The organism is Roseateles asaccharophilus (assembly GCF_004362405.1).
In the GTDB taxonomy this organism is placed as follows: Bacteria; Pseudomonadota; Gammaproteobacteria; order Burkholderiales; family Burkholderiaceae_C; genus Kinneretia; species Kinneretia asaccharophila.
Genome location: NZ_SNXE01000003.1, coordinates 1 through 55,309 on the forward strand (window position 1 = coordinate 1; position 55,309 = coordinate 55,309).

Below are 55,309 nucleotides of genomic sequence, written 5' to 3' on the forward strand. Positions count from 1 at the left end.
CGGTTGATGAAAAAGGCCCGGCGCGTTGACCTTGGGCTAACCCGCGAGCTGCATGCTCATAGGCATATCGGGTTTGGCGCACCGGCCGCGAAGACTTCAGACTTCACTCTTGTTGTTGGTCTTTGGGAAGATACAAGGCCTCGGCGGTGCTGATGTGAGCAAACTCATTGAACGCCCCCCAGGCAGGCCAGTCGTGGCCAAGCATTTAGTGCAGAGCCAAATGCTCCCCAAGCCATAAGTGCTATTGCCAGCGCAAAAAACGCCAACCGCGCCTTGATGCCCAATGAGACAAGCTCAGGCTCGTCTAGCGTTCTGAACTCACCGGTGAACAGATACCACTGCGCGGCCGCATAGCTCTTGTTCCCGTCGTCGGTGATCACACGACGTTGCCCTAGCGTGTGCCATAGCTCAGGATGCTGAGCCTCTAGATTCGTGAGGAAGCGGTGTTGCAGCACGACGTTGAGAGCGAAACAGCCGAGCAGCGGCACTAGAAGCAGAGTGGACCAAAACTCGGCTGAATTGCACATGAGAGGCCTAACGTTGAAGCTGAGCCGCGAGCGGCGGCCTGCCGACGCGAGTCGGATCGAGCGAGAGGTTAGGCCTCGCTCGGCCCTGGGTCACGGTGCGCAAGTTTTGCCCAAAGTCTGAACGTCTTCTCACATCTTCTCGCGAAAGCGGCGTGACCAGACGACGCGGATTCCAAAGCGGCGCGCCCAGTTGAAAACGACTGCACCAAGTAAGAAGGCGACCGTTGCCGCTATCGCTGCCCACTTAAGCCGGATCGGAATTTCAAGTGAGAAAACTCCGATGGACGCGATCGCCAGAACCCAGCACACGCTTTGAAGTGCAGCGTAGGCGCGGACTTCCTTGCTGCTGAGGTTGTCACGATTGGGTGGCATGTGAGGCCTAACGTGATATGTGGCGACAGGCGCTGCGCCCTAACCTTGGCGAGTGCCGTATAACCAAGCCCGGCATGGCGGATGCAAGCCCTTGAATCGCCATTGTTTTCTCCCTTTGCGGCTCGGTCGCAAGGGTACTAAAAACCCGACAAAAGCGGCAGCGGCTTACAAATGGGCTCGGCCGCGCGATACCGGCGGCCTTGGGTCAGGATCAACAGCGCGGGGGCTGGGTTGGACCCGAACGCTCGCTGCTCCGCCCTCAGCCCCGACGCCCACCAAAGCTCTGCAGCGCCTCGCCGGTGACGCGGCAGATGCGCCACTCGGGCAGCAGGGTGGCGCCCATGGTTTCGTAGAAGCGGATGGCGTCCTCGTTCCAGTCCAGCACGGTCCACTCGAAGCGGCCGTAGTCGCGCTCCAGCGCGATCTCGGCCAGACGGCTGAGCAGGGCGCGGCCCAGGCCGCTGCGGCGGTGAGCCGGTCGCACATACAGGTCTTCCAGGTACAGGCCGGGCTTGGCCAGGAAGGTGCTGAAGTTGGTGAAGAAGAGCGCAAAGGCCACGATCTCGCCCTCGACCTCGCCCACCAGGGCTTCGACCACCGGCCGCGCCCCGAAGAGGTGGGGATGCAGCTTCTCGGGGGTGATCTCCAGCAGGTGGCTCAGGTCCTCGAACTCGGCCAGCTCGCGGATCAGGCCGACGATGGCCTGCACATCGCGGGGCTCGGCGGGGCGCAGGGTGTATGGCGTTGCGGTGGTGCTCATGCGCCCATCATGCCGTTTTTCGGCAAGACCTGCCCCCGAACACACCCTGCCTGTCGCGGCACCGACAGCGCGCCGCCCCGGGCTCGACTAGAGTCTGCGCATGACGCCCCTGCCCGCCCCCTACCGGCCGCTGCGCCCCGCGCGCAGCGAATTCCTCAGCCTGCGCGGCCTGCGCCACCATCTGCTGCACTGGGGCACGGCGGCCCTGGCCACGCCCGAGCGCCCCACCCTGCTGATGCTGCACGGCTGGATGGACGTGGGCGCCTCCTTCCAGTTCGTGGTGGATGCGCTGGCGCAGGAGCGCCATGTGCTGGCCATGGATTGGCGCGGCTTCGGCCTGAGTGCCTGCAGCGGCGCCGACAGCTACTGGTTCCCCGACTATCTGGGGGATCTGGACGCCCTGCTGGACCAGATCGCCCCGGACGGTGCCCGCGTGGACCTGCTGGGCCACAGCATGGGCGGCAATGTGGTGATGAGCTATGCCGGCGTTCGCCCCCGGCGCATCCGCCGCCTGATCAATCTGGAAGGCTTCGGCCTGCCCGACGCCAGCCCCGAGCTGGCGCCCAGCCGCCTGGCCGAATGGCTGGACGATCTCAAGACCCCGCAGGCCCTCAAGCCTTACGACAGCCTGGCCGGCGTGGCCCAGCGCCTGATGAAGACCAACCCGCGCCTGAGCGTCGACAAGGCCGCCTGGCTGGCCGGCCACTGGGCGCGCGAGCAGGACGGGCCGGGGGGCAGCAAGACCTGGCACATCCTGGGCGACCCGGCGCACAAGCGCGTCAACCCCGTGCTCTACCGCCGCGCCGAGGCCCTGGCCTGCTGGCGCCGCATCGAGGCCCCGACGCTCTGGGTGGAGGGCGCGCTCACCGAGATGAGCCAATGGTGGGGCAATCGCTACCCCCGCGAGGATTTCGAGGCCAGGCTGGCCGAGGTGCCCACGCTGCAGCGCGCGCGCCTGGAGGGCGCCGCCCATATGCTGCACCACGACCAGCCCGAGGCCCTGGCCCGGCTGCTCGAAGCGTTTCTGGACGCCCCCTGAAGCCGGCCTCCCACTTCAGGGGGCCCTGACCCCAGGCCGGGCTCCGCTATCCTCGACGGCCCATCAAAAAAAGCAAGCATTCGACGAGGAAGAGGGGGCAGATGGCTACGCAGGGTTTTCAAGCAATCGCACAGGCGCGCCGGCTCTTGGTCGCCACCAGCATGGGACTGCTGGCCGCGCTGGCCGCGGCCCAGACCCAGACCCAGACAGCGCCGCCGCCGGTGGAGAGTTTCTTTCAACACCCGGCCGTGCTGCAGGCCAAGCTCTCGCCCTCGGGGCGCAGCCTGGCCATCAGCACGTCCAGGGGCGGTCAGCGGGTGGGCCTGGTGGTGCTGGAGCTGGACGCGGCCATACGCGCCAGGCGCGTGGCCGCTTTCAGCGACGCCGACATCACGCGCTTTGACTGGGTAGGGGAAGAGAGCCTGGTCTTCCAGGTGCACGATCTGCAGGCCGGCAGCGGCATGGACTATGAGCGGGCGCCCGGACTGTATTCGGTGCGCGCCGACGGCAGCCAGTTGCGCACCCTGGTCAAGCGACGCGGCCAGTTCGTTCGCGAAGCCAGTGGCGCCAGCCGGCGCGAACCGCTGGAGTGGAACCATGTCTTACTCAGCGTTCCCAGCAGCGGCCCCCTGGCAGGCGGCGCCGAGGTCCTCATCGGCGAGGGCATCATCAATCAGGGCCGCCGGGAGCATATCCGCCCCCTGTGGCTGGACACGAGCACGGGCCGCACCCGCAAGGCCGATCAGGGAAAGGATGCACCGGCCAGGGTCAGCCAGTGGTTGTTTGATCCGTCGGGCCGCGCGCGCTTTGCCGTGGAGCGACTCGAGGACAAGCTGCGCTACCACTGGCGAGACCTGGACCAGGGCTGGCAGCTGCTCGCGGAGGGAACGCTGCTGAAAATGCCCTACCAGCCTGTGCGAGTGGAGGATGACGGCACGCTCTACGTCACGCGCTCCCGCGGCCCCGAAGGCCATCAGGCCCTGTATCGCTATGACTTCAAGGCCGCTCAGGTGGAGCAGGAGCCGGTGGCCAGCACGCCGGGCTTTGACTTCGCGGGCGGCCTGATCAGCGATGCCGGCCAGACCCTGGGCCTGCGCGTGGCCACCGATGCCGAGACCACGGTCTGGTTCGCGCCGGCGATGCGCCGCTTCCAGGCCGAGATCGATGCCAGCCTGCCCGGCACCATCAACCACATCAGCTGCCGACGCTGCGGCGAGCCGGACATGGTGGCCCTGATCCACGCCTACTCCGACCGGGAGCCCGGGCGCTACTGGCTCTACCACGCGGCCTCCAAGCGGCTGCAGGCCGTCAGCACGGTGATCGACGGCGTGGACCCGCGTCAATCGGCCAGCGTGGACTTCCAGCGCATCAAGGCCCGGGATGGGCGGGATCTGCCCGTCTGGATCACCCTGCCGCGGGGCGTGGCACCAGGTCAGCCCGCACCCGCGGTCGTGATGGTCCACGGCGGCCCCTGGGTTCGCGGCGGACACTGGCGCTGGGAGGCCGAGGCCCAGTTTCTGGCCTCGCGTGGCTATCTGGTCATCAGCCCGGAGTTCCGCGGCAGCACCGGCTATGGCGAGGCCCATTTCCGCGCCGGCTGGAAGCAGTGGGGCCAGGCCATGCAGGACGATGTGGCCGATGCCCTGCTCTGGGCCCGCGCGCAGGGTCTGGCGGACCCGCAGCGCGCCTGCATCGCTGGCGCCAGCTATGGCGGCTACGCCACGCTGATGGGCCTGATCCGCCACCCCGAGCTCTACCGCTGCGGCATCGCCTGGGTGGCGGTGACGGATATGCAGCTGCTGCTGGAGGGCAGCAGCTGGGTCAGCGATGACGTGAACGACATCGCGCGACGCCATACCCTGCCCGAGATGATCGGCGATCTGAAGACGGATGCGGCCCTGCTGCGCGAGGTCTCGCCCGTGCTGCAGGCCGCGCGCATCAAGGCCCCGCTGATGCTGGCTTTTGGCAGCGAGGACCAGCGTGTGCCCCTGGCCCATGGTCTGCGCATGCGCGACGCGCTGCGTGCCGCCGGGCGGGAGCCGGAATGGATCGTCTACGCCGGTGAGGGCCATGGCTGGCGCAAGACCGAGAACCGGGTTGACTTCTACAAGCGCGTGGAGCGCTTCCTGGCCCAGCATCTGGGCCAGCCCTGAAGTCCGGGGCCGGGGGCGGCCCGGCGCGATTGCCTACAATCCGCCCCCCCATGAACATCACCGTACTTGATGAGCTGCGGGTCTATATCGACCCGCTGACCCCCGATGAATACGCCGCGCTGGAGCGCAGCATCCTGGCCGAAGGCTGCCGGGATGCGCTCGTGCTTTGGGGCGAGATTCTGGTGGATGGTCACAACCGCTACAGCATCTGCAGCAAGCATGGCCTGCCCTTCCAGACCGTGCAGAACACGCGCTTCCAGAGCATGGAAGACGTGCATCTGTGGATGATCGACCAGCATCTGGGCCGGCGCAGCGTGTCGGATTTCCAGCGCGGCGTGCTCGCCCTGCGCAAGAAGGAGATCCTGGAAAAGCGGCCCAAGCCCCTGCCCACGCCGGCGGCCGACGCCGCGGCGGCGGCGGCGGTGGACGCCCTCGCGCCGTCCGCCGCCCCGCCCGAACCCGAGCCGCGCCTGGCCAGCCGCGAGGCGATTGCCAAGGTGGCGCGCATCAGCAGCGCCACCGTGGCCCAGATCGAGAAGATCCAGAAGGCGGCTGCGCCCGAGCTGGTGGAGGCGGTGAAGACCGGTACGGTTTCGATCAGCGCGGCCGCCACCCTGGCCGCCCTGCCGCAGGAAGAGCAGCAGGCCGCCGTGGCCGGCGGCAAGAAGGAGTTGCGCGAGGCAGCCAAGCGGGTGCGCGAGTCCAAGAGCGGCAGCCGCAAGAAGGTCGATGCCGAGGGCAGCGAACTGGCCGAGACGCCCAGCACCGGCCCGGGCGCGGCAGTGGATGTGTCCGACCCCGCGCTGCTGCTGCAGCGCCAGGTCCAGGCGCTGCAAGAAGAGAACGCCCAGCTCAAGGCCCGTGTGGCCGAGCTGGAAGCCCAGTTGCTGGCGGCCACGCGCGGCTGAGGCCACGCGCGCCAAACGGCCAGTCGCTAGATTGGCCGATCAGCCGCCCAGCCAGCGGCGCTGGGCCGCCATATCCTGCAGGGCGCGAAGGCCGGCCGCCCGCCGCTGCACCAGGGCCGGCCACAGGGCCTGCAGCAGCTCCGCCGTGGCCAGGGCATCGGCACTGGCCTGGTGGCGCTGCAGGCAGGCAATGCCATGCGCATCCATGGCTTCGTCCAGGCTGCGGGGCCGGCCGGCGGGGTCCAGGGTCTGAACCACCGGCGCCAGGTCTATCCAGGGGTTGGGCAGTCGCATGCTCAGTTCGGCGCGCAGGGCGCGCTGGATCACGGCCTCGTCAAAGCCGATATGAAAGCCCAGCAGCGGCAGCTGGGGGCTGGGGCCCAGCCAGTCCACAAAGGCCTGCAGGCCGGCCGCACGGGGCACGCCCTGGCGCCGCGCTGCCAGGCCGATGCCGTGGATCAGCACATTGCGCTTGAACTCGGCATCGGGCTGTGCACGCCCCTCGCTGTGCAGCAGCAGCTCGAAGCTGTCGGCCAGCACGATGCGCGGCGGACGCTCGGGCTGCGTCGGGTCGTGCGCCAGGCCCAGGGCCGCAATGGCCAGCAGCTCGTCACGCGCCGCGTCCAGGCCCGTGGTCTCCATATCCAGCACCACCCAGCGCCGCGGCGCTTCGGCCTCGCTGCTGCCCAGGAGTCGCTTGAACGAATCGATCCAGCTCATCGCAGCCAGTCCAGCTCAAGCCGCTGCTGCAGGCGGCGCGCCACGCGCAGGCTTTCCTTGAGCATGCGGCGGTCGATGTCATTGAGCCGGGCCGGGTCGAGGCGATTGGGGTTCTCGCCGGACTCGCCGCCCGCCTCCATCTGGCGCCGCAGGCGCAGCAGCTGCAGAAACTCGAAGGCACTGGACCAGGCCTCGCTCTCGGTGGCCGAGCTCTGCAGCAAGGGCGCCGCGGCCTCAAAGCGCGCCCGGGTGCCGGTGGCCGCCAGGCCGTGGGCCAGGGCAAACAGCCGGGCCACATCCACAAAGATGGCCGTGCCCTGGAGCTTGAGGTCGAGCTGACCGTCTTCGCCCGTGTCCAGGGCCCCCAGCCAGTTCAGCGGCGCGCGGTTGCGCAGCGCGTTCTCGGCCAGCTGGCGCATGAAGCGCGGCTGGCGTGCGGCATGGCCTTGCAACAGAGCCTGCAGCGGGCGGGCCAGCTCGGCGTGGCCGGCGATGGGGCGCAGGTCAAAGAAGATGCTGGCCTTGAGCAGGTCCTCGGGGGCACCGTGTTCGATCCAGTCACTGAAGGCCTCCAGCCACTCCTGCTGGCTCAGGCAGCAGGCCTCGCGGCCGGCCATGATGCCGCCCTTGCACAAGGGGTAGCCGCACTCGTCGAGCGCGGCATTGACGGCCTGGCCCAGGGCCAGCCAGCGCGCGCGCTCCGAGGGCGGGCCGTCGAAGACGATGCCATTGTCCTGGTCGGTGGCGATGGTCTGCTCGCCGCGCCCCTCGGAGCCAAAGGCCAGCCAGGCAAAGCGCTGCGGGTCCAGACCCTGAGCCTGGGCCAGGATTTGCACCAGGCGCTCGGCCAGCACATCGTTGAGGTGGGAGATCAGCTCGGTGAGCTGGCGCGCCGCCACACCCTGGGCCATCAGGCTGCGGGCAAAGCGCCGGATGTCCTGGGCCACGATGCGCAAAGTGGCCACATCCCGCGCGGCCCGTATGGCGCTGCTGACCTGCTTGAGCGAGAGGCGCTGCAGGGCGAAGAGGTCGCGCTCCGACACCAGGCCCACCACGCGCCCCTGGTCCAGCACCGGCACATGGCGTATGCCGTGGCGCGACATCAGCAGGGCCGCATCCTGGGCCCGGTCTTCCAGACGCAGGGCGCGCAGGGGCTGGCTCATCACGGCCTCAATGGGCGTGTCCAGCGAGAGCTCGGGCAGGGTCACCCGGTCCAGCACATCGTGACGGGTCAGGATGCCCAGCGGCGCCTGCTGCGCGTCCAGCACCAGGACCGAGCCGATGCGCCGCTCATGCATCAGGGTCAGGGCCTGGCGCAGCGGCGTGCCCGGCGGCACGCCCACGGGCGCGGCGCGCTGGGCCAGCAACTCGCCCAGCGGCGTCTCCAGCGATTGCTCGGCCAGGGTCTGCGAGGCATAGCTCACCTGCAGGGCGCGGCGCGAGAGCGCCAGAAACTGGGCCACGCGCTGGTTCAGAAAGTCGGCAAAGGGCGCACTGCTGCGCGCCAGGGCCTGCACCTGCGCCGCCGGCACCAGCAGACAGAACACATCGCCCTGGGCCTGGTACTGGGCGGTGACGGCCCGGGCGCCCAGCAAGGCCCCGATGGGAAAACACTCGCCGGCTTCGTAATGCAGGCCGCCGGTGGCCTCGGCAATGCCGCGCCGCGCGCTCACCGCGCCGCGGCGTATGTAGAAGAGCCGCTCCACGGGCCCCTGCTCGGGCGCCAGCAGCAGCTCGCCGGGTGCGTAATAGGCTTGCTCGGCCTGGGCCAGGAACTGCCGCACATGGGCCGGCTCCATCTGCGCGAAGGGCGGATGCTGCTGCAGTTCGGCCTGCAGCTGGCCCAGCAGCTGCTCGGCCGGCGTAAGGGGTCGTTGACTCATGGTGCGGCGTGCCTCAGAAAACAAAAAGCCCCGCGGCAGCTTGCCGCGGGGCAGGTCTCAGTTCAAGACCGGGTTGACCCGACTCAGGCCTTGCCCAGCTTCAGGTCGGGGTAGCGCACATGCTCGACCAGCTCCTGCGTCTCCTTCTTGGGAGGCGGCGTCAGCAGGCTGACGATGATGATGGTCGCAAAGCCCAGGGGCACGCCGAAGATGCCGGCGCTGATGGGCAGGATGCCATACCAGAGCTCGACCGGCGAGGTCACGCCGAACACGCCGCGCAGCCAGGGCTGGGTGGTCACCATGTAGTAGAAGGTGATGCCCAGACCGGCGACGATGCCGGCACTGGCCCCCCATTTGTTGGCACGCTTCCAGAACACCCCCAGCACCAGGGCCGGGAAGAAGGCAGCGGCCGCGAAGGAGAACGCAGCGGAGACCAGGAACAGGATGTCGGCCGGCTTCTGCGCCGCGACATAAGCCGCAGCCAGGGCCACCACCAGCAGCAGGATCTTGGAGATCGTGACGCGGCGGGCGGTCGAAGCGTTCGGGTCGATCATCTTGTAGTAGACGTCGTGCGACAGCGCGTTGGCGATGGTCAGCAGCAGGCCGTCCGCGGTGGACAGCGCCGCAGCCAGACCACCGGCCGCCACCATGCCCGAGATCACGTACGGCAGGCCGCCGATCTCCGGTGTGGCCAGCACGATGATGTCGCCACCGATCCGCATCTCGCCGAGCTGGAAGATGCCGTCCTTGTTGACGTCGGCCACCGCGAGCAGGGCCGGGTCCACCTTGGCCCAGTTGGCAATCCAGGCCGGTAGCTGATCAAAGGGCGTGCCCACCAGCACATTGAAGACCTCGTACTTGACCAGCACCGCCAGGGCCGGCGCCGAGAAGTACAGCAGGAAGATGAAGAACAGGCTCCAGGTCACCGACTCGCGCGCTTCCTTGACGGAGGGCGTGGTGTAGTAGCGCATCAGGATGTGCGGCAGCGCGGCCGTACCCACCATCAGGCAGAACACCAGGGCCAGGAAGTTGCGACGGGACTCGTCGTAGGTCTTCTGTGCCTTGGCGTCGCCGTTCGGGTCGCCGGCAAACTGCTGTGCATGCGAGGGCATGCCGGCCAGCGGCCTGGCGCGATCCGCATTGGACTTCTGCGCCGCGGCCCAGACCTTCTTGGCCTCGTCCTCGTCCTTGGGCACAGCCGCCAGGGCCTTCTCGGCCGCGGCAATCTGGTCGGCCGGCGCATTGGCAGCCTTCAGGTCGGCCACCTTCTGCGTGGCAGCTGCCCTGTCGGCAGCCAGCGCGGCCGGCACGTCCTTGAGCTTGGCCTCGAATTCAGCCGCGCGAGCCTTGAAGATCGCAATGACCTCCTGCTCCTTGGGATCGGCCTTGAGCTTCTTCTCGGCCTCGGTGACCTTCTGCAGCTGATAGCCGTAGATGGCTTGCGGGACGGGAACGCCGGTCTGCTTCACCGACAGCCACACCACCGGGATCATGTAGGCAATGATCAGGATGATGTACTGCGCCACCTGGGTCCAGGTGACGGCACGCATGCCGCCCAGGAAGGAGCAGACCAGGATGCCCGCCAGACCGACGAAGACGCCGATCTCGAAGGCCAGGCCCGACAGACGCGCGGTGATCAGGCCCACACCGTAGATCTGCGCCACCACATAGACGAAGGAGCACAGGATGGCCGCCGCCACACCCAGGATGCGCGGCAGATTGCCCTCATAGCGCGCGCCCAGGAAGTCGGGAATGGTGAACTGGCCGAACTTGCGCAGGTAAGGCGCCAGAAACAGCGCCACCAGGCAGTAGCCGCCGGTCCAGCCCATGATGAAGGCCAGACCGCCGTAGCCCGTCAGGTAGAGCGTGCCGGCCATGCCGATGAAGGAGGCGGCCGACATCCAGTCCGCACCGGTCGCCATGCCGTTGTAGACCGCCGGCACGCGACGGCCGGCCACGTAGTACTCGCTGGCGTCGGAGGTGCGGCTCATAAAGCCGATGCCCGCATAGAGCAGCACCGTGGCAACCAGGAAGATGAAGCCGATCCACTGCCGCGGCAGACCCATCTGCTCCAGGATGGCCAGCGCCACGATGAAGATGAAGAAGCCGCCTGTGTACCAGGCATAGACCTTGTTCAGCTGCTTCTTGAAGGCCGCGTTGGCGGCCTTGTTGATGGGGCCTTCGCCGCCCAAGGAAGGTGTTGCGCCTGCCATATCAGACCTCCTCTTCGGCAACGCCGTGTTCCTGGTCCAGGCGGTTCATGTACCGCGCATAAAACCAGATGATCAGGCAGTACACGATCAAGGCACCCTGGGATCCAACCCAGAAGCTGAACGGCCAGCCAAAAAAGGTGAAGCTCAGGTCACGGGCAAAAAAGCCCACGACGAAGGTCACCACGAACCAGATCGCCAGCAGAACTGCGGTGATCCGCAGGTTCTTCTGCCAGTACTGGCGGTGTCTTTCGGTCAATTGCATCGCTGTCGTCTCCTTCATGTCACGAGAAGGCCGTCACCCTCTGCGGGATGTCGGGCACCGATAGCTCACCCCATGCGCCAACAGCGCGCATGCTGCGCGGGTGAACCGCTGGACCTCAGGCGAGCAGTCCGGTCTCGCGCTCAAGCTGAGCGGCGACCTTGGGCTCGAACCCCTTGAGGTGGGCGATGATTCGCCGCGCCTCTTCGGGTTTCTGACGGTCCACATGAACCCGCGCCAGCTGATACCAGCCGTAGGGGCTCATGGGTTGCAGTTCGGTGTTGCGCTTCAGAGCGGCGACCGCCTCCTCGAAACGCTGCATGCGGATCAGACACAGCCCAAGCCCGTACCAGGCACGGTCCAGCTTGGCATCGAGCTCGACAGCCTGGCGGAAGGCGGCTTCCGCCTCCTCAAACTGCCCCTCGGCTTCCAGCAGATACGCCAGATTGAACCAGTCACCGGCACTGCGCCGCGGATGACTCGCGACCAGGGATTTCAGATCCTGGATCGCCTCGGCCCTGGCGCCCCGCGATGAGCGCAGATGGGCGCGACTGGCCAGCGCGTAGGCATCACCGGGCCAGCGCTCCAACATCTCGTCGAAGATCTGCTCGGCCAACTCGCGCTGAGCGAAGACCAGCGCCGTCAGCGCCTTGAACTTGAGCAGCTGGTAGCGCCAGGTCCGGGGGGCGCTGGGCGTGGTCTCTACTGGCATTGCGCAACTCCGATCTGAAGGCACAGACTGATCTTGGTAATCGTCACCACCAGCCACAGACTCAGCAGCAGCAGGAAGGTGGCCAGCGGAATGTGCCTGTCCAGCACCACACGCGGGCTGATCAGGCGGGTCAGGCGGGTGAACGGGCGCGTCAGGATGGCCAGCAGCTGATAGAAGAAGTTCTGCTCTCGCCTTGCCCCCGCCAGCAGGCCCAGCAGCCACTGGCCGACCATGGCAAGCAAGGCGATCTCAGCGATCAGTTTTAAGGCGGATGTCAGCAAAAGCATGAGCGATTCCCGTTTGGGCGTACTGTGGATCAAAGCCGCTTACTGATTTCTGACAAAGACCCGCCTCCCTGGGCTGGCCCCACTATCGATAACCCTCGACCCCAGGCGCATGAACCCGCACCCAGATGGCGCCAGGGGGCCATGTCAAAATACGCCCCGCATGAGCTTGGGAGCCGTTCCGGTTCCGCTCCGCCACAACAAACGCATATGGACATCGAACGCATCAACGCGATCGGTACGACCCTCGCCGATCTGACAGCGCGTACCGACGCGCTAAGGGGGTATCTTTGACTACGACCGCAAAGCACTGCGACTGAACGAGGTCAACGCCGCGCTGGAAAACCCCAAGGTCTGGGACGAGCCCAAGCGGGCTCAGGAGCTGGGCAAGGAAAAGCGCTCGCTGGAGACCGTGGTCCAGACCATCGACCACCTGACCAGCAATCTGGCCGACAACACCGAGCTCTACGAGATGAGCAAGGCCGAAGACGACTTCGACGGCCTGGAAGCCATCGAGGCCGACGCCGCCAAACTGCAGGAGACGGTGGAGCAGCTGGAATTCCGCCGGATGTTCAACAACCCGGCCGACCCGCTGAACTGCTTCATCGACATCCAGGCCGGTGCCGGCGGCACCGAGGCCAATGACTGGGCCGGCATGCTGCTGCGCCAGTACCTGAAGTACTGCGAGCGCAAGGGCTTCAAGGCCACGCTGGAAGACGAGACGGCCGGCGATGTGGCCGGCATCAAGAGCGCCACCATCAAGGTGGAGGGCGAGTACGCCTTCGGCCTGCTGCGCACCGAGACCGGCGTGCATCGCCTGGTGCGCAAGAGCCCCTTCGACAGCTCGGGCGGCCGCCACACCAGCTTTGCCTCGCTCTTCGTCTACCCCGAGGTCGATGACTCGATCGAGATCGAGATCAACCCCGCCGATGTGCGCACCGACACCTACCGCGCCAGCGGTGCCGGCGGTCAGCACATCAACAAGACCGACTCGGCGGTGCGTCTCACGCACATCCCGACCGGCATCGTGGTGCAGTGCCAGGACGGCCGCAGCCAGCACAGCAACCGCGACACGGCCTGGAAGCGCCTGCGTTCGCGCCTGTACGACCACGAGATGCGCAAGCGCATGGAAGCCCAGCAGAAGCTGGAGGACACCAAGACCGATGTGGGCTGGGGTCACCAGATCCGCAGCTATGTGCTGGACCAGAGCCGCATCAAGGATCTGCGCACCAACTACGAGACCTCGGCCACCCAGAAGGTGCTGGACGGCGATCTCGACCAGTTCATCACCGCCAGCCTGAAACAAGGCGTCTGAATCTCTACGTAGAGACGACACCCCGGGGCCACAAGCCCCGGGGCGACCACAACACACAAGGATGCCCGCCATGATGCGTGAAGGCACTGCCACCCTGATCCGCCGCGAAGACTATGCGGCGCCCGCGTTCTGGATCCGCACGGTCGACCTGAGCTTCGACCTGGACCCCGCCAAGACCCTGGTCACCAGCAAGATGCAGGTGGAGCGCAACACCGCCGTGGCCCATGGCCCGCTGGTGTTGCACGGCGAGGAGCTGAACCTGCTGCGCGTGCTGATCAATGGCGAGAGCGTGTCCTTCCGCCAGGACGGCCATCTGCTGATCATCGAGGGCGCGCCGGATGCCGACTTCGCGCTCGAGATCCGCAACACCTGCGCCCCCGAGAAGAACACCGCCCTGTCTGGCCTCTACACCTCGGGTGGCGGCTTCTTCACACAGTGCGAGGCCGAGGGCTTCCGCCGCATCACCTATTTCCTGGACCGCCCGGACGTGATGGCGGTCTACACCGTCACCCTGCGCGCCGACAAGAAGAAGTACCCGGTGCTGCTGTCCAACGGCAATCTGCTGGAGACGGGTGAGCTGGACAACGGCCGCCACTTCGCCAAGTGGCACGACCCCTTCCCCAAGCCCAGCTATCTCTTCGCCCTGGTGGCGGCCGATCTGGTGGCGCGCGAGCAGCGCGTGAAGAGCCGCTCGGGCAAGGACCATCTGCTGCAGGTCTATGTGCGCCGCGGCGACCTGGAGAAGACCGAGCATGCGATGAACTCCCTGATCGCCTCCCTGGTCTGGGACGAGGCCCGCTTCGGCCTGCCCCTGGACCTGGAGCGCTTCATGGTGGTCGGCGTGTCCGACTTCAATATGGGCGCGATGGAGAACAAGGGCCTGAACATCTTCAACACCAGCGCCCTGCTCGCCTCGCCCGCCACCGCCACCGATGCCGACTTCTCGCGCATCGAGTCCATCGTGGCCCACGAGTACTTCCACAACTGGACCGGCAACCGCGTCACCTGCCGCGACTGGTTCCAGCTCTCGCTCAAGGAAGGCTTGACCGTCTTCCGCGACCAGGAGTTCTCCATGGACATGGCCGGCACGCCGAGCGCCCGCGCCGTGTGCCGCATCCAGGACGTGCGCTCCCTGCGCGCCATGCAGTTCCCCGAGGACGGCGGCGCCATGGCCCACCCGGTGCGCCCGGACCAGTACGTCGAGATCAACAACTTCTACACCGCCACGGTCTACGAGAAGGGCTCGGAAGTCGTGCGCATGTACCAGACCCTGGTCGGCCGCGCGGGCTTCGAGGCCGGCATGAAGCTCTACTTCGAGCGCCATGACGGCCAGGCCGTGACCTGCGACGACTTTGCGGCCGCCATCGCCGATGCCAACCCCGGCTCGGCCCTCGCCTCGCGTCTGGACGCCTTCAAGCGCTGGTACTCGCAGCCCGGCACGCCGCGCGTGCAGGCCCGCGGCCACTACGACGCCGCCACCCAGACCTACACCCTGACCCTGAGCCAGAGCAACAAGGGCCAGGCCCCGCAGGTGATCCCGGTGGTGACCGGCCTGGTCGGCCATGACGGCACGGCCCTGGCCGAGCAGCTGCTGGTGCTGGATGCGGCCGAGCAGAGCTTCACTTTCGAGAACATCGCGGCCGAGCCCGTGCCCTCCCTGCTGCGCGGCTTCTCGGCCCCGGTGCTGCTGGACGATGGCCTGAGCGACGCCGAGCTGCTGGTGCTGCTCAAGCACGATGCCGACGCATTCAACCGCTGGGAAGCCAGCCAGCGCCTGGCGCTGAACCGCATCCTGGCCGCGGTGCGCGCCGGCCAGCCCCTGGTGCTGGACGCCGCCTATGTGGAGGCCATGCGCAGCGTGCTGCGCCACCCCGAGCTGGACGCCGCCTTCAAGGAGCTGGCCCTGACCCTGCCGGGCGAGGCCTATATCGCCGAGCAGCTGGAGGTGGTGGACCCGCAGGCCATCCATGCCGCGGTGGAAGCCGCCCAGATCCAGCTGGCCCAGGCCCTGCGCGAGGACTGGATCGCCGCCTTCGAGGCCAACCAGATCCAGGGCGGCTACACGCCGGACCCGGTGTCCGCTGGCCGCCGCGCCCTGGCCAATCTGGCCCTGTCCATGCTGGTGCTGGACGCCCAGCGCAGCGGCGACACCGTGTGGCCCGGCCGCGCCTACCAGCGCTTCAAGGACGCCACCAATATGACCGACCGCCTGGGCGCCCTGGCCGCCCTGGTGAACGCCCATGCCGAGCTGGCCGAGAGCGCGCTGAGCCGCTTCCATGCCCAGTTCAAGGGTGAGCCCCTGGTCATCGACAAGTGGTTCGCGCTGCAGGCCCGCGCCCCCGAGCGCGAGGGCAAGAGCTTCGCCCGCGTCAAGCAGCTGGCCATGCACGCGGACTTCAGCCTCAAGAACCCCAACCGCGCGCGCAGCCTGATCTTCTCGCTGGCCCTGTTCAACCCGGCCGCCTTCCACCGCGCCGATGCCGCAGGCTATGTGTTCTGGGCCGACCAGGTGCTGGCCCTGGACGGCATCAACCCGCAGGTGGCCGGCCGCCTGGCCCGCGCCATGGACCGCTGGACCACGCTGGCCGAGCCCTACCGCAGCGCCGCCCGCGAAGCCATCGCCCGCGTCGCCGCCAAGGCCGAGCTGAGCAACGACGTGCGCGAGATCATCGAACGCCAACTCGCTTCCGGAGCTTGATCCCATGAGCAGCAAACGCATCAGCCTGACCCAGTACCTTGTCGAGCAGCAGCGCGAACACGGCCACATCCCCGGCCAGCTGCGCCTCTTGATCGAGGTGGTGGCCCGCGCCTGCAAGCGCATCGCCATCCAGGTCAACAAGGGCGAGCTCGGCGATGTGCTGGGAACGGCCGGCTCGGAGAACGTGCAGGGCGAGGTCCAGAAGAAGCTGGACATCATCGCCAACGAGGTGCTGATCGAGGCCAATGAGTGGGGCGGCCACCTGGCCGCCATGGGCAGCGAGGAGATGGACAGCATCCATGTGGTGCCCAACCGCTACCCGCAGGGCGAGTACCTGCTGCTGTTCGACCCGCTCGACGGCTCCTCCAATATCGACGTCAACGTCTCCATCGGCACCATCTTCTCGGTGCTGCGCAAGGTCAACAACCAGCGCGGCATCAGCGAGGAGGACTTCCTGCAGCCCGGCAAGCAGCAGGCCGCGGCCGGCTACTGCATCTACGGCCCGCAGACTACCCTGGTGCTCACCGTGGGCGATGGCGTGGCCATGTTCACCCTGGACCGCGAGCAGGGCTCCTGGGTGCTGACGCAGGAGAACGTGCAGATCCCGGCAGACACCAAGGAGTTCGCCATCAATATGTCGAATATGCGCCATTGGGACGCCCCGGTGAAGCGCTATATCGACGAATGCCTGGCCGGCAAGGAAGGCCCGCGCGGAAAGGACTTCAATATGCGCTGGATCGCCTCCATGGTGGCCGATGTGCATCGCATCCTGACCCGTGGCGGCATCTTCATGTACCCCTGGGACAAGCGCGAGCCCGAGAAGGCCGGCAAGCTGCGCCTGATGTACGAGGCCAATCCCATGGGCTTTCTGGTCGAGCAGGCCGGCGGCATGGTGACCAATGGCCGCCAGCGCATCCTGGACCTGCAGCCCACCAAGCTGCACGAGCGCGTGGCCGTGGTGCTGGGCTCCAAGAACGAGGTGGAGCGCGTGACCTGTTACCACCTGGAAGCCGACAAGCAGGCTTGACTTCACCCCCTTGCAGCCCACTATAATCGCGGGCTCACGCCGGTGTAGCTCAGTTGGTAGAGCAGCGCATTCGTAATGCGAAGGTCGGGGGTTCGACTCCTCTCACCGGCACCAATGAAATCAAGGGGTTGGCACCGCAAGGCGCCAACCCCTTGTGCTTTCCGGGTGGCCGTATCGCCATCAGCAAGGAATCGCAGACCTCCCGAGAGGATCCGGCAGAACGCGCGTCATCAAAGGCATAGGCTCCTGAGCGGACTGGGGGTTTGTTGGCAGGAAGAACCGTCACGACGCCCTGACTATGATGCGCGCCGGAGATGCCATGAAATCCCTCAAAGACCTGTTGCTGGCGCGCCGACTCTGGCATGCGCTGCTGATCCTGCTGCTGCTGGTGATCAGCTATCTGGCCCTGTCCCCGGCCCCGCCCAAGACCCTGGACAGTGGCTGGGACAAGCTCAACCATCTGGCCGCCTTCGGCTGCCTGGCTTTTTGCGCCTTCTATGGCGCGGGCCATGCCCGCGGTCGCTGGCTGCTCGCGCCCCTGGCCCTGCTGGGCTATGGCGTGCTGATCGAGCTGCTGCAGGCCCAGCTGCCGCCGCGCAGCGCCGATGCCGCCGATGTGCTGGCCGACAGCCTGGGCATTGCCCTGGGCCTGCTCCTTGCTGCCGCCCTGAGCCGCCTGCTGCGGCTGCCGCTCACTCGATCTTGACGCCGCCGCGCGCCCGGGCGGCAAAGAAGCGCTCCATGCGCGGCCGTTCACGCGCTGCCTCCGAGGGGGTGAGCCAGCGCTCGTACAAGCGCGCCACCTCGGGCTGGGCCGCCACCTCGCGCAAGGCCTTGTCCAGGTCCGCCATCACGGCCCGACCCCAGGCATTGCGGTTGCACGAGAAATAGCCCACCGGCGGCTCGCCCGCCTCCACGATGGGCAGGCTCACCAGGGGGGCCTCACGGCCCGGCCGCTGCTGGGCCAGATGATGGGCCAGCACCATGGGGTACTCCAGGCTGAAGTCCATGCGACCGGCCTCCAGCATGTTCAGCAGATTGCCGGCCTTGGGGGCCGCGATGGCGCGGACATTGGGGGCTTGGCGCAGCAAAGGTTCGAGTTCCGGCCCGTAATGGCGCTTGCTCAGGATCAGACCCTGCAGCTCCGGGGCCTGGCGGAACAGCGTGCGCAGCGAAACCCCGGCGGTGGGCAGGTCCAGCGCGGCCACGCGTGAGCGCTGCATGACCAGATGTTGCTGCACCGTCGGCATGGCCGGCGTGAAGTAGCGGTCCTGCAGACGTTCGGGTGTGCGCATGGAACTGGCCGAGCACAGACCCAAGCCCGCCTTGCGCTCCAGCTCCGCACGGGCCCCCGTCAGCATGACAAACCGGTGCTCATACTGCGGCAAGCGCTGCAGCACGCGGCGCAAGAAGCCGTCGATCACGCCCTCTCCCAGCGCTTCCATACTGGCCGGGGGCTGGCCATCGCTGAGCAAGTAAAAGGGCGGCCAGTCCACCAGGTTCCAGGTGATCACGCGCTCGGGCAAGGCCGTGCTCAGCTGGGCCTGCGCCCGATCGGGCTGCAACGCAGCGAATAGCAGGCACAGGGCCGGGATCAGGGCAAGCAGTCGATGCACGGAAGCCAAGGAAGTGGACAAGACGCGGAACCCCAAGGAAAGCCGAGCGTTCGGACCATGCTCGAGCAGGCCCGTGAGTCTAAGGCCGGCGCTACCGCGATCGGCGGGCCGTCTCGCTCAGCCTCGCTCCTCATTGAGCCAGGGCAAGCTGACCTGGGCTCGCGCCACGGCATGCGCGCGGTTGCTGGCCCCGAGCTTGCGCAGAATGCGCTGCACATGGTTCTTGACCGTGAGCGCGCTGATGTCCAGCGTCTGCGCAATCTCCTGGTTGCTGTGCCCTTGCCGCAGCCCCTGCAAGACCTGGCACTCCCTGGCAGTGAGCTCGCCCGCTGGCACGGAATGAGCGTTTTGCGGGGGGCTGCTTCGCGACTCGGCCGATTGCACTCGCAGCCAGCCCGCGTGAAGCTGCGGCATCAACAGCTCCAGCAGCACGGCCTGGCGCGGTCCGTACAGGGACTCAGCATGGGCCAAGGCAAAAAAACTCTCGATCTCGCTGGGTCGCTGAGGCCGCGAGACGCCATGAATCAATAGCTGGGCATAGCCCGTCAGCCCAAGCTCCGCCGCCGACATCAGCAATGGGCGCCCTTCGCCGTGAGCCAGCCACTCCGCCTGCAGCCTGCGGCTCAGCGCGGAGCCTGGAGCACACAGGGCCAAGTCCAGGCCCTGCGGGACGGGCGCATTGTTGAAAACCTCGAAACGCAGCTCCCGGCTCGCGCGGTGGTAAGCGCCGCACAGCAGCAGCTGATGCGGCAGCAACTGCTGCAACCCGCCCTGCGTCCACACAAAGAACTGGGCGGCATGGCGCAGCGCCAACGCCCCTTCCACGGTGCGGACCAAGTCCCGTACTTGCTGCAGGCTGAGCAGGGTGGAACCGTAAAGATCTTCGTGGTCCGGAGCGCTCGGCGCAACGCTCGGATCATGGTGCACAGCGCTCATAGTCTCAAGCCTAGGGCCGAGCGATGACGACGCCATGTCAACCCGTATCATGCCCTCAAGCAGCGCAGCCCAAATGGGAAGAACCGCTCGCGCAGCGGCTTACTGCCATTGCTGGTCATCTTGGCGCGCTAGGCTCGGCCTGCTCGCAAGCACCGGGAGATGCCCATGAATGAGATGCCCGCTTTCGCCAGCCCCGCGGGTGACGCCACACGTGCCGTAGCCCTTGCCCGGTACCCCGCCGTAAGGGCTCACACCCTGGACCTGGCCGCGCCGCTCAGCGCCGAAGACCAGGCCCTGCAGTCCATGCCGGACGCCAGCCCCGCCAAATGGCATCAGGCGCACACCAGCTGGTTCTTCGAGGCCCTGCTGCTGCGCCCACTGCTGCCGGACTACCAGGCCTTTGACGAGCGCTTCTTCTACCTATTCAACTCCTATTACGAGGCCTTGGGGCCGCGCCACCCGCGACCCCAGCGCGGCCTGCTGAGCCGCCCTTCGCTGGACGAGGTGCGCGCCTACCGCGCCCATGTGGACGCGGCCATGCTGCGCCTGATCGAGCAGGCCGATACCGACAGCTGGGCCCGCGCCGCGCCCTTGCTGGAGCTAGGCCTGCAGCACGAGCAGCAGCACCAGGAGCTGCTGCTCACCGACATCCTGCACGCCTTCTCCTGCAACCCGCTGCTGCCCGCCTATGCCGAGGCCGCGCCCGAAGCGCCCGACGGCGGCGCGCTGCGCTGGCTGGCGCATGCCGGCGGTGCCGCACAGATCGGCCATGCGGGGCCAGGTTTTGCCTTTGACAACGAGGGCCCGCGCCACACGGTGCTGCTGGCGCCCTTCGAGATGGCCAGCCGCCTGGTGAACCAGGGAGAGTACCTGGACTTCATCCAGGACGGCGGCTACCGCCGGCCCGAGCTCTGGCTCTCGGACGGCTGGGCCCGGGTGCAGGCCGAGGGCTGGCAGGCGCCGGCCTACTGGCTGGCGCCGGACGACCCGCGCCGCCCGGCCGGGCACTGGCAACGCCTGGGCCTGCGCGGCGTGCAGGCGCTTAGACGCGAGGCCCCGGTGCTGGGCCTGAGCTTCTACGAGGCCGCGGCCTATGCAGAATGGGCCGGCGCCCGCCTGCCCAGCGAGTTCGAGTGGGAGCTCGCCGCCCGCGAGCTGACCGGTCTGGAACAGCTCTACGACGCGGCCTGGCAATGGACCCGCTCGGCCTACCACCCCTACCCCGGCTTCAAGCCCCTGGCCGGCGCCGCTGCCGAATACAACGGCAAGTTCATGGTGGGCCAGTTGGTGCTGCGCGGCGCCAGCCTGGCCACGCCGCCGGGCCATGCGCGCCCGAGCTACCGCAACTTCTTTCCGCCGGCCGCGCGCTGGCAGTTCTCGGGCCTGCGTCTGGCCCGCGATCCCCTCGTCTGAGCCCAGTACCAGGAGAACGACCATGCCCTTGCCCCATGCCGCACCCTGGCTGCACGCCGTGCCGCTGGAAGGATATGCCCATGATCTGCATGCCGCGCTGCGCCAGCGCCCGCGAAGCATCTCGCCCAAGTATTTCTATGACGACGCCGGCTCGGCCCTGTTCGAGCGCATCTGCGAGCTGCCCGAGTACTACCCCACCCGCACCGAGCTCGCCCTGCTGCGCAGCCACGCGGCCGAGATGGCAGCCCTGATGGGCGAGGCAGTTCAGCTGATCGAGTACGGCGCCGGCGCCCTGCGCAAGGTGCGCCTGCTGCTGGACGCCCTGTCCGCGCCGCACAGCTTTGTGCCGGTGGACATCTCGGGCCCGCATCTGTTGGCGGCCTGCCGCGCCCTGCAGGCCGAGCATGCAAGCCTGGCCATCCAGCCCGTGGTGGCGGACTTCACCCGGCCCCACGATCTGCCGGCCCGGCCACAGCGGGGTCAGCGCGTGGGCTTCTTCCCCGGCTCCAGCATCGGCAATTTCTCGCCGGACCAGGCCCTGGAGTTTCTGCGCATGGCGGCCCAGGAGTTGCGCGGGGGCGCCCTGCTGATCGGCGTGGACCTGGTCAAGGACCCGGCCGTGCTGCACGCGGCCTACAACGACGCCCAGGGTGTGACCGCGGCCTTCAACCTCAATGTGCTGGCACGGGCGCAGCGCGAGCTGGGCGCCGAGCTGGACCCGGCCGGCTTTGCCCACAGCGCCTTCTACAACGCACCCTTGCAGCGCATCGAGATGCATCTGCAGAGCCGTGGCCGGCAGCAGATACGGCTGGATCAGCGCGTCTACGAGTTTGAGGACGGCGAAACCCTTCACACCGAGCACTCGCACAAGTTCAGCGTGGCCGGCTTTCAGACCCTGGCGGCCCGGGCGGGTTTCAAAGCCGGGCCGGTTTGGCAGGACGCGCGCGAGTGGTTCGCCCTGCTCTGGCTGCAGGCCCCCGCCGCATAATCGCTGCCGTCACCCACAGAGGAAGCCGCATGAAAGCCGTCTGGAACCACACCGTGATCGCCGAGAGCGATGACACCACCCTGGTGGAGGGCAACCACTACTTCCCGGCCAGCACGCTCAAGCGGGAGTTCACCAGCTTCAGCAACCACAAGACCATGTGCCCCTGGAAGGGCGAGGCGCACTACCTCTCCCTGCTGGTCCAGGGCGAACTCAATCCCGACGCGGTCTGGTACTACCCCGATCCCAAGCCGGGTGCCGAGGCGGTGAAGGACCGCGTGGCCTTCTGGAAGGGCGTACAGATCCTGGACTGAGCCCGCCGCGATCAGGCGCGCTCGGCCAGGCGCACCACGGTCACGCCCGCGCGCGCCTGGCGCGTGGAGGGCATGACCAGCACGCAGTCGTCGAAAGGCGTCACCACCGGCTCGCCCTCGTTGTCGCCGATCACCGTGCCGGCCTGGGCAATGCACTCCAGGCCGCTGAAGGCGCTGTGGAAGCGAAAGCGCTCGCTGCGCGCCACCACGGCCGCGCGCACACGCAGGGCAGGGGCGGGCTGGCTGGCGTCGGGCCGGCGCCAGCCCGGCAGCAGGCGGCCCAGCTCGGACGCATCCACCACGCCGGCCGCCTCCAGCAGGCGCACGCAATAGTCCTGGGCCACGTCGCGGGCCCGGGGCTCCAGGTGGTAGCCGCACTCCAGCAGCAGGGAACGGCTCTCGGGCGACTGATCGTCCGCCAGACCAAAACGGCCGAAGTCCCGCATGCGCACCCCGTCGGCGTGGCCGGCATCGATCACGATGGCCGCCTCACCGTTCAGGCTGCGGGCAAGGGCCAGATTACGCGGCTGCACGCCGGTGAGCAGCAGGGGCGCGGAGCGCTCATGCATGGAGTGCAGGTCCAGCAGCCAGTCGGCCGCCTCCACAAAGGGCCGCAGGACCGCGGCACGGCGGCGCTCACGGCTGGTGGGCTCGCTCAGACGGGCCTCGGACCATTGCCGGTTCAGGTCCTCGTCCACGAAGCGGGCCGCGTCGTGCTGGGCCGGGTCGAAGCGGTCAAAGGCCTCCAGATTGCAGAAGGCCAGGGTGAGGCTGCCGCGCGCCGGGCGCAGGCCCCGCTCCAGCAGGCCCAGCAAGGCCCAGGCGCCGCAGAGCTCATTGCCATGCACCAGGGCCGAGATCATCAGATGCCGCCCCGGCTGGCCGCTGTCGAAGCGCCACACGCCCTCGGTGCCGGTATTGCCGGCGCGCCAGGGGCCCAGCTCGGGCTTTTGCAAAGTGCTGTTCAGGTCCATGGTCTTCAGTCGGTCTCGATCTTGGCGAACTGCACGATCTTCGCAAATCGATCGATCTCGCTGCGCACGAACTTGCGGCCATCCAGATCGGGCGTCAGGGTCAGGCCCGCGGTCTGCAGCTTGGCCACCACCTCGGGCTGGCGCAGCACCTCGCGCAGCTCCTTCTGCAGCTGGGCCTGGATGGGCGCTGGGGTCTTGGCCGGGGCGAAGAGGCCAAACCAGACGCCGATGTCCACACCGGCAAAGGCCTTGGTCTCGGCCAGGGCCGGGATATTGGGCGCCGCCGGCGAGCGCTTGGCCGTGGTCACGCCAATGGCCTGCATGCGCCCTTCCTGGATATGCGGCAGGGCGCTGGAGAGCACGAAGACGGCAAAGTCCACCTGGCCGCCCAGCAGGTCGGTCACCATGGGCGCGGCGCCGCGATAGGGAATGTGCAGCATGAAGAGCTGCGCCTCATGCTTGAGCAGCTCGCCGGCCAGATGCAGGGGGGTGCCGATGCCCGAGCTGGCGTAGCTGAGCTTGCCGGGGCGCGCGGCCACAAAGTCCTTGAAGGCCGCGGCACTGGCCAGCGGCGTGCGGGGAGTGGTGACCAGCACCAGGGGCTGGTTACCGATCATGCCAACCGGGGCCAGATCATTGAGGGCGTTGTAGCGCGGCTTCTTGGCGGTGAGCGCATTGATGCCCACCTCGCTGGTGGAGCCCAGCAGCAGGGTGTGGCCGTCGGCGGGCGCATTCACCACCTTGAGCGCGCCCAGGGTGCCGCCGGCGCCGGCCGCGTTCTCCACGATGACCTGCTGGCCCAGGCGCTTGGCCAGCTCGGGGGCCACGGTGCGGGCCACCAGGTCCACGCTGCCGCCGGCCGCATAGCCCACGACCAGGGAAATGGGCTTCTTGCCCGGAAAGCTGTCGGACTGCGCCAATGCGGCGCTGCCGAAGAGGCTGAGCGTGGCGGCGACCAAAGCGCCGAGCAAGGTGTTCATCGTCATGGCGAGGGGCTGCGATGGTTGATAGGCAGCCACCATCTTGCGAGCCCGGCCGGGGGCGGTGATTGCCGATTCGGCAATTTCGATTGCCTTGCGGGCAAGCGTCCTCAGGCGCGTCGGCTATGGGCCAGCAGGGCGTCCCAGACCCGGCTCAGCGCGGGGCTGGGCGGCTTCTTGCGCCGGAACAGACGGGTCTCAAAGGGGATCTGCCAGGCCGGCTCGCCCCAAACGCTGAGGGTGCCCGCACGCAGATCGGCCGCCACCATGGACAGGGGCAGCCAGGCCAGGCCCATGCCGCGCATGGCGTACTCGCGCAGCGAGTCCACCGAGTCGCAGCGCATGGCCAGGGCCAGGGGCGGCAGCTCGCGCAGATGCGCCAGATGATCGTCCAGCAGCCGCCCCAGGGCCTGGCCGGGGTCATAGGCCAGGAGGCGCGGCGGCGCCTTGCCGGCGTGGCCGTGCAGCACGGGCACCAGGCGGTCGTCGGCGCCGCGGGCCTGCAGGTAGCGGCGACCGTCCAGCTTGAGGGTCAGCGCCGGGTGGTGGTAGCTCAGCAGGATGTCCACCTCGCCGCGCTCCAGCATCTCACTGGCCTCGTTCATCAGGCGCGTCATCACCTGCACCTGGGGCGCATCGGGGCGGCGCATCAGGGGCGCCAGGGCATCCGCCACCACGCTATGCGCCAGGGTGCGACCGGTCACCAGGCGCACCAGGGAGTCGCCCGCCACACCGGCCACCAGCTCGTGGCGCAGCAGCTCCAGCTCGCGGGTGGTGGCGCGGCCCTGCTCGCACAGGCGCTGACCCGCGGCCGAAAGGCGCGGGGGCTGGCTGCCGGGCTCGAACAGGGGCACGCCGACCCATTGCTCCAGGGCCTTGAGCCGGCGGCCGAAGGCGGGGGCCGTCACATGGCGCAACTCGGCGGCGGCCTTGAAGCTGCCGCCGTCCACCACGGCCTGCAGATCGGCCAGCCACTTGAGCTGCACGCCAGCGGCCCCGGCGCGGCTCAGACCCGGGCCGGCAGCACCGTGGCCGCGCAGTCGCCGAAGCCGATGCGGCGCGCGCCGTCCTTGGCGGCAAAGCCGCGCAGGATCACGGTGTCGCCATCCTGCAGGAAGGTGCGCGTCTCGCCATTGGGCAGGCTCAGGGCCTGCTTGCCGCCCAGGGACAGCTCCAGCAGCGAACCGCCCTCCTCCGGCTTGGCGCCGCTCTGGGTGCCGGTGCCCAGCAGATCGCCGGGCTGCAGATTGCAGCCATTGCTGGCGTGGTGCACCAGCATCTGGGCCAGGGTCCAGTAGGCGGACTCGCCGAAGTTGCTGCGCATCAGGCGGGTCGGGGCCTGGCCGGCCGCGCGCATCTGCTCGGTCTGCAGCCAGACCTCCAGCTCAATGGCATAGCCACCGGCGGCGCGGTTCTTTTCGGAGTCCAGATAGGGCAGCGGCTGGGGATCCTGCTCGGGGTGCGCGAAGGCGCAGCGGAAGGGCTCCAGGGCCTCGGCCGTGACGATCCAGGGCGAGATGGTGGTGGCGAAGTTCTTGGCCAGGAAGGGGCCCAGGGGCTGGTACTCCCAGGCCTGCACATCGCGGGCCGACCAGTCGTTGAGCAGGGTCAGGCCGAAGAGATGCTCGTCGGCGCGCTCCATGGGAATGGTCGCGCCCAGGGCATTGCCACCGGCCACGAACACGCCCAGCTCCAGCTCATAGTCCAGGCGCTTACACGGCGCGCGCTCGGGCGCGGTGGCGCCCGGCGGCATCAGCTGGCCCAGGGGGCGGCGCACATCCTGGCCGCTCACGCCGATGGAGGAGCTGCGGCCGTGGTAGCCGATGGGCACCCATTTGTAGTTGGGCAGCAGGGGGTTGTCCGGGCGGAAGAGCTTGCCCACCGTGGTGGCGTGGTGGATGCCGGTGTAGAAGTCGGTGTAGTCACCGATGCGGCAGGGCACCAGCATCTGCGCCTCGCTCTGCGCCAGCAGGCAGGCGCGCAAAGCGCCCTCCTGCTTGCTGCCCACCAGCAGGGCCGCGAACAGGGCCTGACGCAGCGCGCGGCGCTGGGCCGCCGGCAAGGCCATGAAGGCATTCAGATCGCCCTGGGCGAGGGGCTGGAGTGCCACCTGCTCGGCGCTGCTCCAGCGGCCGGCGGCCGCCGCGGCACGCAGGTCCAGCACCTGGTCGCCAATGGCCACGCCCACGCGCGGGCTCTCGTTGCGACCGGCGCGCACGAACAGGCCGTAGGGCAGGTTCTGGATCGGGAAATCGGTGCCCGCCTCGTTGGCCGAGGCCACCCAGCTCTGGGCGGCCGGGTCATGGGTGTGGTCGAGATCGGAGAAAGCAGTCATGGTGTCTTGAATTGATCTTGCAGATCACGCCAGCAGTCGGCGTAGTGGGTTTCCAGCGCGCCGCTGTCCTTGAGCGCGAACTCGGTGGGCAGCAGGCGCCAGCGGGTCTCGAACATGAAGGCCAGGGTGTGGTCCAGCTTGTGGGGCTTGAGCTCGGCCGCGCTGGCCTTGGCAAAGGCCTCGGTATCGGGGCCGTGCGGCACCATGGCATTGTGCAGGCTGGCGCCGCCGGGCTTGAAGCCCTCGGGCTTGGCGTCGTACTGGCCCAGCACCAGGCCCATGAACTCGCTCATCACATTGCGGTGGTACCAGGGCGGACGGAAGGTGTCCTCGGCCACCATCCAGCGCGGCGGGAAGATCACGAAGTCCACATTGGCCCAGCCCGGCGTGTCCGAGGGGCTGGTCAGCACCGTGAAGATGCTGGGGTCCGGATGGTCGAAGCTGATCGAGCCGATGGTCATGAAGTGCGCCGTGTCGTACTTGTAGGGCGCGAGATTGCCGTGCCAAGCCACCACATTGAAGGGCGTGTGGCCCTGCTGCGCGGTCCAGAGTCGGCCACCGAACTTCTTGACGATCTCATAGGCCCCGGGCGTGTCCTCATAGGCCGCCACCGGCGCCAGGAAGTCGCGCGGATTGGCCAGGCCGTTGGAGCCTATGGGCCCCAGCTCCGGCAGGCGCAGGGCGGCGCCGTAGTTCTCGCAGACATAGCCGCGCGCGGGGCCGTCCGGCAGCGCCACCTTGAAGGCCAGGCCGCGCGGGATCAGGGCGATCTCGCCGGGCTTGACGTCCAGCAGGCCCAGCTCGGTCGTGATGCGCAGGCGCCCCTGCTGGGGCACGATCAACAGCTCGCCATCGGCATTGACGAAGGCGCGGCGCTCCATGGAACGGTTGGCCAGGTACATATGGGCGGCCATGCCCGTCTGCGCATCGGGGTCGCCGTTGACGGCATAGGTGCGCAGGCCTTCGATGAAGTCCTGCGCCGCATCAGCCCCATCGGCCTCAGCGGGCAGGGCCAGCGGCGCCCAGCGCAGCGGGTCCGGCGGCACCGCGGCCGCGCCCTCGCGGGCGCCGGTCTTGAGCCAGGGCTGGGCCAGGGGCTGGTAGGCGCCCACCACCACCGAGGGCTGGCGGCGGTACATCCAGCTGCGCAGGTTCTCGGCGCGCGGCGCGGTGAAGGCCGTGCCCGAAAGCAGCTCGGCGTAGAGGCCATGGGCCACCTTCTGCGGGCTGTTGCGGCCCAGGGGCAGGCTGCCGGGCACCGCCTCGCTGGCGTGCTCGTTGCCGAAGCCCGATTGGTAGGTGAGTTCGCTCATCGGGGAGATGCTCAGTCGAGTTTGATATTGGCGGCCTTGATGACCTGGCCCCACTTTGCCAGTTCCTGCTTCCAGTAGGCCCGCATCTGCTCGGGCGTGCCGCCCAGGGCCTCCAGGCCCAGCACCTGGAAGCGGGCCTTCACGGCGGTGCTGTTCAGCGCCTCCTGCAGGGCCTTGTTCAGCGTGGCGATCACCGGAGCGGGCGTGCCGGCCGGCACGGTCAGGCCCTGCCAGGCATAGGCCTCGAAGCCGGCCAGGCCCTGCTCGGCAAAGGTGGGCACCTCGGCAAAGGTCTTGATGCGGGCCGGGCTGGCCACGGCGATGGCGCGCAGCTTGCCCGAGATGATGTGGGGGTAGCCGGCGGCCGTGTCCACGAACATGAAGGGCACCTGGCCGCCGATCACATCCTGCACCGCCGGCGCGGCGCCGCGGTAGGGAATATGGGTCAGCTTGAGCTTGGTCTTCTCGCGCAGCAGCTCGGTGGCCAGGTGGTGCGGGCTGCCGGCGCCGGGCGAGGCGTAGTTGATGCCGCCGTCCTGGCGCGCGGCCCAGGCCAGGAATTCCTTGTAGGTCTTGGCCGGCACGCTGGGGTTGACCACCAGCAGCATGGGGAAGCGGGCGATCAGGCCCACCGGGGCCAGGTCTTGCTCGGCCTTGTAGCTGAGCTTGGTGTAGAGCCAGGGGTTGGCGGCCAGGGTGGCGGTGTCGGCGGTCAGTATGGTCTGGCCGTCGGCCTTGGCCTTGGCCACGTAGTCGGCACCGATATTGGTGGCGGCGCCGGGCTTGTTGTTGACCACAAAGGTCTGGCCCAGGCTCTTGCCCATGGCCTCGGCCAGGGTGCGGGCCACCACATCGCTGCCACCACCGGCCGGATAGGGCACCACCCATTCCACGGGCTTGTCGGGATAGGCGGCCAGGGCGGCGGGGGCGGCCACGGCGCTCAGCAGGGCCAGGATCAGAGGGCGGCGGGAGAACAGCATGGTGAAGTCTCGTGGTTCAGGAACGGAAAGAGGTCGGAAGGGGCGCAGGCCGGGCTCAGACGGCGCCGGCCTGCAAGGTGTTGTCACGGGCCAGGGCCAGGGCTTCGTCCAGCACGGCGCGATCACCCACCTGGTTGGCCAGTATCAGGACCAACTTGGTCAGCAACATGTCGGCCTGCTCGTCGCTGAGGCCGCGCTGAGCGTGGATCAGGGCCTCGTAGAAGCCATCGGGGTCGGGGATGTTGGGCGTGCGGATCAGGGGCATGGGAGGCTCACTCCTGGGCCAGGGCGCGACGCAGGGCGGCGGCCACCTTGGCGGGGTCGAAGCCGCGCCAGCGCGCGGCCACATGCTGGTCGGGGCGGATCAGGTAGACGGTGCCGGGCTGGCCGTCATAGCGCTCGCGCAGCAGACCTTGCGGGTCGGCAATGTCGAGCCCCACCACCAGGGCCGGGGCCAGGTCTTGCGGCGGCAGCTCGCCAAAGCTCAGCAGGGTGAAGCCGCGGCCCAGATGGCGCAGCAGCCAGTCGCCGTCGGCCAGGGGCGCATCCAGGCAGGGGCTGCCGGGGGCCATGGCGCTGTTGAACGGCGCCTCGTCGGGCGTGTTCAGCGGCGAGGCGGCGTAATGCGTGGGCAAGGAGAGCCGGCCGCTGTTGACCAGAGGGCGGGCAAAGGGCTCGCTGCGGGCCAGCTCCAGCACCGCATTGCGCAAGCGCAGGGAGGCGCGGCTCTTGGGGCTGATGAAGTCGGTGGCGCGGGTGGAGTTCAAGATGTTCTCGTCCGCCGCCGCGGCGCGCTCGGCGTGGTAGCTGTCCAGCAGGGCCGGCGGCGCGCGGCCCTCCAGCACGGCCTGCAGCTTCCAGCCCAGGTTGTCGGCATCCTGCACCCCGCTGTTGGCACCCCGCGCGCCGAAGGGCGAGACCTGGTGCGCCGAGTCGCCCACAAAGAGCACGCGCCCATGGCGGAACTGCTGCAGGCGGCGGCAGGCGAACTGGTAGACCGAGACCCATTCCAGCTCGAACTCCACCTCCGGGCCCAGCATGGCCTGGATGCGCGGGATCACCTTCTCGGGCTTCTTCTCCTCGGCGGGGTCGGCATCGCGACCCAGCTGGAAGTCGATGCGCCAGACGCCGTCGCACTGCTTGTGCAGCAGCACCGACTGGTTGGGATGGAAGGGCGGGTCGAACCAGAACCAGCGCTCGGTGGGGAAATCCGCTTTCATGACCACATCGGCGATCAGGAAGCGGTCCTGGAAGACCTGGCCCTGGAAGTCAAGGCCCAGCATGCGGCGGGTGTCGCTGCCCGCGCCGTCGCAGGCCAGCAGGTAGTCGGCCTGGATCTCGAAGCGGCCGTCGGGTGTCTCGACCTGGAGCGCGATCCCCTCGGCGCCCTGCTCCAGCGCCACCAGCTTGTGCTTCCAGTTCAGCGAGATCAGGGGCTGGGCCTCGCAGGCGGCCACCAGGGCTTCCTCCAAATGGTATTGCTGGAGGTTGATCATGGCCGGCATGCGGTGATGGGCCTGGGGCAGCAGGTCGAACTGGTAGGCCAGCTCGCTGCGATGGAAGACCTTGCCCACCTGCCAGCGCACGCCCTGGTCCGCCAGTGCCTCGCCCTGGCCCAGACGCTGCCAGACCTCCAGCGTGCGCTTGGCATAGCAAACGGCGCGCGAGCCCTGGCTCACGCTGTTGTTGTCGTCCAGCAGCAGCACCGGCAGGCCACGGGCTGCACAGTCCAGGGCGGCCGTCAGACCCACGGGGCCGGCACCAATGATAACCACCGGATGGCGCTCCACCCGACCCTCGCGCTGGGCGGCGCGCTGGCGGTAGGCGTACTCGGGAAAGCGGTAGGTCTTGAGCACTGCGCTTGTCTCCTTGTCTTGTTGTCGGGGGCGCAGCGGCGCTCAGGCCGGGTGGAATTCCTTCTCGTGCATCCAGGCCGCCTGCTTGGGCGCGCGCTTGGTACGGCTCCATTCCTCCAGCATCTCCCACTTGCAGGCGTCGAGCTTGGCGTACATCTCGGGTGTGCCCACATCGGCCGCCAGCTCGATGCGATGACCATTGGGGTCGAAGAAGTAGATGCTCTTAAAGATGGTGTGGTCGGTCACGCCGATCACCTCGATGCCGGCGGCCTCCAGCTCGGCCTTCTTGCTCTCCAGCTCGGCCACGCTGCCCACCTTGAAGGCGATGTGCTGCACCCAGGCAGGGGTGTTCTCGTCGCGGCCCATGGGCTTGGCGGTGGGCAGCTCGAAGAAGGCCAGCACATTGCCCTGGCCCGCGTCCAGGAAGAGGTGCATATAGGGGTCGTCGGCCTTGGTGGAGGGCACCTTGTCCTCGGCAATGGCCAGCACAAAGTCCATGCCCAGATGCTTTTGATACCACTCGACCGTGGTCTTGGCATCGAGGCAGCGGTAGGCCACGTGGTGAATGCGTTCGATCTTCATGGGGGCGTCCTTTACTTCACGTCTTCCAGCGCTTTCCACATCTCGATATCGCGCTCGGCGGTCCAGATGCGGGGGTCGGGGAACTGGGTGGCCTCGTCATAGGCCCGGGTCACGTCAAAAGGCATGCAATGGGCAAAGATCACCCACTGGCCGTACTTGGGCGCCAGCGCCTCATAGGTTTCGCGGTAGACGGTCTTGAGATCACGGCCGGCCGCAGCGCCCGCCTTGACGGCGGCATAGAGCTCGGAGACGAAGGCGCGCGTGCCCTCCAGGCCGGCGGCCACCTCGGCCGGGGTCTGCAGGGCGCGGCCGCGGCCGGGCACCAGTTTCTCGGGCTTGAGCGCGGCGATCTTGTCCAGGGTCTGGGGCCAGTCCTGGAAGTAGGCGTCGCCGGCATAGGGTGTGGCGTCGAACTCCACCAGATCGCCGCTGAACAGCACCTTGTCCTGGGGCAGCCAAACCACGGTATCGCCCTTGGTGTGACCGCGGCCCAGCTGCAGGATCTGTACCTCCAGCTTGCCCAGCCACAGCGTCATCTTGCCGGTGAAGGTGATGGTGGGCCAGGTCAGGCCCGGCGGCACCGATTCGACATTGCGGAACAGGCGCGGGAAGCGGCCGATCTCGCTGGCCTTGTCCTGCTCGCCGCGCTCGACGATCAGGTCATAGGTGTCCTGGCTGGCGATGATGTGCTCGGGCCGGTAGGCGCTGGCGCCCAGCACCCGCACCGCGTGGTAGTGGCTCAGCAGCACGTACTTGATGGGCTTGTCCGTCACCTGGCGGATGCGGCGGATCACGTCCTCGGCCATGACCGGCGTGGCCTGGGTGTCGATCACCATGACCGCGTCATCGCCGATCACGATGCCGGTGTTGGGGTCGCCCTCGGCGGTGTAGGCCCAGGCATGGGGCGAGAGCTGGTCAAAGCTGACCTGCTTCTCCTCCACATCGGCATGGGAGGCAAAGGTCTTGGTCGAGGCGGTCTGGCTCATGGCGGCGGCTTCTGTCTCCAAAATTTAACTTTAGGCAAATCGATTTGCCTAAGACGAATTGTCGGCTTGATCTTAGTCATCGCGTTTGTTAATGTCTAACTGATTGTTTTAAGTAGAAACCCTGATCCATGGACTCTCTCCCAGCGCCCGCCGAGCGCGGCGGCCCGCGCGGCATTCAAAGCATCGAGGTCGGGGGGCAGCTGCTCATCGCCCTGGCCCATCACGGCCGCCCCCTGGCGCTCAAGGATCTGGCGCGAGAGGCCGGCATGCCGCCGGCCAAGGCCCACCCCTATCTGGTGAGCTTCATCAAGCTGGGTCTGGTGGAGCAGGAGGCCGAGGGCGGCCGCTATGGTCTGGGGCCCCTGGCCCTGCAGCTGGGCCTGATCAGCCTGCAGCAGTACGACCCGGTACGCCTGGCCACGCCACGCATCGAGGCGCTGGCGGCCCAGCTGGGCCATACGGCGGCCATCGCGGTCTGGGGCAATCGCGGCCCCACCATTGTTCGGGTGGCCGAAGCGGCCAGCCCGGTGCACATCAGCATGCGCCACGGCACGGTGATGAGCCTGCCCGGCACGGCCTCGGGCCGGCTGTTTGCGGCCTTCAGGCCACGCGATCAGATCCTGGCCGTGCTGGCTCAGGAGAAGCTGGGGCCGGACTATCTGGATCAGCAACTTGGCCCACAGCTGAGCCAGATCCGGCAGCAGGGACTGGCCAGTGCGCGTGACGCGGTGGTGGACGGCGTGAGCGCGCTGGCGGCTCCCGTCTTTGACGAACAGGGAAGCATGGTGCTGAGCCTGACCCTGATCGGCCCCAGCGGCAGCCTGGACTTGAGCCCGCTGGGCAGCGAAGCCCAGGCCCTGATCCGCAGCGGCGCCGAGCTCTCAAGACAGCTGGGCTGGCGCCCCGCCTGAGGAGCTGCAGGCCTTGCGGCCCCGCCTCAGGCGTGGCCGACTGCCGGGCTCATGAAACCAGCCAAGCGCAGGCGCTGCAGCTGGCGGGCCTCCTCCTCGGGGCCGAAGAAGCTGGGGTAGAGACTGCGCGAGCTGCCCGCGGGCCGCTGGGCTCCGCGCCCGGCCAAGGCTGCGATCTGGCGCTCGGCATGAGCCAGGTCCAGCCGCATCAGCACGGCCGGGGCGCCCACACGCGGGCACACGCGCAGGCTGCCGCAGAGCTCGAAACCCAGCATGCGGCGGTAGTAGGCAGCATGGCGCGGATTGACTTCGATCACCACGCACTGCACGCCGCGCAGGCGGTAGGCCTGCAGATAGGCGCTGTGGAACAGGCCGGCCAGCAGGGACTCGGAAGCCTCCTGCCCCTCCAGCAGGGCCAGCTGGGTGAACTCGCAGACGCGGAGCCCGCGCGCCCGGATCTCCGCCATCTCGGCCGGAAAGACCTGATCGGCCTTGAGCCCGGCCTCGCCGTCGAAACGCACCCCCAGCGTGCCGGTGGTCTCACCGAACTCGTCTTCGGCATGCAGCACCACCAGATCGGCCTCGGCCTGCTGGGCGTCGACCGCGTAACCACGCTCGCGGTAACGCTGCTGCAGCAAGACGCTGGCGCGTTCACGCTCTGGCAGGCCCTGGGCCAGTCGAACGGCAAGACCTGCCCCCGGCAAACGCGGTGAACGGTGCAAAGCGGGTGTGAAGAGGTCTTGCTGCATGCGCTTCCTGAAAAAGACAAGCTGGGCGGCCCGCAGTCTAGCCCCTCATCTGCGGGATCAGGGCGCAAGAACTGTCCCCCTCACACATGACACAAATTGCTTACATCTTTGTGCGCCTATCGCCCAATCAGACTTCCAGCCACTCCTTGCGCACATAGGCGTTGGCGCGCAGATCGGCGGGCGTGCCCTCAAAGACGATGCGGCCATGGCCCATCACATAGCAGCGCTCCGAGATTTCCAGGGCGATGGCCAGCTTCTGCTCCACCAGCAGCACGGCCAGGCCGCGCCGCTTGAGCTCCTTCAGATACTCGGCCACCAGCTCCACGATCTTGGGCGCCAAGCCCTCGGTGGGTTCGTCGATCATGATCAGGTCGGGATCGCCCATCAGGGTGCGGCACAGGGTGAGCATCTGCTGCTCGCCGCCGGAGAGCACGCCGGCCTCGGTGTGCTGGCGTTCCTTGAGGCGGGGGAACATGCGGTACATGTCCTCGAAGCTCCAGCGCGGCGGGCGCTTGGTGCGCGATTTCTGGCCCAGCATCAGGTTCTGGTGCACCGTGAGCTTGGGGAAGATGTCGCGGTTCTCCGGCACATAGCCCAGGCCCAGCTGGGCGATCTCGTAGGCCTTGAGGCCCAGCAGCTCGCGCTCGCCAAAGCGCACCGAGCCGCTGCCGTCCACCTGGCCCATGATGGTCTTGACCGTGGTGGAGCGGCCCGAGCCATTGCGGCCCAGCAGGCTGACGATCTCGCCCGACCGCAGCTCCATGCTCACGCCGTGCAGCACATGGCTCTTGCCGTAGAAGGCGTGGACGTTCTCCAGCCTCAGGGTTTTGTTCGGGTCCTGGCTCATGCTGTGTGTGCTCCCGCCACCTGCTGCTCGGCCAGCACCGAGCCCAGATAGGCCTCCTGCACCCGGGCATTGGCGCGCACCGCCTCCGGGGTGTCGAAGGCGATGACCTCGCCATAGACCAGGACCGCGATCTTGTCGGCCAGGCCGAAGACCACACCCATATCGTGCTCCACGGTCAGCAGGGTCTTGCCCACGGTGACCTCGCGGATCAGCTGGATGAAGCGCTTGGTCTCGCTCTTGCTCATGCCGGCCGTGGGCTCGTCCAGCAGGATCACGCTGGAGCCACCGGCGATGGTGATGCCGATCTCCAGGGCCCGCGCCTCGGCATAGGTCAGGTTCATGGCCAGCACATCGCGGCGCTTGTCCAGATGCAGCATCTCCAGCAGCTGATCGGCACGCTCGTTCACGTCCTCCAGATCGGCCAGAAAGCGCCAGAAGGCGTAGCGGTGGCCCATGGACCAGAGCAGGGCGCAGCGGATGTTCTCGAACACCGAGAGCCGGGTGAAGAGGTTGGAGACCTGGAAGCTGCGCGAGAGACCGCGGCGGTTGATCTCATAGGGCTTGAGCCCGTCGATGCGCTGGCCCTGCAGGCGGATCTCGCCGCTGCTGGGCGCGAAGCGGCCGCTGATCAGATTGAACAGCGTGCTCTTGCCGGCGCCATTGGGGCCGATGATGGCCACCCGCTCGCCCGGCCGCACCTGCAGCTGGGCCCCGCGGATGATCTCGCTCTTGCCGAAGCGCTTGCGCACATCCAGCAGTTCCAGGGCGAACTCGGGCTGGTGGCTCACAGCGACTCCCTCCGCTTGATTTCCTTCTCGATCTCCTCCTGGGTCTGGTCCCACTGACGCTTGAACTCACGCCGGGTCAGCTCGAAGAGGCCCAGACTCACCAGCAGCAGCAGGCCCGAGCCCAGCCAGGCATCCACGCCATGGGCATTGAGCGTGGCGCCCATGAAGACCAGCTGCGGGCCCAGGGCCTCGTTGAGCTGCAGGTGGTAGATCATCTCGATCATGGCCGAGCCGCCCACCAGCATGGCGGCGGCCGCCCCGCCCAGGGCCAGATAGGCCGTCCAGAGCTGGCGCAGCTTGCCGAAGGCCGCCACGCGCAGATTCATCATGATCAGGGCCGCAAAGCCACCGGGCGCATACATCACCATAAAGAGGAAGATCAGGCCCAGATAGAGCAGCCAGGCCTTGGTCAGCTCGGACAGCAGCACCCCGGCCAGCACCATCAGCACCGCGCCGATGATGGGCCCGAAGAAGAAGGTGGCGCCCCCCAGGAAGGTGAAGAGCAGGTAGCTGCCCGAGCGCACCGCGCCCACCACCTCGGCCGTGACGATCTCGAAGTTGATGGCCCCCAGACCGCCCGCCACACCGGCGAAGAAGCCCGAGATCATGAAGGCCAGATAGCGCACCCACTGGGTGCTGTAGCCGATGAACTCCACGCGCTCCGGGTTGTCGCGCACCGCATTGAGCATGCGCCCCAGGGGCGTGCGCGTCAGCGCGAACAGGGCCGCGGTGCAGATGAAACAGTAGATTGCGATCAGGTAATAGACCTGGATCTGCGGGCCGAAGCTGATGCCCATCACCGGCTTGCCCACCACGCGGTTGGCCGAGATGCCGCCCTCCCCGCCGAAGAACTCCGGCAGCATCAGGCTCATGGACCAGATCAGCTCGCCAATGCCCAGGGTGATCATCGCGAAGGGCGTGCCCGCCTTCTTGGTGGACACATAGCCGAACAGGGCCGCGAAGAAAAGCCCGGCCAGGCCGCCCACCAGGGGCACCAGGCTCACCGGCAGGCTGAGCTGGCCGGCCGACACCTGGTTGAGCGTATGGATGGCCAGAAAGGAGCCCAGGCCGCTGTAGACCGCGTGGCCAAAGCTCAGCATGCCCCCCTGGCCCAGCAGCACGTTGTAGGCCAGGCAGGCGATGATGGCGATGCCCATCTGGCTCAGCATGGTCTGCGAGAGCGAGCTGGTCCAGATCAGCGGGGCCACGGCCAGCGCCAGGGCAAAGAGGCCCCAGACCAACCAGCGGCCGACGTTGTAGGGCTTGAAGTGGTAATGGGTCTTGGAAACGCTGCGACTCATCTCATTCATCCCGCGTGCCCAGCAGGCCCTTGGGCCGGAAGATCAGGATCAGCACCATCAGCAGATAGGGCAGGATGGGCGCCACCTGGGCCAGGGTCAGTTTCAGCAGGGGGTAGCCGAAGGTGTCGGGGCCCAGCTTGAAGAGGCTGGCCAGGGAACTGTCCACGGTCAGCGGCAGGGTCTGCAGCAGGCCGATCAGGATGGAGCCCACAAAGGCGCCGGCCAGGGAACCCACACCGCCCACCACCACCACCACGAAGATGATGGAGCCCACGATGGTGGCCATGGCCGGCTCGGTGACGAAGGTGATGCCGCCGATCACCCCGGCCAGGGCCGCCAGCGCGCAGCCACTGCCAAAGACCAGCATGAAGACCCGCGGCACGTTGTGGCCCAGGGCCTCCACCATCTCCGGGTGGGTCAGTGCGGCCTGAATCACCAGGCCGATGCGGGTGCGGGTGAGCATCAGCCACAGGGCCAGCAGCATGGCCAGGGCCACCAGCATCACGAAGGCACGGGTGAGCGGGAACTTGGAGCACAGGGCCGCGCTGCACAGCGCCGGTGCGGCCTCGCCCAGCACCAGGCTCAGGCCGCTGCTCGGGCTCTGAATGATGGTGAAGGCCGCGCCCTGCAGGGCGGCCGGCGGGTTGAAGGGCACGGCCACACGCCCCCAGATCAGCTGCACCAACTCCAGGATCACATAGGACAGGCCGAAGGTGATGAGCAGCTCCGGCACATGGCCGAAGCGATGCACCCGGCGCAGCACGCTGCGCTCGAACAGCGCACCCAGCAGGCCCACCGCCACCGGCGCCAGCAGCAGGGCCGGCCAGAAGCCCAGCCAGCCGCTGAAGGTGTAGGCGATGTAGGCGCCCAGCATATAGAAGCTGGCGTGGGCGAAGTTCAGCACGCCCATCATGCTGAAGATCAGCGTGAGGCCGGAGCTGAGCATGAACAGCAGCAGTCCGGAGGACAGGCCGTTGAGCAGGTTGATGAGGATCTGGTCCAAGGTATGAGCCCGTGGTCATGGAGCCGTGAAAGCCCGGCGCGGCCCTGCCGCAGCGGGGGCCGCCCGAGACGGCGGCGCGCATCATGCCCCATCCGGCATCGTCAAGGGCCGGATGAGGGTCAGGACTTGCGCGCGCCGCCGGCTCAGCCCGGCCGCTTCATCTGGCAGGAAGTCGGCGTGCTGGACACATAGGGCTCGAAGGTGCGCACCGGCACGAAGGTCATGCCGGTCTTCTCAGCGCTGTAGCTGTTCTTGGCGTCGGTCTTCTGCCAGACCGAGAGGTAGAGAGTCTGCTGCAGCTGGTGGTCGGTCTTGCGCATCTCGACCTCGCCATTGAAGCTCTTGCTCTTGAGCCCTTCCAGCGCCGCCGCCACCTTGACCGGATCGGTGCTCTTGGCCTTGGCCATGGCCTCACCCAGCAGGGTGTAGATGTGGATGACGCTGCCGGTGAAGAAGTCGGCGTCGAACTTCTTCTGGAACTCCTCCTGCCACTTCTGCATCTGCCCACCCATGTTGTAGTGGTTGTAGGCGATCTGGTAGACGCGGCCGGCCGAGCCCTGCCCCAGGGCGGTGGGCGTGCCGGTGACGCCCGCGTAGTAGGTGAAGAAGCGGCCGGTGTAGCCCGCCTCGTTGGCGGCCTTGATCAGCAGGGCCAGGTCCGAGCCCCAGTTGCCGGTGATCACGCTGTCGGCGCCGCTGGCCTTGATCTTGGCCACATAGGGTGCAAAGTCGCGGACCTGGGCCAGGGGATGCAAATCCTCGCCCACGATCTGGATGTCGGGGCGCTTGCGGCCCAGGGTTTCCTTGGCGTACTTGGCCACCTGGTGGCCGTGGGCATAGTTCTGGTTGAGCAGGTAGATCTTCTTGATGTCCGGCTGGTCCTTGATGAAGCTGGTCAGGGCTTCCATCTTCATCGAGGTGTCCGCATCCATGCGGAAGTGCCAGTAGCTGCACTTGCTGTTGGTCAGATCGGGGTCCACGGCCGAATGGTTGAGGTAGACCACCTCCTTGCCGGGGTTGCGCTCGTTGTGCTTGTTCACCGCATCCACGATGGCCAGGGCCGCGCCCGAGCCATTGCCCTGGGTCACATAGCGCACGCCCTGGTCGATGGCGGACTTGAGCGCGTTCAGGCTCTCGGCCGGGCTGAGCTTGTTGTCGATGGGAATGATCTCGAACTTCACGCCCGCCGGGTTGGAGGCGTTGAACTTCTCGGCGAAGAACTGGAAGCTCTTCACCTGGTTCTGCCCCACCGGGGCCATCAGGCCAGAGAGCGGATCGATCCAGGCGATCTTCACCGTCTCACCCTTTTGCGCCAGGACCGGTAGCGCGGCGGCGATGAGGCTGGCCGCCACGGTCGCCTTCAGGACATGCTTGCAGCTGCTGTACATCGTTGTCTCCTTTTGTGGTTGGCAAGGCGATTCAAGCTTATGCAGCCGCGGCCGCGCGGCGGCCACGGGGATTGCCCTGGGGCGGGATGCCCCCAGGGCCTCAGGTGCCCGGCAGACGGTGAGCCTTGAACTGCTCGCGCAGTCGGAGCTTCTGGATCTTGCCGGTGGCGGTGTGAGGAATCTCGTCCACAAAGGCCACATCGTCCGGGATCTGCCATTTGGCGATCCGGCCTTCGTAATGCGCCAGCATGGCCTCGCGGCTGAGCTCGGCCCCGGGCTTCTTGACGACCACCAGCAGCGGTCGCTCGTCCCATTTGGGATGGGCCACGGCGATCACCGCGGCCTCGTGCACGGCCGGGTGGGCCATGGCGATGTTCTCCAGCTCGATGGAGCTGATCCACTCGCCGCCGGACTTGATCACATCCTTGCTGCGGTCGGTGATCTGCATGAAGCCGTCGCCATCGATGGTGGCCACATCGCCGGTGGGGAACCAGCCGGGCTGGCCGTCCACGGCCAGCAGGGGCGATGCCTGCTGGCGGAAGTAGCTGGCGATGACCCAGTGGCCACGCACCACCAGATTGCCGGAGCTGCGGCCGTCCCAGGGCTGGCTGCGGCCCTCGTCATCGATCACGGCCATATCGATGCCGTAGATGACCTTGCCCTGCTTCTCCAGGATGCGCCGCTGCTCGGCCTGGGGCAGCTGCAGCTGCTTGGCATTGAGCTTGGACAGGGTGCCCAGGGGCGAGAGCTCGGTCATGCCCCAGGCGTGGATGACCTCCACGCCATAGTCATCCATCAGCGTGGCCAGCATGGCCGGCGGGCAGGCCGAACCCCCGATCACGGTGCGCTTGAAGCTGCTGAACTTCAGGCCCTGGCTCTTCACATGGGTGAGCAGGCCCAGCCAGACCGTGGGCACGCCGGCACTGAAGGTCACGCCCTCGTTCTCGAAGAGCTCGTAGAGCGACTTGCCATCCAGATGCGGGCCCGGGAACACCAGCTTGGCGCCCACGATGGCGCTGCTGTAGGGCAGGCCCCAGGCATTCACATGGAACATGGGCACCACGGGCAGGATCACATCCTTGGCCGAGCAGTCCATGGCGTCCGGCATGGCCGAGGCAAAGGCATGCAGCACCGTGGAGCGGTGGCTGTAGACGGCGCCCTTGGGATGGCCCGTGGTGCCCGAGGTGTAGCAGATGCTGGAGGCGGTGTTCTCGTCGAACTGCGGCCAGACATAGTCGTGCCCCGTCTCGGCCGCGATCAGCTCTTCAAAGCACAGCAGGTTCGGGATGCTGGTCTGGCCCGGCATATGGGCGCGGTCCGTCATCAGCACATAGTGCTGCACCGAGCCCAGCAAAGGCTGGAGCTTTTCCACCAGGGGCAGGAATGTGAGGTCGAAGCAGAGCAGCTTGTCCTGCGCATCCCCCACGATCCAGGCGATCTGCTCGGGAAAGAGCCGCGGGTTGATGGTGTGACAGACCAGCCCGGAGCCCGAGGCGCCGTAGTAGATCTCCAGATGACGGTGGCCGTTCCAGGCCAGGGTGCCGATGCGGTCACCCGCCTCGCAGCCCAGGCGGGCCAGGGCCTGGGCCAGCTGGCGTGAGCGCAGCTCGGCGTCGCGCCAGGTGTAGCGGTGAAGATCACCCTCACAGCGCTTGCTGACGATCTCGGTGTCTCCGGTGTGCCGGGCCGCATGCTGGATCAGCGAAGAAATCAGCAGGGGCATGGACATCATCTGGCCCATCAGCGCCATCGGCAGTCTCCTGTGTTCTCTGTCACAGGGTCTGAGCGCCCCGTGTTCGGACCAGTTTAATCCTGGCTTTGCGCCCCTGAGAGTCACCCTCGTTACACAGCCCAGCCCGCATGCCTCAGGGTATTCACTGCCGCGGGGCTGGCCCCAAGTCCCTTGGCCACAGGGGCTGGCGCGGGCTGGCTACACTGGAAACCACAGAGCCAAGGCCTCGGCAACTCCAGCCCATCATGAGCACCCCCAAGCCCCCTCACGACTACCCGGTCCAGAAAAGCGACGAGCAATGGCGCCAGGAGCTGGACCCGCTGCAGTACCAGGTGACGCGCCATGCCGCCACCGAGCGCGCCTTCACCGGCAAGTACTGGGACCACTGGGAGGCCGGCCACTACCACTGCGTGGGCTGCGGCACCCCCCTGTTTGAATCCGCCACCAAGTTCGATGCCGGCTGCGGCTGGCCCAGCTACTGGGAGCCGGTCAATGCCGAGCTGATCGAGCGGGTGGTGGACCACAGCCATGGCATGGTGCGCGTCGAGGTGCGCTGCAACAACTGCGGCTCCCACCTGGGCCATGTCTTCCCCGACGGCCCCGAGCCCACCGGCGAGCGCTTCTGCATCAATTCTGCCGCGATAGACTTCGCGCCTGAATAGACACCCCCTACCGGCGACGCCAGCCCTCGAAAGGGGCTGCGCCGGCCGCCCGGCAGCGCCGGATCGGCGGCCACTGCTCGGGAATGCATCCCCTATGAAACTCCTGCTCGACTTCCTGCCGCTGATCCTGTTCTTCGGCACCTTCAAATACGCCGAAGGCCATGCCGAGGCCGCTGCGGCCTTTGCCACCCAGCATTTTGGCTTTCTGGTCTCGGGCGGCCAGGTCGGCCCGCAGGAGGCCCCGGTCCTGCTGGCCACGGTGGTGGTGATGGTCGCCACCTTGCTGCAGGCCCTGCTGCTCAAGCTGCGCGGCCAGAAGATCGATCTGATGCTCTGGATCAGCCTGGCCCTGGTCGTGGTGCTGGGCGGCGCCACCATCTGGTTCCACAGCGAGACCTTCATCAAGTGGAAGCCCACCGGCCTGTACTGGGCCATGGCCCTGGTCTTCTTCGTCAGCCAGCGCTTCTTCAACAAGAACCTGATCCAGGCCATGCTGGGCAAGGAGCTGCAGCTGCCCGCGCCGGTGTGGCGCCGGCTGAACTGGGCCTGGGTGGCCTTCTTCGCCGTGATGGGCGTGCTCAATCTCTATGTGGCCTATCACTTCAGCACCTCCAGCTGGGCCAACTTCAAGGTCTTTGGCACCACCGGCCTGATGCTGATCTTCACCCTGATTCAGGGCCTGTACCTGAGCAAATACCTCGGTGATGAGGTGAAAGAGGATGCCAAGCCATGAGCCTGCTGGCTGAAATCGAAACCCTGCTGCGCGACCGGCTGGCGCCCAGCGAACTGGTGCTGCGCGACGACAGCGCCCAGCATGCCGGCCATGCCGGTGCCCGCGAAGGCGGCCACTACCATGCGTTCATCGTCAGCGAGCGCTTCCGGAATCTCCCGCGGGTGGCGCGACACCGGCTCGTATATGATGCCCTCGCCGAGCTGATGAAGCGCGGCATCCATGCGCTGGCGATCGACGCCCGCACACCGGAGGAGCGCTGACCGCGCCCCGCCACATCGCGCCCCCCGGCGCATTTTTCATTCTTAGCCGCTCATATTTCCATGAAGAAGTTTGTGCTCGCCGCGTCCTTCGCGGCCCTGTCCGCTGCGTTCCTGCCCGTGACGGCCAGCGCGCAAAACGTGGCCATCGTCAATGGCAAGCCCGTGCCCAAGGCCCGGGTGGAGCTGCTGGTGGGCCAGGTCACCAAGAACGGCCAGCCGCGCTCGCCGGAACTGGAGGCCCAGGTCCGTGACGAGGTCGTGCTGCGCGAGATCTTCATGCAGGAAGCCGAGAAGCGCGGCATTCCCGCCAGCGCCGACTACCGGGCTCAGATGGAACTGGCCCGCCAGAGCATCATGATCCGTGAGCTCTTCGCCGACTACGCCAAGAAGAACCCCGTCACCGACGCCGAAGCCCAGGCCGAGTACGACAAGTTCAAGGCCCAGAACAGCGGCACCGAGTACCGCGCCCGCCACATCCTGGTGGAGAAGGAAGACGAGGCCAAGGCCCTGATCAAGCAGCTCAACGGCGGCGCCAAGTTCGAAGACCTGGCCGCCAAGAACTCCAAGGATCCCGGCTCAGCCGCCAACGGTGGTGATCTGGACTTCGCCAACCCCGGCAACTTCGTGCCCGAGTTCAGCAAGGCCATGACCTCGCTGAAGAAGGGTGAGATCACCCAGGAGCCGGTGAAGAGCCAGTTCGGCTTCCACATCATCAAGCTGGAAGACACCCGCGAGGCCCAGTTCCCGGCCTTTGACGACGTCAAGCCGCAGATCATGCAGCGCCTGAGCCAGCAGAAGCTGGCCAACTTCCAGCAGGAACTGCGCAGCAAGGCCAAGACGGACCACAAGTTCGCCAACTGAGCCTGAGCCGGCAACAGCGCTGACAGACCCGCGATCCGCCCCCTGAAGGGCGCCGCGGGTCTTTTCTCATCGGCCCCATCTCCCATGCCCGCCTCACGCTACGCCCGACGCATCCTGCCCCACCCCGACACCCTGTCCCAGACCAAGGGGCTGCGCTGGCTGGGCAACTACCTGGCGCCTCGCCCCTGGCTGTGGGTGGCGCATCGGCGCCGCGTGGCCATGGGTGTGGCGGTCGGCTTGGCCGTGGGCGTGATTCCCCTGCCGACCCAGATGGTGGTGGCGGCCATTGCCGCGATTGCCTGCCGAGCCAATGTGGCAGCCGCCGTGGCGGCCACCTGGCTGACCAATCCCTTCACCTTGGTGCCCATCTGGAGCCTGGCGATCGCCCTGGGCCGCATGGCCTCGGGCCACCATGGCCCGGTGGCCACGCCGGAGATGCTGGACATCGACTGGAGCGCCCCGCTGAGCTGGGGCACCACCCTGATGGCCTGGATCTCCAATCTGGGTCCCCCGCTGCTGATCGGCCTGCCCCTGGCGGGCCTGCTGCTGGGCGCCATCGCCTATCTGGTCGTGTATCTGGGCTGGTGGGCCGTGATACGGGGTGAACGTCGGCGCCGCCTCAGGCAGCGTGCGCGGCAATCGACTCCGGGCTCGAAGTGCTGATGGCGACCAGGCGCCCCGCGTCGATGCGCAGCTGGCGCTGACAACGGGCCGCGATGGCGGCATCGTGGGTCACCAGCACCAGGGTGGTGCCCGCCTCGCGGTTGAGCTCGAACATCAGCTCCATCACCGCCTGACCGGTCGCAAAGTCCAGACTGCCCGTGGGCTCGTCGGCCAGCAGCACATCGGGCCGCAGCACAAAGGCACGCGCCAGAGCCACGCGTTGCTGCTCGCCACCCGAGAGCACGCGCGGATAGTGTGACAGCCGCTGCCCCAGTCCCACACGCTGCAGCATCTGGGTGGCCTGGGCGCGTGCATCGCGATCACCCCGCAGCTCCAGGGGCAGCATCACGTTCTCCAGCGCCGTGAGGTTGGCCAGCAGCTGAAAGCTCTGGAACACAAAACCCACATGCCGGGCGCGCAGTGCGGCGCGCTGATCCTCGTCCAGCACAAACAAATCCTGGCCCGCCAGGCGCACCGTGCCGCTGCTGGGTCGATCCAGCCCCGCCAAGAGCGCCAGCAGGGTGCTCTTGCCCGAACCCGAGGCCCCCACGATGGCCACGGATTCCCGCGCCGCCAGGGTGAAAGAGATGTCGTGCAGAATCGTCAGCTGCCCGCTGGCGTCCTGCACCTGCTTGTTGACGCCCTGGACTTCAATGATGGCTTGGGACATGACTGCGACGGACTCTGTGAAGATGAAGATGAAGCGACGGCACTGGATGCGGGACTGTAGCCTGCTGGCCCTGATGCCGCTGGTGTCGGGTCTTGCCGCGGCCCAGACGCCACCGGCAGGCCCCAGGCGTCGCGTGCTCATCGTGGGCGACAGCCTCTCGGCCGAGTATGGCATCGAGCGGGGCAGCGGCTGGGTGGCCCTGCTTCAGAAACGGCTGCAGGGCAACAAGCCGCCCTACGAGGTGATCAATGCCAGCATCAGCGGCGACACCACCGCCGGCGGCCGCTCCCGCCTGCCCGCCCTGCTGGGTCAGCATCAGCCCAGCCATGTGGTGATCGAGCTGGGCGGCAACGATGCGCTGCGTGGCCTGCCCCTGAGCAGCACGCGCGAGAACCTGCAGGCCATGAGCCGCGCCGCCAAAGCCGCCGGTGCACGGGTGCTGCTGGTGGGCATGCAGGTCCCGCCCAACTATGGCAGCGCCTATGCGCGCGAATTTGCGAGCCTGTTTGCCGAGGTGGCCCGCAGTGAGAAGACGGGGCTGACGCCCTTTCTGCTCAAGGGCGTGGCCGATCGACCCGATGCCCTGGACTGGTTCCAGCCCGACCGCATCCACCCCCTGGCCAAGGCCCATCCCCTGATGCTGGAGCAGGTCTGGCAGGGGCTCAAGCCCTTGCTCTGAGCCGCCGGCGGCTCAATCGTCGGCCTGGGGGTCGAGCTCGGGAAAGAGCACCGAGGTGAAGCCGAAACGGCTGAAGTCACGCACCCGCATGGGGTAGAGCCGGCCGTCCAGATGGTCACATTCATGCTGCACCACGCGGGCATGAAAGCCCTCGGCCAGGCGGTCTATGGGCTGGCCCTCCAGATCGAAGCCGCGGTAGCGGATGCTGGCATGGCGGGGCACCACGCCACGCAGGCCCGGCACCGAGAGGCAGCCTTCCCAGCCCTCTTCCAGCAGCTCGGACTGCGGGGTGATCTCCGGGTTGATCAGCACGGTCATGGGCACGGGAGGCGCCTCCGGATAGCGCTCATTGCGCTCAAAGCCGAAGATCACCAGGCGCAGATCCACACCGATCTGCGGCGCGGCCAGGCCGGCACCGTTGGCAGCCTTCATGGTGTCCAACATATCGGCCACCAGCTCGCGCAGGGCCGGGCTGCCAAACTCGCGCACCGGCTGGGCCACGCGCAGCAGGCGCGGGTCGCCCATCTTCAGGATCTCTCGAACCGCCATGGCGGCACCTTCTCTTCTTCGGCTATGGTTGCGGCATTCTAAGGAGGGAGACCAGCCCCATGAGCCCGTACCTGCAGGATCTGGGCGATGGCGTGTATGCCATCGACACCGGCTTTCAGCGCGACCATTTCGATGCCGCCTATCTGGTCGTCGAGGCCGGCCGCGCCGCCTTCATCGACACCGGCACCAACCATGCCGTGCCGCGTCTGCTGGGCGCACTCGAGGCCCTGGGGCTGGCGCCGACCGCGGTGGACTGGGTGATCCCCACCCATGTGCATCTGGATCATGCCGGCGGCGTGGGCCTGCTGATGCAGTCCCTGCCCCAGGCCCGGCTGCTGGTGCATCCGCGCGGCGCCCGCCACCTGATCGACCCGACGGCGCTCTACCAGGGCGCCCTGGCCGTCTATGGCGATGCCGAGATGCAGCGCTCCTACGGCCAGCTGCTGGGCGTGCCGGCCGAGCGCGTAGATACCAGCACGGACGGCCAGATCGTCTCGCTGGCCGGTCGCGCGCTGCTGATCGCCGACACCCCCGGCCATGCCCGTCACCACCACTGCATCTGGGACGCGCGCAGCCAGGCCTGGTTCACCGGCGATACCTTCGGCCTGTCCTACCGCGAGTTCGACCATGCCGAGCACGGCGCCTGGATCATGCCCACCAGCACCCCGGTGCAGTTCGAGCCCGAGGCCCTGCTGGCCTCGATGGAGCGCATGCTGGCCCGCTCGCCGCGGCAGATGTTCCTGACCCACTACGGACGCGTGGGCGGCAGCGTGGCCGAGGTGCAGCGCCTGGCGGCCCTGCTGCGCACACAGATTGCCGAAATGGTGGCCATCGCCCGCGCCAGCCAGGAACAGGCCGAGCGGCATGCGGCGCTCAAGCGCGGGCTGGAGGCGCTCTATCTGCGCGAGCTGGCCCGCCATGGCTGCGCGCTGCCACTGGAGCGCCAGCAAAGCCTGCTGGCCATGGATGTGGAGCTCAACGCCCAGGGCCTGGGCGTGTGGCTGGACAAGCAGGCGGGTTAGGCCCGCCGAGCCGACTCAGCCCGCCAGGGCCACATAGACTTCCTGCACATCGTCGCAGGCGTCGATGGCGGCCAGAAAGGCCTCCACCTCCTCCAGCTCGGCGGCGCCCAGCGTGAGCGGGTTCTTGGGCCGGTAGCCCAGCTTGGCCGCGTTCACGCCAAAGCCCTGGGCCGGCAGGGCACGGCAGACCAGGTCCAGATCGGCGGCGTCGGTGTAGAACAGCGCGCCGCCACCCTCCCCGTCCTCATCCTTGTCCACGGTCTCGAAGTCCTGGGCGCCGGCCTCGATGGCCGCCAGCTCGATATCGGCATCGGCCTGCAGGGGGCTGGCCTCGATGATGCCCAGGTGGTCGAAGTCCCAGCTCACCGAGCCGCTCACGCCCAGCTGGCCCTTGCGAAAGAGCACGCGCATCTCAGACGCCGTGCGGTTCACGTTGTCGGTCAGGCATTCCACGATCACGGCCACCCGGTGCGGGGCGAAGCCCTCGTAGGTGACGCGCTCGAAACTCACCGCCTCGCCCAGCAGGCCCGCGCCCTTCTTGATGGCCCGCTCCAGCGTGTCGCGCGGCATGGAAGCCTTTTTGGCCTGCTCCACCACCATGCGCAGCCGCGCGTTCATGTCCGGGTCGGCGCCATTGCGCGCGGCCTGCATGATTTCCTTGGACAGCTTGGTGAACATGCGGCCCTTGGCGTTTGCCGCGATGTCCTTGTGCTTGGCCTTCCACTGTGCGCCCATGACTCGGTTCTCTTCCTGCTTGTCGATGCTGAAACGTCCGGGCTTATACACCCGGACGGCCCGCCATGGCCGGCCCGGCGGTCAAGAAGCGCAGAGTTCTCTCAGGCGTCCAGGCCCAGTTCCTGGATTTTCCGGGTGATGGTGTTGCGCCCTATGCCCAGCTTCTGCGCCGCCTCGATGCGGCGGCCGCGGGTCAGGTCCAGGGCGGTCAGGATGAGGCTGGCCTCGAAACGCCGGGTCAGCAGCTCCCAGACCTCGGGCTCACCGCTGGCCAGCAGGCGCCTGGCCTCCCGGGCCATCTCGGCCACCCAGGCATCGGGGCCGCCGGCCAGCGCCGGATTGGCGGGCGGCAGATCGCTCGCCACGCTCATGCCCGCCGGGCTGGGCGGCAGCGGCTGCAGCGCGGCCGCCGCGGAGGCCAGCGCCGCCGTGGGCGGCTGCAGCAGCTCCTGGGGCAGATCCTTGGCTTCCACGACCTGGCTGGGCGCCATCACGCTGAGCCAGTGGCAAACGTTCTCGAGTTGGCGCACATTGCCGGGGAAGTCGAAGACCACCAGCTTGGCCAGGGCCGCCTCGGACAGGCGCTTGGGCTCCACGCCCAGCTCGGTGGCGCTGCGCTGCAGGAAGTAGCGCGCCAGCACCGGGATGTCCTCGCGGCGCTCGCGCAGGGCCGGCAGGCGCAGGCGGATCACGTTGAGGCGGTGGAACAGATCCTCGCGGAAGCCGCCCTGGCGCACCCGCTCCTCCAGGTTCTGGTGGGTGGCAGCGATGACGCGCACATTGCTCTTGAGCGGGCTGTGGCCCCCCACGCGGTAGAACTGGCCATCGGACAGCACACGCAGCAAGCGGGTCTGCAGGTCCAGCGGCATATCGCCGATCTCGTCCAGAAAGAGCGTGCCGCCATCGGCCTGCTCGAAGCGGCCGCGGCGCGTGGCCTGGGCACCGGTGAAGGCGCCGCGCTCATGGCCGAAAAGCTCGCTCTCCAGCAGGTCCTTGGGGATGGCCGCGGTGTTGATGGCCACAAACGGCCCATCGGCGCGCGGGCTGTGCTTGTGCAGGGCGCGCGCCACCAGCTCCTTGCCCGAGCCGGACTCGCCGGTGATCAGCACCGTGACATGGCTCTGGCTCAGCCGGCCGATGGCGCGGAACACGTCCTGCATGGCCGGGGCCTGGCCCAGCATCTCGGGCACCTGGGCCGCGGCCTCTTCGGCCACCGCCTCGCGCTGGCTCTCCTCCTGGGCGCGGCGGATCAGCTCCACCGCGCGGCTGAGGTCAAAGGGTTTGGGCAGGTACTCGAAGGCCCCGCCCTGGAAGGCCGAGACAGCGCTGTCCAGATCGGAGTAGGCCGTCATGATGATGACCGGCAGGCCGGGCATCTTCTCCTTGACCTTGGCCAGCAGGTCCAGGCCCGAGCCGCCGGGCATGCGGATGTCGGACACCAGCACCTGGGGGCTGTCGCCCTCCTCCAGCGCGGCCAGCAGGTCTCGGCCGTTGCTGAAGCTGCGCACCGGCAGGCCCTCGCGGCTCAGGGCTTTCTCCAGAACAAATCGGATGGAGTGATCGTCGTCGCAAATCCAGATGGATTTCATGCAGTGCTCCCCTTCGCCCACCGCGTTCAGGGCAAAGGCAGGGTGATTCGAAAATCGGTCCGGCCCGGTTCGCTGTCGCAGTCAATCATGCCCTGATGCTGCTGAGCGATGGTTTGCGCCAGAGTCAGACCCAGACCGGTCCCGCCATCCCGGCCGGAGACCAGGGGATAGAAGATGCGATCGCGGATCTCGGCCGGCACACCGGGACCGTTGTCCTGGATATGCAATTCCAATGCCAAGCGCCAGCGCTGCTTGCCAATGGTCACCTGGCGGGCCACGCGCGTCTGCAGGGTGATGACGGCCGAGCCCTCGGCGATCTGGACCTGCAGGGCCTGGGCGGCGTTCTGCACGATATTGAGCACGGCCTGGATCAGCTGCTCGCGGTCGCCGCGGAAATCGGGCAGGGAGATGTCGTAGTCGCGCAGCACCTGCAGGCCGCGCGGATACTCGGCCAGGATGAGGGATCGCACCCGCTCGCAGACCTCGTGGATGTTCACATCGCCCACCACCTGGGCGCGGCGGTGCGGGGCCAGCAGGCGGTCCACCAGGGACTGCAGGCGGTCGGCCTCATGCACGATGACCTGGGTGTATTCCTCCAGCTCAGGGCCCAGCTCGGTCGGCTGCAGCTCCAGGGCCAGCAGCTGGGCCGCACCGCGGATACCACCCAGCGGGTTCTTGATCTCGTGGGCCAGATTGCGGATTAGCTCCTTGGTGGCCTGCACCTGATCCAGGGTGCGCTCCTCGCGATCCTGCCGCGCCTGCTGGGCGTTCTCGATCAGCTCCACCAACACGCGCTCGGGACTGTCGGTCTGGCTGACGATGACCTGCACCGGCAGCAGGTCCTCATGCGGGCGCGCGCCGCGGCGCAGCTGGGCGTCGAAGCGGCCGCTGGAGTAGGCATTGCCGGCCACGGCGGCCACGGTCTCGCGCAGGCGTGTCGCATCGGCAAACCAGTCGAAGAGATTGAGGCCCTGAACCGCGCGGCGCGAGAGCCGCATCACAGACTCAAACGCCGCATTGGCGAACAGGCATTCGCCGTCGGGCCGCACCACGGCCACCATGGTGGCCAGCAGGTCAAAGGCCTCGTAGCCTGAGGGAGGATGCTCGTTCATGCTCGTACGGCCCCGTCACGGACCGCCGCCACCCGAGCCGGACGCTCAGGGCAGCTTGGAGATCTCGCGCTTGAGGGCCTGGATATCGGCTTCCTGGCGGGTGATACCGGCCTTGAGCTCGGCCACACGGTCCAGATACTTCTGATAGTTGTTGCGTTCGTCGCCACGGCGATCGGGTTGCCCACCCTGGTACTCGCGCTGCAGCTCGGCCAGGCGGGCTTCCGCCTCGCGCAGCTCGCTCTCAAGCACGCGGCGGCGTTCATCGTCACGCCCCTTCTGCTGCGTGGGATCCACACGCCCTTCATTGCCACCCCGGCTGGCCGTCGGCGCCGCACCCGGCGTTGCCCCGGGCGCTGGCGCCGGTGCTGCCGCCCGCGGCTTGGGCGACTGCAGCACGGTGATGGGCGTGCCCTCGATGGAGCGACAACCCTTTTCCTGCGCTTCCTTCGGGCTCAGCGCATCGGTGTAAAGCACCGGGGGCCCCGGGCAGCGGTAGACCTGTGCCTGTACCCCCAGGGCACAGCTCAGGAGAGTCAGCATCAGGCAGGTGTGGCGATAAGGCATGGCGCGATTGTGGCCCAAGCCGCGGGGCAGAAAAAAGAAGGGACGGCCCAAGCCGTCCCCCGCACGCAGGCCAGGGCAGCATGGCGTGGCAGGCACGCTCGCTGCCCTTGTGCATCACAGCGCGTAGTACATGTCGAATTCCACCGGGTGGGTGGCCATGCGGAAGCGGGTCACTTCCTGCATCTTCAGCTCGATGTAGGCATCGATGAAGCTGTCGGTGAACACGCCACCCTTGGTCAGGAAGGCACGGTCCTTGTCCAGGTACTCCAGGGCCTGGTCCAGGCTGTGGCAGACGGTCGGGATCTTCGCGTCTTCTTCCGGCGGCAGGTGGTACAGGTCCTTGGTGGCGGCCTCGCCCGGGTGGATCTTGTTTTCCACGCCGTCCAGACCGGCCATCAGCAGGGCTGCAAAGCACAGATAGGGGTTGGCGCTGGGGTCCGGGAAGCGGGCCTCGACGCGGCGACCCTTGGGGTTGGCCACATAGGGGATGCGGATCGAGGCCGAGCGGTTCTTGGCCGAGTAGGCCAGCTTGACCGGGGCTTCGAAGCCGGGGACCAGACGCTTGTAGCTGTTGGTGCCGGGGTTGGTGATGGCGTTCAGGGCACGGGCGTGCTTGATGATGCCGCCGATGTAGTACAGGGCGAAGTCCGAGAGACCGGCGTAGCCGTCACCGGCGAACAGGTTCTTGCCGTCCTTCCACACGGACTGGTGCACGTGCATGCCGCTGCCGTTGTCGCCCACGATGGGCTTGGGCATGAAGGTGGCGGTCTTGCCATAGGCATGGGCCACGTTCTGGATCACGTACTTCTGCAGCTGGGTCCAGTCGGCGCGCTGCACCAGGGAGCTGAACTTGGTGCCGATTTCCATCTGGCCGGCATTGGCCACTTCGTGGTGATGCACTTCAACCGGGATGCCCAGCTGTTCCAGCACCAGGCACATTTCCGAGCGCATGTCCTGGCCGGAGTCGACCGGGGGCACCGGGAAGTAGCCGCCCTTGACGGTGGGACGGTAGCCGGAGTTGCCGTGCTCGTATTCCTTGCCGGTGTTCCAGGCGGCTTCCTCGGACTCGATCTTGAAGAAGGAGCCCGACATATCGTTGGCCCAGCGCACCGAGTCAAAGATGAAGAACTCGGGCTCGGGACCGAAGAAGGCGGCGTCGCCCAGGCCCGAAGACTTCAGATAGGCCTCGGCGCGCTTGGCCAGGGAGCGCGGATCGCGCTCATAGGCCTTGCCGTCGGCCGGATCGATGACGTCGCAGGTCAGGATCAGGGTCGGCTCTTCGAAGAAGGGGTCGATATTGGCCGTGCTGGGATCCGGCATCAGCAGCATGTCCGAGGCTTCAATGCCCTTCCAGCCGGCGATGGAGGAACCGTCGAAGGCATGTCCCGACGAGAACTTGTCTTCATCGAAGTGCGACACAGGCACGGAGACGTGCTGTTCCTTGCCACGGGTATCGGTGAAGCGGAAGTCAACGAACTTGACTTCGTTGTCCTTCACCATCTGCATCACATCAGCGACGGTCTTGGCCATCAAAAACTCCTAAGCGGATTGGGACGGGGTGTGAATACGTCGAAAAGAATTCGGCGAGCGCCTCTTGGCGTCCATCCAAGAGAAAGCAGTTTGCGTGCCAACTTGGACATCGAGGGCTGCCGACAGGCGCCAGTCCGGTGCATCCTCGTCAGCCTGCATGTTTTGGGCTCAGCGCTCCAAGCTCCAGCCGCCACATGACGAACCGAGGTTCACCCCGGGACGGCGTCAGCACCATCGCGGTGCATACTAACGCACCAATTCGGTTCTTATCAATGCACCGAATTGGATCAGGCCTTGTTTCAGGGCCCCATAGGCCTCCTGCAGCGCTTCATCCCCCAAGGCCGGACCGGCCTTGACACCCAGCTCGATATGCCGCCCCCACTGGGGATGGTCCACGCTGGGCAGGCTGAAGACCTTGATGCCCGGGTGCTCGGCCTCGATGCGCTCCATCAGCGGCGTGAGGCTGGCCTCCATGGCGCCGCTGACGATCAGGGAGCGCTCGCGCATGCCGACGGACTGGTGCAGATCGGCATGACGCTGGTCCAGCACCCACTCCATCATGGGGTGGGCCATGACCGGGAAGCCCGGCACGAAGTAAACCGTGCCGATATAGAAACCGGGGATGCGGTTGTAGGGGTTGGGGATGAGCTCGGCCCCGGCGGGAAAGCGCCCCATCTCGAAGCGGCGCAGGCTGTCCGGGTGCTCGGCGTCGGCCACCTGCCCCTGCTCGGCGGCCATCTCCTGGATGCGCCCCCAGATCAGCTCGCGGGCGCCGGGGTGGATCAGCAGCTCGCGATCCAGGGCCGCGGCCGCGGCCTGGCGGGTGTGGTCGTCGGGTGTGGCGCCTATGCCGCCGCAGCTCAGCACCAGATCGCCGCTGGCAAAGGCGCGGCGCAGGGTGGCGGTGAGGCGCTCGCGGTCGTCCCCCACATACTCGGCCCAGGCGAGGCTCAGGCCGCGCGCGGCCAGCAGGCCGATGAAGGTGGCCAGATGCTTGTCCTGGCGCTTGCCGGACAGGATTTCGTCGCCGACGATGATCAAACCGATTTGCATGCGAACACTAGGGCGGCAGATGTTGAAGAAGGCTCAGGGCAGCAGCGGCGGGGCGGCAGCCGGCGGCTCGGCCGGCAGCACCGGCTGGGCAGGCACGACCTCCACCACGGGGCCGGGCTGTGCGGCGGCCGCGGCCCGCTGGGCCGCCAGGGCCGCCAGGGCGTAATGCGCAAACCACAGGGTGGAGAAGGCAAAGACCAGGGTGTAGAGCCAGACCGTGGCCACCACCAGCACCGGGGCGAAAACCACGGTCAGCACGCCAAAGGCCCAGATCATGGCCGGCGCGGCGCCCAGATAGCCGGTGATCACGCCCATGCTCAGCAGGGGCAGGCGATGCGCCTTCATCAGCTGGCGGCGCTCTTCGGGCGAGGCATGGTCGGCGAGCACATCAAAGGTAAAGACGCGGTAGGACAGCCAGCCCCAGATCAGGGGCGGCAGCACCAGCACCAGGGGCGGCACCAGCCAGAAGGGCATGCTCAGGAACAGGGCGCCCAGAGCACCGGCCGAGCACAGCAGGGACCAGGCCAACCCCTGCCACCAGCGCGCACCGATCTTGCGCTCCAGGCCGGGAAAGCGGCGCTCGGCCACCAGGGCCACGATGGACGGCGTCATCAGGAGGGCGACCAGCACCAGGCTGAGCACCATGACCAGGGGCAGGGCCATGACGATGACCAGCAGGGGCGCCATCACGCTGCGAAAGCCCTCCGCGCCCATGCTGGCCAGCCAGCGCAACAGGCTCTCCACCAGGGCCCAGGACTCCAGGGTGCTACGCACGGCATCGACCGCCGGCTCCCAGAAGAAATAGGCCAGGGCCACGCTCAGACCGGCCGCCAGCAGCAGGGGCAGCAGGGACAGGCCGATGACGCGGGGGTGCAGGCAGTAGGCGGCGGCGCGCCAGCAGGCGTCGGCCAGGCGGCCCATGGTATTCACCATTGCGGGATCCTTGTTCTTGCAATGCGGATTCAGGCCGCAAGCATACCCGTCAGCGTCGCATCAGCAGGCGGCGCAAACCCAGCCATTGCTGAGACCAGAAGCCGCGACCGTAGTCGCGTGCGCCCTCTTCCGGCAGCTGGTCCCGGATGCCGGTGGGATCAAAGCGCAGCTGCCAGTCGGCCGTTCCGAAGAGCTGGTCCCAGATGGGGAAGAGCACGGCGAAATTGCAGCCCCCCAGGGTGCCCCGCCCTCCCTCGGACTCATGCCCGATGCCGATGGCGTGATGCCGGCGATGAAAGCGCGGGCTGACCAGCACCCGCTCCAGCACCGGACCGAACCAGAGCCGCACATTCGCGTGGGACAGGCTTTCCAGCAGCTGAGACAGCGCCACCAGAACCACGAACTGCCCCGGCTCCACGCCCACGAAACGGGCCAGCAGCACAAAGACCGCATCGATCAGCACATCGTCCAGCAGATGGTTGCGGTTATCGCTCCACAGCGTCATCTGGCGCTGGCTGTGGTGCAGGGCGTGCAGCTGCCACCACCAGTGGAACTGGTGCTGCGCCCGGTGCAGCCAGTAGTTCACGAAGTCAAACAGCACGAGGTAGAGCAGAAAGCTCACCCAGGGGATGTCGCTCACGCCCGGCCAGATCGCATCCAGCTGGAAGCTGGGCACGCCGGCCAGGCGCATCTGGCCCGCGATCAGGTCCCACAGCGGCTCGACGGCAAAGAACATCCCGACGCGCACCAAGCCCAGGCGATGGATCAGGGTGTAGATCACATCCACCCGCACCGCGGCCGGGTCGCTGACCGGCTCCACCGGCCGCCACCGCTC

55 protein-coding genes and 1 tRNA gene (1 of these 56 cut by a window edge) are annotated in these 55,309 nt (G+C 67.5%); 19 read left to right on the forward strand and 37 right to left on the reverse strand.

Annotated elements, in window-relative coordinates; all coding sequences use genetic code 11:
- Positions 1-656: 656 nt before the first annotated feature.
- A complete protein-coding gene (locus tag DFR39_RS07795) occupies positions 657-899 on the reverse strand; it encodes a hypothetical protein (RefSeq protein WP_133603006.1) in 243 nt (80 codons plus the stop codon).
- 259 nt (positions 900-1,158) lie between these two features.
- Positions 1,159-1,659: a GNAT family N-acetyltransferase gene (locus DFR39_RS07800; RefSeq protein WP_133603007.1), complete on the reverse strand. Its 501-nt coding sequence runs from the start codon at positions 1,657-1,659 to the stop codon at positions 1,159-1,161.
- 100 nt (positions 1,660-1,759) lie between these two features.
- On the opposite strand from DFR39_RS07800, the gene DFR39_RS07805 reads away from it, so the two are divergent.
- The 3 genes from DFR39_RS07805 to DFR39_RS07815 all read left to right on the forward strand — a co-directional run bounded on the left by DFR39_RS07805 (position 1,760) and on the right by DFR39_RS07815 (position 5,759).
- Positions 1,760-2,698, forward strand: coding sequence for an alpha/beta fold hydrolase (locus DFR39_RS07805; protein WP_133603008.1), 939 nt, complete (start codon positions 1,760-1,762; stop codon positions 2,696-2,698).
- A 146-nt stretch (positions 2,699-2,844) separates the two neighbouring features.
- Complete coding sequence (locus DFR39_RS07810; protein ID WP_162849455.1) at positions 2,845-4,851, forward strand: alpha/beta hydrolase family protein; 2,007 nt, start codon at positions 2,845-2,847, stop codon at positions 4,849-4,851.
- Between the two features lie 50 nt (positions 4,852-4,901).
- A complete protein-coding gene (locus DFR39_RS07815; RefSeq protein WP_133603010.1) occupies positions 4,902-5,759 on the forward strand; it encodes a ParB N-terminal domain-containing protein in 858 nt (285 codons plus the stop codon).
- A 39-nt stretch (positions 5,760-5,798) separates the two neighbouring features.
- On the opposite strand, the gene DFR39_RS07820 is transcribed toward DFR39_RS07815, so the two are convergent.
- The 6 genes from DFR39_RS07820 to DFR39_RS07845 form a co-directional block, all read right to left on the reverse strand.
- The gene (locus DFR39_RS07820; RefSeq protein ID WP_133603011.1) at positions 5,799-6,479 is read right to left on the reverse strand and encodes a 3'-5' exonuclease; all 681 of its coding nucleotides are present in this window, start codon (positions 6,477-6,479) and stop codon (positions 5,799-5,801) included.
- Complete coding sequence (locus DFR39_RS20365) at positions 6,476-8,362, reverse strand: DUF294 nucleotidyltransferase-like domain-containing protein (protein ID WP_133603012.1); 1,887 nt, start codon at positions 8,360-8,362, stop codon at positions 6,476-6,478. The genes DFR39_RS07820 and DFR39_RS20365 overlap by 4 nt, the downstream gene beginning before the upstream one ends.
- Positions 8,363-8,445: 83 nt before the next feature.
- The gene (locus tag DFR39_RS07830) at positions 8,446-10,575 is read right to left on the reverse strand and encodes a sodium:solute symporter family protein (protein ID WP_133603013.1); all 2,130 of its coding nucleotides are present in this window, start codon (positions 10,573-10,575) and stop codon (positions 8,446-8,448) included.
- Between the two features lies 1 nt (position 10,576).
- Complete coding sequence (locus tag DFR39_RS07835; RefSeq protein ID WP_133603014.1) at positions 10,577-10,837, reverse strand: DUF4212 domain-containing protein; 261 nt, start codon at positions 10,835-10,837, stop codon at positions 10,577-10,579.
- 115 nt (positions 10,838-10,952) lie between these two features.
- Positions 10,953-11,546 carry a tetratricopeptide repeat protein gene (locus DFR39_RS07840; protein ID WP_133603015.1) on the reverse strand — a complete coding sequence of 198 codons (594 nt, stop codon included), beginning with the start codon at positions 11,544-11,546 and terminating at the stop codon, positions 10,953-10,955.
- Entirely contained in the window at positions 11,537-11,779 is a 243-nt protein-coding gene (locus DFR39_RS07845) for a hypothetical protein (protein ID WP_246030772.1), read from the reverse strand. Before DFR39_RS07845 ends, DFR39_RS07840 begins: the two co-directional genes overlap by 10 nt.
- Positions 11,780-12,040: 261 nt before the next feature.
- Here DFR39_RS07845 and prfB point away from each other — a divergent pair.
- From prfB to DFR39_RS07870, 5 genes are all read left to right on the forward strand, one after another.
- Positions 12,041-13,145, forward strand: a protein-coding gene (prfB, locus tag DFR39_RS07850) for a peptide chain release factor 2 (RefSeq protein WP_133603016.1) whose coding sequence is annotated in 2 segments (ribosomal slippage) — positions 12,041-12,121 and positions 12,123-13,145 — 1,104 coding nt in all. Because the reading frame shifts where the segments join, the coding sequence is not laid out codon by codon here.
- 73 nt (positions 13,146-13,218) lie between these two features.
- Complete coding sequence (pepN, locus tag DFR39_RS07855) at positions 13,219-15,843, forward strand: aminopeptidase N (protein ID WP_133603413.1); 2,625 nt, start codon at positions 13,219-13,221, stop codon at positions 15,841-15,843.
- A gap of 4 nt (positions 15,844-15,847) precedes the next feature.
- Positions 15,848-16,870, forward strand: a complete 1,023-nt coding sequence (locus DFR39_RS07860) for a class 1 fructose-bisphosphatase (protein WP_133603017.1) — start codon at positions 15,848-15,850, stop codon at positions 16,868-16,870.
- 38 nt (positions 16,871-16,908) lie between these two features.
- A tRNA-Thr gene (locus tag DFR39_RS07865) sits at positions 16,909-16,984 on the forward strand.
- Between the two features lie 205 nt (positions 16,985-17,189).
- Positions 17,190-17,576: a VanZ family protein gene (locus DFR39_RS07870; protein WP_133603018.1), complete on the forward strand. Its 387-nt coding sequence runs from the start codon at positions 17,190-17,192 to the stop codon at positions 17,574-17,576.
- Here the strand turns inward: DFR39_RS07870 and DFR39_RS07875 are convergent.
- Both DFR39_RS07875 and DFR39_RS07880 read right to left on the reverse strand, forming a co-directional pair.
- On the reverse strand, positions 17,563-18,486 hold the full coding sequence (locus DFR39_RS07875; RefSeq protein WP_162849456.1) for a TIGR02285 family protein: 924 nt from the start codon (positions 18,484-18,486) through the stop codon (positions 17,563-17,565). The two genes, DFR39_RS07870 and DFR39_RS07875, sit on opposite strands and share 14 nt — an antisense overlap.
- Positions 18,487-18,603: 117 nt before the next feature.
- Positions 18,604-19,422 (reverse strand): helix-turn-helix transcriptional regulator, encoded by an 819-nt coding sequence (locus tag DFR39_RS07880; RefSeq protein WP_162849457.1) that lies wholly within the window; start codon positions 19,420-19,422, stop codon positions 18,604-18,606.
- Positions 19,423-19,596: 174 nt separating this feature from the next.
- On the opposite strand from DFR39_RS07880, the gene egtB reads away from it, so the two are divergent.
- Genes egtB through DFR39_RS07895 form a run of 3 tightly spaced genes read left to right on the forward strand, consistent with a single transcriptional unit; the run spans position 19,597 to position 22,134 of the window.
- Positions 19,597-20,835: an ergothioneine biosynthesis protein EgtB gene (gene egtB / locus DFR39_RS07885; RefSeq protein WP_133603414.1), complete on the forward strand. Its 1,239-nt coding sequence runs from the start codon at positions 19,597-19,599 to the stop codon at positions 20,833-20,835.
- Between the two features lie 22 nt (positions 20,836-20,857).
- Entirely contained in the window at positions 20,858-21,823 is a 966-nt protein-coding gene (gene egtD, locus DFR39_RS07890) for an L-histidine N(alpha)-methyltransferase (protein ID WP_133603021.1), read from the forward strand.
- Positions 21,824-21,852: 29 nt separating this feature from the next.
- The gene (locus DFR39_RS07895) at positions 21,853-22,134 is read left to right on the forward strand and encodes a DUF427 domain-containing protein (RefSeq protein WP_133603022.1); all 282 of its coding nucleotides are present in this window, start codon (positions 21,853-21,855) and stop codon (positions 22,132-22,134) included.
- An 11-nt stretch (positions 22,135-22,145) separates the two neighbouring features.
- On the opposite strand, the gene DFR39_RS07900 is transcribed toward DFR39_RS07895, so the two are convergent.
- From DFR39_RS07900 to DFR39_RS07945, 10 genes are all read right to left on the reverse strand, one after another.
- A complete protein-coding gene (locus DFR39_RS07900; protein WP_133603023.1) occupies positions 22,146-23,108 on the reverse strand; it encodes a M14 family metallopeptidase in 963 nt (320 codons plus the stop codon).
- 5 nt (positions 23,109-23,113) lie between these two features.
- Positions 23,114-24,094, reverse strand: coding sequence for a Bug family tripartite tricarboxylate transporter substrate binding protein (locus DFR39_RS07905; protein ID WP_246030745.1), 981 nt, complete (start codon positions 24,092-24,094; stop codon positions 23,114-23,116).
- A 104-nt stretch (positions 24,095-24,198) separates the two neighbouring features.
- Complete coding sequence (locus DFR39_RS07910; protein ID WP_133603024.1) at positions 24,199-25,074, reverse strand: LysR family transcriptional regulator; 876 nt, start codon at positions 25,072-25,074, stop codon at positions 24,199-24,201.
- 20 nt (positions 25,075-25,094) lie between these two features.
- Entirely contained in the window at positions 25,095-26,423 is a 1,329-nt protein-coding gene (gene fahA, locus DFR39_RS07915; protein ID WP_133603025.1) for a fumarylacetoacetase, read from the reverse strand.
- Positions 26,420-27,736 (reverse strand): homogentisate 1,2-dioxygenase, encoded by a 1,317-nt coding sequence (hmgA, locus tag DFR39_RS07920; RefSeq protein WP_133603026.1) that lies wholly within the window; start codon positions 27,734-27,736, stop codon positions 26,420-26,422. Before hmgA ends, fahA begins: the two co-directional genes overlap by 4 nt.
- Positions 27,737-27,747: 11 nt before the next feature.
- The gene (locus tag DFR39_RS07925) at positions 27,748-28,716 is read right to left on the reverse strand and encodes a Bug family tripartite tricarboxylate transporter substrate binding protein (RefSeq protein WP_133603027.1); all 969 of its coding nucleotides are present in this window, start codon (positions 28,714-28,716) and stop codon (positions 27,748-27,750) included.
- Between the two features lie 55 nt (positions 28,717-28,771).
- Entirely contained in the window at positions 28,772-28,981 is a 210-nt protein-coding gene (locus tag DFR39_RS07930; RefSeq protein WP_133603028.1) for a DUF2783 domain-containing protein, read from the reverse strand.
- 7 nt (positions 28,982-28,988) lie between these two features.
- The gene (locus DFR39_RS07935; RefSeq protein WP_133603029.1) at positions 28,989-30,572 is read right to left on the reverse strand and encodes an FAD-dependent oxidoreductase; all 1,584 of its coding nucleotides are present in this window, start codon (positions 30,570-30,572) and stop codon (positions 28,989-28,991) included.
- A gap of 42 nt (positions 30,573-30,614) precedes the next feature.
- Complete coding sequence (locus DFR39_RS07940) at positions 30,615-31,154, reverse strand: VOC family protein (RefSeq protein WP_133603030.1); 540 nt, start codon at positions 31,152-31,154, stop codon at positions 30,615-30,617.
- Between the two features lie 11 nt (positions 31,155-31,165).
- Positions 31,166-32,140 (reverse strand): MBL fold metallo-hydrolase, encoded by a 975-nt coding sequence (locus tag DFR39_RS07945; protein WP_133603031.1) that lies wholly within the window; start codon positions 32,138-32,140, stop codon positions 31,166-31,168.
- 128 nt (positions 32,141-32,268) lie between these two features.
- Here DFR39_RS07945 and DFR39_RS07950 point away from each other — a divergent pair, with 128 nt between their 5' ends.
- On the forward strand, positions 32,269-33,051 hold the full coding sequence (locus DFR39_RS07950; RefSeq protein WP_133603032.1) for an IclR family transcriptional regulator: 783 nt from the start codon (positions 32,269-32,271) through the stop codon (positions 33,049-33,051).
- A gap of 26 nt (positions 33,052-33,077) precedes the next feature.
- On the opposite strand, the gene DFR39_RS07955 is transcribed toward DFR39_RS07950, so the two are convergent.
- The 7 genes from DFR39_RS07955 to DFR39_RS07985 form a co-directional block, all read right to left on the reverse strand.
- Complete coding sequence (locus tag DFR39_RS07955; RefSeq protein ID WP_133603033.1) at positions 33,078-33,800, reverse strand: N-acyl amino acid synthase FeeM domain-containing protein; 723 nt, start codon at positions 33,798-33,800, stop codon at positions 33,078-33,080.
- A gap of 127 nt (positions 33,801-33,927) precedes the next feature.
- Complete coding sequence (locus DFR39_RS07960) at positions 33,928-34,647, reverse strand: ABC transporter ATP-binding protein (RefSeq protein WP_133603034.1); 720 nt, start codon at positions 34,645-34,647, stop codon at positions 33,928-33,930.
- Positions 34,644-35,435 carry an ABC transporter ATP-binding protein gene (locus tag DFR39_RS07965; RefSeq protein WP_133603035.1) on the reverse strand — a complete coding sequence of 264 codons (792 nt, stop codon included), beginning with the start codon at positions 35,433-35,435 and terminating at the stop codon, positions 34,644-34,646. Before DFR39_RS07965 ends, DFR39_RS07960 begins: the two co-directional genes overlap by 4 nt.
- Positions 35,432-36,745 (reverse strand): branched-chain amino acid ABC transporter permease, encoded by a 1,314-nt coding sequence (locus DFR39_RS07970; protein WP_133603036.1) that lies wholly within the window; start codon positions 36,743-36,745, stop codon positions 35,432-35,434. Before DFR39_RS07970 ends, DFR39_RS07965 begins: the two co-directional genes overlap by 4 nt.
- Entirely contained in the window at positions 36,738-37,682 is a 945-nt protein-coding gene (locus DFR39_RS07975) for a branched-chain amino acid ABC transporter permease (protein WP_246030773.1), read from the reverse strand. Before DFR39_RS07975 ends, DFR39_RS07970 begins: the two co-directional genes overlap by 8 nt.
- Before the next feature lie 200 nt (positions 37,683-37,882).
- Positions 37,883-39,127 (reverse strand): branched-chain amino acid ABC transporter substrate-binding protein, encoded by a 1,245-nt coding sequence (locus tag DFR39_RS07980; RefSeq protein ID WP_133603038.1) that lies wholly within the window; start codon positions 39,125-39,127, stop codon positions 37,883-37,885.
- A gap of 100 nt (positions 39,128-39,227) precedes the next feature.
- On the reverse strand, positions 39,228-40,877 hold the full coding sequence (locus tag DFR39_RS07985; protein ID WP_133603039.1) for a 3-(methylthio)propionyl-CoA ligase: 1,650 nt from the start codon (positions 40,875-40,877) through the stop codon (positions 39,228-39,230).
- Positions 40,878-41,104: 227 nt separating this feature from the next.
- Here DFR39_RS07985 and msrB point away from each other — a divergent pair, with 227 nt between their 5' ends.
- The 5 genes from msrB to DFR39_RS08010 all read left to right on the forward strand — a co-directional run bounded on the left by msrB (position 41,105) and on the right by DFR39_RS08010 (position 44,038).
- Entirely contained in the window at positions 41,105-41,521 is a 417-nt protein-coding gene (gene msrB, locus DFR39_RS07990; protein ID WP_133603040.1) for a peptide-methionine (R)-S-oxide reductase MsrB, read from the forward strand.
- A 94-nt stretch (positions 41,522-41,615) separates the two neighbouring features.
- The gene (locus DFR39_RS07995; protein ID WP_133603041.1) at positions 41,616-42,254 is read left to right on the forward strand and encodes a septation protein A; all 639 of its coding nucleotides are present in this window, start codon (positions 41,616-41,618) and stop codon (positions 42,252-42,254) included.
- Positions 42,251-42,514 (forward strand): BolA family protein, encoded by a 264-nt coding sequence (locus DFR39_RS08000; RefSeq protein ID WP_133603042.1) that lies wholly within the window; start codon positions 42,251-42,253, stop codon positions 42,512-42,514. Before DFR39_RS07995 ends, DFR39_RS08000 begins: the two co-directional genes overlap by 4 nt.
- A 60-nt stretch (positions 42,515-42,574) precedes the next feature.
- Positions 42,575-43,375 carry a peptidylprolyl isomerase gene (locus DFR39_RS08005; protein ID WP_133603043.1) on the forward strand — a complete coding sequence of 267 codons (801 nt, stop codon included), beginning with the start codon at positions 42,575-42,577 and terminating at the stop codon, positions 43,373-43,375.
- Positions 43,376-43,459: 84 nt separating this feature from the next.
- Positions 43,460-44,038, forward strand: a complete 579-nt coding sequence (locus DFR39_RS08010) for a DUF2062 domain-containing protein (RefSeq protein ID WP_133603044.1) — start codon at positions 43,460-43,462, stop codon at positions 44,036-44,038.
- Here DFR39_RS08010 and DFR39_RS08015 read toward each other — a convergent pair.
- Positions 43,995-44,708, reverse strand: a complete 714-nt coding sequence (locus tag DFR39_RS08015) for an ABC transporter ATP-binding protein (protein WP_133603045.1) — start codon at positions 44,706-44,708, stop codon at positions 43,995-43,997. The two genes, DFR39_RS08010 and DFR39_RS08015, sit on opposite strands and share 44 nt — an antisense overlap.
- Before the next feature lie 22 nt (positions 44,709-44,730).
- Here DFR39_RS08015 and DFR39_RS08020 point away from each other — a divergent pair, with 22 nt between their 5' ends.
- Complete coding sequence (locus tag DFR39_RS08020) at positions 44,731-45,387, forward strand: arylesterase (protein WP_133603046.1); 657 nt, start codon at positions 44,731-44,733, stop codon at positions 45,385-45,387.
- A 12-nt stretch (positions 45,388-45,399) separates the two neighbouring features.
- On the opposite strand, the gene def is transcribed toward DFR39_RS08020, so the two are convergent.
- Positions 45,400-45,936, reverse strand: a complete 537-nt coding sequence (gene def, locus DFR39_RS08025) for a peptide deformylase (protein ID WP_133603047.1) — start codon at positions 45,934-45,936, stop codon at positions 45,400-45,402.
- A gap of 59 nt (positions 45,937-45,995) precedes the next feature.
- On the opposite strand from def, the gene DFR39_RS08030 reads away from it, so the two are divergent.
- Positions 45,996-46,958 carry an MBL fold metallo-hydrolase gene (locus DFR39_RS08030; protein ID WP_133603048.1) on the forward strand — a complete coding sequence of 321 codons (963 nt, stop codon included), beginning with the start codon at positions 45,996-45,998 and terminating at the stop codon, positions 46,956-46,958.
- 15 nt (positions 46,959-46,973) lie between these two features.
- Here DFR39_RS08030 and DFR39_RS08035 read toward each other — a convergent pair whose 3' ends face one another.
- The 8 genes from DFR39_RS08035 to DFR39_RS08070 all read right to left on the reverse strand — a co-directional run.
- Positions 46,974-47,693 (reverse strand): YebC/PmpR family DNA-binding transcriptional regulator, encoded by a 720-nt coding sequence (locus DFR39_RS08035; protein WP_133603049.1) that lies wholly within the window; start codon positions 47,691-47,693, stop codon positions 46,974-46,976.
- A 101-nt stretch (positions 47,694-47,794) separates the two neighbouring features.
- Positions 47,795-49,282 carry a nitrogen regulation protein NR(I) gene (gene ntrC / locus DFR39_RS08040; RefSeq protein WP_133603050.1) on the reverse strand — a complete coding sequence of 496 codons (1,488 nt, stop codon included), beginning with the start codon at positions 49,280-49,282 and terminating at the stop codon, positions 47,795-47,797.
- 26 nt (positions 49,283-49,308) lie between these two features.
- Positions 49,309-50,394, reverse strand: coding sequence for a nitrogen regulation protein NR(II) (glnL, locus tag DFR39_RS08045; protein ID WP_133603051.1), 1,086 nt, complete (start codon positions 50,392-50,394; stop codon positions 49,309-49,311).
- A gap of 45 nt (positions 50,395-50,439) precedes the next feature.
- Positions 50,440-50,934, reverse strand: coding sequence for a hypothetical protein (locus DFR39_RS08050; RefSeq protein WP_133603416.1), 495 nt, complete (start codon positions 50,932-50,934; stop codon positions 50,440-50,442).
- Between the two features lie 138 nt (positions 50,935-51,072).
- Positions 51,073-52,488: a type I glutamate--ammonia ligase gene (gene glnA, locus DFR39_RS08055; protein WP_133603052.1), complete on the reverse strand. Its 1,416-nt coding sequence runs from the start codon at positions 52,486-52,488 to the stop codon at positions 51,073-51,075.
- Positions 52,489-52,734: 246 nt separating this feature from the next.
- Positions 52,735-53,541, reverse strand: coding sequence for a competence/damage-inducible protein A (locus tag DFR39_RS08060; protein WP_133603053.1), 807 nt, complete (start codon positions 53,539-53,541; stop codon positions 52,735-52,737).
- Positions 53,542-53,574: 33 nt separating this feature from the next.
- The gene (locus tag DFR39_RS08065) at positions 53,575-54,474 is read right to left on the reverse strand and encodes an EI24 domain-containing protein (RefSeq protein WP_246030746.1); all 900 of its coding nucleotides are present in this window, start codon (positions 54,472-54,474) and stop codon (positions 53,575-53,577) included.
- Positions 54,475-54,523: 49 nt separating this feature from the next.
- Positions 54,524-55,309, reverse strand: partial view of a sterol desaturase family protein gene (locus DFR39_RS08070; protein ID WP_133603054.1) — the 3' portion only. It continues 180 nt past the right edge of the window; the window shows 786 of its 966 coding nt (coding positions 181-966); the start codon falls outside the window, past its right edge; it ends in the stop codon at positions 54,524-54,526.

Coding starts and splice junctions, on each gene's coding strand:
- DFR39_RS07795 (WP_133603006.1), bottom strand. CDS start 899: ATGCCACCCAATCGTGACAACCTCAGCAGCAAGGAAGTCCGCGCCTAC.
- DFR39_RS07800 (WP_133603007.1), bottom strand. CDS start 1,659: ATGAGCACCACCGCAACGCCATACACCCTGCGCCCCGCCGAGCCCCGC.
- DFR39_RS07805 (WP_133603008.1), top strand. CDS start 1,760: ATGACGCCCCTGCCCGCCCCCTACCGGCCGCTGCGCCCCGCGCGCAGC.
- DFR39_RS07815 (WP_133603010.1), top strand. CDS start 4,902: ATGAACATCACCGTACTTGATGAGCTGCGGGTCTATATCGACCCGCTG.
- DFR39_RS07820 (WP_133603011.1), bottom strand. CDS start 6,479: ATGAGCTGGATCGATTCGTTCAAGCGACTCCTGGGCAGCAGCGAGGCC.
- DFR39_RS20365 (WP_133603012.1), bottom strand. CDS start 8,362: ATGAGTCAACGACCCCTTACGCCGGCCGAGCAGCTGCTGGGCCAGCTG.
- DFR39_RS07830 (WP_133603013.1), bottom strand. CDS start 10,575: ATGGCAGGCGCAACACCTTCCTTGGGCGGCGAAGGCCCCATCAACAAG.
- DFR39_RS07835 (WP_133603014.1), bottom strand. CDS start 10,837: ATGCAATTGACCGAAAGACACCGCCAGTACTGGCAGAAGAACCTGCGG.
- DFR39_RS07840 (WP_133603015.1), bottom strand. CDS start 11,546: ATGCCAGTAGAGACCACGCCCAGCGCCCCCCGGACCTGGCGCTACCAG.
- DFR39_RS07845 (WP_246030772.1), bottom strand. CDS start 11,779: ATGGTCGGCCAGTGGCTGCTGGGCCTGCTGGCGGGGGCAAGGCGAGAG.
- pepN (WP_133603413.1), top strand. CDS start 13,219: ATGCGTGAAGGCACTGCCACCCTGATCCGCCGCGAAGACTATGCGGCG.
- DFR39_RS07860 (WP_133603017.1), top strand. CDS start 15,848: ATGAGCAGCAAACGCATCAGCCTGACCCAGTACCTTGTCGAGCAGCAG.
- DFR39_RS07870 (WP_133603018.1), top strand. CDS start 17,190: ATGAAATCCCTCAAAGACCTGTTGCTGGCGCGCCGACTCTGGCATGCG.
- DFR39_RS07880 (WP_162849457.1), bottom strand. CDS start 19,422: ATGAGCGCTGTGCACCATGATCCGAGCGTTGCGCCGAGCGCTCCGGAC.
- egtB (WP_133603414.1), top strand. CDS start 19,597: ATGCCCGCTTTCGCCAGCCCCGCGGGTGACGCCACACGTGCCGTAGCC.
- egtD (WP_133603021.1), top strand. CDS start 20,858: ATGCCCTTGCCCCATGCCGCACCCTGGCTGCACGCCGTGCCGCTGGAA.
- DFR39_RS07895 (WP_133603022.1), top strand. CDS start 21,853: ATGAAAGCCGTCTGGAACCACACCGTGATCGCCGAGAGCGATGACACC.
- DFR39_RS07900 (WP_133603023.1), bottom strand. CDS start 23,108: ATGGACCTGAACAGCACTTTGCAAAAGCCCGAGCTGGGCCCCTGGCGC.
- DFR39_RS07905 (WP_246030745.1), bottom strand. CDS start 24,094: ATGACGATGAACACCTTGCTCGGCGCTTTGGTCGCCGCCACGCTCAGC.
- fahA (WP_133603025.1), bottom strand. CDS start 26,423: ATGACTGCTTTCTCCGATCTCGACCACACCCATGACCCGGCCGCCCAG.
- hmgA (WP_133603026.1), bottom strand. CDS start 27,736: ATGAGCGAACTCACCTACCAATCGGGCTTCGGCAACGAGCACGCCAGC.
- DFR39_RS07925 (WP_133603027.1), bottom strand. CDS start 28,716: ATGCTGTTCTCCCGCCGCCCTCTGATCCTGGCCCTGCTGAGCGCCGTG.
- DFR39_RS07930 (WP_133603028.1), bottom strand. CDS start 28,981: ATGCCCCTGATCCGCACGCCCAACATCCCCGACCCCGATGGCTTCTAC.
- DFR39_RS07940 (WP_133603030.1), bottom strand. CDS start 31,154: ATGAAGATCGAACGCATTCACCACGTGGCCTACCGCTGCCTCGATGCC.
- DFR39_RS07945 (WP_133603031.1), bottom strand. CDS start 32,140: ATGAGCCAGACCGCCTCGACCAAGACCTTTGCCTCCCATGCCGATGTG.
- DFR39_RS07950 (WP_133603032.1), top strand. CDS start 32,269: ATGGACTCTCTCCCAGCGCCCGCCGAGCGCGGCGGCCCGCGCGGCATT.
- DFR39_RS07955 (WP_133603033.1), bottom strand. CDS start 33,800: ATGCAGCAAGACCTCTTCACACCCGCTTTGCACCGTTCACCGCGTTTG.
- DFR39_RS07960 (WP_133603034.1), bottom strand. CDS start 34,647: ATGAGCCAGGACCCGAACAAAACCCTGAGGCTGGAGAACGTCCACGCC.
- DFR39_RS07970 (WP_133603036.1), bottom strand. CDS start 36,745: ATGAATGAGATGAGTCGCAGCGTTTCCAAGACCCATTACCACTTCAAG.
- DFR39_RS07975 (WP_246030773.1), bottom strand. CDS start 37,682: ATGCTCAGCTCCGGCCTCACGCTGATCTTCAGCATGATGGGCGTGCTG.
- DFR39_RS07980 (WP_133603038.1), bottom strand. CDS start 39,127: ATGTACAGCAGCTGCAAGCATGTCCTGAAGGCGACCGTGGCGGCCAGC.
- DFR39_RS07985 (WP_133603039.1), bottom strand. CDS start 40,877: ATGGCGCTGATGGGCCAGATGATGTCCATGCCCCTGCTGATTTCTTCG.
- msrB (WP_133603040.1), top strand. CDS start 41,105: ATGAGCACCCCCAAGCCCCCTCACGACTACCCGGTCCAGAAAAGCGAC.
- DFR39_RS07995 (WP_133603041.1), top strand. CDS start 41,616: ATGAAACTCCTGCTCGACTTCCTGCCGCTGATCCTGTTCTTCGGCACC.
- DFR39_RS08000 (WP_133603042.1), top strand. CDS start 42,251: ATGAGCCTGCTGGCTGAAATCGAAACCCTGCTGCGCGACCGGCTGGCG.
- DFR39_RS08005 (WP_133603043.1), top strand. CDS start 42,575: ATGAAGAAGTTTGTGCTCGCCGCGTCCTTCGCGGCCCTGTCCGCTGCG.
- DFR39_RS08010 (WP_133603044.1), top strand. CDS start 43,460: ATGCCCGCCTCACGCTACGCCCGACGCATCCTGCCCCACCCCGACACC.
- DFR39_RS08015 (WP_133603045.1), bottom strand. CDS start 44,708: ATGTCCCAAGCCATCATTGAAGTCCAGGGCGTCAACAAGCAGGTGCAG.
- DFR39_RS08020 (WP_133603046.1), top strand. CDS start 44,731: ATGAAGATGAAGCGACGGCACTGGATGCGGGACTGTAGCCTGCTGGCC.
- def (WP_133603047.1), bottom strand. CDS start 45,936: ATGGCGGTTCGAGAGATCCTGAAGATGGGCGACCCGCGCCTGCTGCGC.
- DFR39_RS08030 (WP_133603048.1), top strand. CDS start 45,996: ATGAGCCCGTACCTGCAGGATCTGGGCGATGGCGTGTATGCCATCGAC.
- DFR39_RS08035 (WP_133603049.1), bottom strand. CDS start 47,693: ATGGGCGCACAGTGGAAGGCCAAGCACAAGGACATCGCGGCAAACGCC.
- ntrC (WP_133603050.1), bottom strand. CDS start 49,282: ATGAAATCCATCTGGATTTGCGACGACGATCACTCCATCCGATTTGTT.
- glnL (WP_133603051.1), bottom strand. CDS start 50,394: ATGAACGAGCATCCTCCCTCAGGCTACGAGGCCTTTGACCTGCTGGCC.
- DFR39_RS08050 (WP_133603416.1), bottom strand. CDS start 50,934: ATGCTGACTCTCCTGAGCTGTGCCCTGGGGGTACAGGCACAGGTCTAC.
- glnA (WP_133603052.1), bottom strand. CDS start 52,488: ATGGCCAAGACCGTCGCTGATGTGATGCAGATGGTGAAGGACAACGAA.
- DFR39_RS08060 (WP_133603053.1), bottom strand. CDS start 53,541: ATGCAAATCGGTTTGATCATCGTCGGCGACGAAATCCTGTCCGGCAAG.
- DFR39_RS08065 (WP_246030746.1), bottom strand. CDS start 54,474: ATGGTGAATACCATGGGCCGCCTGGCCGACGCCTGCTGGCGCGCCGCC.